40 protein-coding genes, 3 tRNA genes and 1 pseudogene are annotated in these 56,849 nt (G+C 68.1%); 24 read left to right on the top strand and 20 right to left on the bottom strand.

All coding sequences use genetic code 11. From position 1 onward, the window contains the following. The first annotated feature begins 114 nt into the window (after window positions 1-114). From FBZ90_RS25760 to FBZ90_RS25750, 3 genes are all read left to right on the top strand, one after another. Window positions 115-191, top strand: a tRNA-Met gene (locus FBZ90_RS25760). Window positions 192-443: 252 nt separating this feature from the next. Beyond that, window positions 444-1,157 carry a SapC family protein gene (locus tag FBZ90_RS25755; RefSeq protein ID WP_145736240.1) on the top strand — a complete coding sequence of 238 codons (714 nt, stop codon included), beginning with the start codon at window positions 444-446 and terminating at the stop codon, window positions 1,155-1,157. A gap of 14 nt (window positions 1,158-1,171) precedes the next feature. Next, window positions 1,172-2,020, top strand: a complete 849-nt coding sequence (locus FBZ90_RS25750; RefSeq protein ID WP_145736238.1) for a hypothetical protein — start codon at window positions 1,172-1,174, stop codon at window positions 2,018-2,020. A 10-nt stretch (window positions 2,021-2,030) separates the two neighbouring features. On the opposite strand, the gene FBZ90_RS25745 is transcribed toward FBZ90_RS25750, so the two are convergent. The 6 genes from FBZ90_RS25745 to FBZ90_RS25720 form a co-directional block, all read right to left on the bottom strand. Continuing rightward, the gene (locus FBZ90_RS25745) at window positions 2,031-2,642 is read right to left on the bottom strand and encodes an ECF-type sigma factor (RefSeq protein WP_145736236.1); all 612 of its coding nucleotides are present in this window, start codon (window positions 2,640-2,642) and stop codon (window positions 2,031-2,033) included. A gap of 137 nt (window positions 2,643-2,779) precedes the next feature. Beyond that, a complete protein-coding gene (locus FBZ90_RS25740) occupies window positions 2,780-3,793 on the bottom strand; it encodes a helix-turn-helix domain-containing protein (protein WP_186456048.1) in 1,014 nt (337 codons plus the stop codon). 118 nt (window positions 3,794-3,911) lie between these two features. Continuing rightward, window positions 3,912-6,749 (bottom strand): serine/threonine-protein kinase, encoded by a 2,838-nt coding sequence (locus FBZ90_RS25735; RefSeq protein WP_145736232.1) that lies wholly within the window; start codon window positions 6,747-6,749, stop codon window positions 3,912-3,914. 114 nt (window positions 6,750-6,863) lie between these two features. Continuing rightward, a complete protein-coding gene (locus tag FBZ90_RS25730) occupies window positions 6,864-8,924 on the bottom strand; it encodes an alpha/beta hydrolase domain-containing protein (protein ID WP_145736230.1) in 2,061 nt (686 codons plus the stop codon). Window positions 8,925-8,982: 58 nt separating this feature from the next. Further along, the gene (locus tag FBZ90_RS25725; RefSeq protein WP_145736229.1) at window positions 8,983-10,176 is read right to left on the bottom strand and encodes an AGE family epimerase/isomerase; all 1,194 of its coding nucleotides are present in this window, start codon (window positions 10,174-10,176) and stop codon (window positions 8,983-8,985) included. Window positions 10,177-10,324: 148 nt separating this feature from the next. Beyond that, a complete protein-coding gene (locus FBZ90_RS25720) occupies window positions 10,325-11,551 on the bottom strand; it encodes an ROK family transcriptional regulator (RefSeq protein ID WP_145736227.1) in 1,227 nt (408 codons plus the stop codon). A gap of 365 nt (window positions 11,552-11,916) precedes the next feature. On the opposite strand from FBZ90_RS25720, the gene FBZ90_RS25715 reads away from it, so the two are divergent. From FBZ90_RS25715 to FBZ90_RS25700, 4 genes are all read left to right on the top strand, one after another. Next, entirely contained in the window at window positions 11,917-16,773 is a 4,857-nt protein-coding gene (locus FBZ90_RS25715) for an alpha-2-macroglobulin family protein (protein WP_145736225.1), read from the top strand. After that, window positions 16,770-18,875, top strand: a complete 2,106-nt coding sequence (gene pbpC / locus FBZ90_RS25710) for a penicillin-binding protein 1C (RefSeq protein WP_246130879.1) — start codon at window positions 16,770-16,772, stop codon at window positions 18,873-18,875. Before FBZ90_RS25715 ends, pbpC begins: the two co-directional genes overlap by 4 nt. 84 nt (window positions 18,876-18,959) lie before the next feature. After that, window positions 18,960-20,636: an alpha-L-fucosidase gene (locus tag FBZ90_RS25705; RefSeq protein WP_145736223.1), complete on the top strand. Its 1,677-nt coding sequence runs from the start codon at window positions 18,960-18,962 to the stop codon at window positions 20,634-20,636. A gap of 181 nt (window positions 20,637-20,817) precedes the next feature. Further along, entirely contained in the window at window positions 20,818-21,729 is a 912-nt protein-coding gene (locus FBZ90_RS25700) for a glycosyltransferase family 2 protein (RefSeq protein ID WP_186456047.1), read from the top strand. A gap of 264 nt (window positions 21,730-21,993) precedes the next feature. Here FBZ90_RS25700 and mgrA read toward each other — a convergent pair whose 3' ends face one another. From mgrA to FBZ90_RS25685, 3 genes are all read right to left on the bottom strand, one after another. Continuing rightward, complete coding sequence (gene mgrA / locus FBZ90_RS25695; protein WP_145736220.1) at window positions 21,994-23,037, bottom strand: L-glyceraldehyde 3-phosphate reductase; 1,044 nt, start codon at window positions 23,035-23,037, stop codon at window positions 21,994-21,996. 170 nt (window positions 23,038-23,207) lie between these two features. Further along, window positions 23,208-24,890 carry a methyl-accepting chemotaxis protein gene (locus FBZ90_RS25690; protein ID WP_145736218.1) on the bottom strand — a complete coding sequence of 561 codons (1,683 nt, stop codon included), beginning with the start codon at window positions 24,888-24,890 and terminating at the stop codon, window positions 23,208-23,210. Window positions 24,891-25,105: 215 nt separating this feature from the next. Further along, on the bottom strand, window positions 25,106-25,570 hold the full coding sequence (locus FBZ90_RS25685; protein ID WP_145736217.1) for a MarR family winged helix-turn-helix transcriptional regulator: 465 nt from the start codon (window positions 25,568-25,570) through the stop codon (window positions 25,106-25,108). Between the two features lie 145 nt (window positions 25,571-25,715). Here FBZ90_RS25685 and FBZ90_RS25680 point away from each other — a divergent pair, with 145 nt between their 5' ends. Then, on the top strand, window positions 25,716-26,096 hold the full coding sequence (locus FBZ90_RS25680) for a tautomerase family protein (RefSeq protein ID WP_145736215.1): 381 nt from the start codon (window positions 25,716-25,718) through the stop codon (window positions 26,094-26,096). A 153-nt stretch (window positions 26,097-26,249) separates the two neighbouring features. Then, window positions 26,250-27,587, top strand: coding sequence for an LLM class flavin-dependent oxidoreductase (locus FBZ90_RS25675; protein WP_145736213.1), 1,338 nt, complete (start codon window positions 26,250-26,252; stop codon window positions 27,585-27,587). Window positions 27,588-27,655: 68 nt separating this feature from the next. On the opposite strand, the gene leuA is transcribed toward FBZ90_RS25675, so the two are convergent. From leuA to FBZ90_RS25645, 6 genes are all read right to left on the bottom strand, one after another. Further along, complete coding sequence (gene leuA / locus FBZ90_RS25670) at window positions 27,656-29,323, bottom strand: 2-isopropylmalate synthase (protein ID WP_145736211.1); 1,668 nt, start codon at window positions 29,321-29,323, stop codon at window positions 27,656-27,658. A 568-nt stretch (window positions 29,324-29,891) separates the two neighbouring features. Next, the gene (locus tag FBZ90_RS25665) at window positions 29,892-32,066 is read right to left on the bottom strand and encodes a TonB-dependent siderophore receptor (RefSeq protein WP_145736209.1); all 2,175 of its coding nucleotides are present in this window, start codon (window positions 32,064-32,066) and stop codon (window positions 29,892-29,894) included. 131 nt (window positions 32,067-32,197) lie between these two features. Then, window positions 32,198-34,234 (bottom strand): S9 family peptidase, encoded by a 2,037-nt coding sequence (locus FBZ90_RS25660; RefSeq protein WP_246130878.1) that lies wholly within the window; start codon window positions 34,232-34,234, stop codon window positions 32,198-32,200. Between the two features lie 175 nt (window positions 34,235-34,409). Continuing rightward, window positions 34,410-35,993, bottom strand: a complete 1,584-nt coding sequence (locus tag FBZ90_RS25655) for a S10 family peptidase (protein WP_145736207.1) — start codon at window positions 35,991-35,993, stop codon at window positions 34,410-34,412. 170 nt (window positions 35,994-36,163) lie between these two features. Then, window positions 36,164-37,759: a S10 family peptidase gene (locus FBZ90_RS25650; RefSeq protein WP_145736206.1), complete on the bottom strand. Its 1,596-nt coding sequence runs from the start codon at window positions 37,757-37,759 to the stop codon at window positions 36,164-36,166. Between the two features lie 110 nt (window positions 37,760-37,869). After that, entirely contained in the window at window positions 37,870-38,841 is a 972-nt protein-coding gene (locus tag FBZ90_RS25645) for an NAD-dependent epimerase/dehydratase family protein (protein WP_145736204.1), read from the bottom strand. A 97-nt stretch (window positions 38,842-38,938) separates the two neighbouring features. Here FBZ90_RS25645 and FBZ90_RS25640 point away from each other — a divergent pair, with 97 nt between their 5' ends. From FBZ90_RS25640 to FBZ90_RS25630, 3 genes are all read left to right on the top strand, one after another. Then, window positions 38,939-39,838: a LysR family transcriptional regulator gene (locus FBZ90_RS25640; protein WP_145736202.1), complete on the top strand. Its 900-nt coding sequence runs from the start codon at window positions 38,939-38,941 to the stop codon at window positions 39,836-39,838. 165 nt (window positions 39,839-40,003) lie between these two features. Further along, a complete protein-coding gene (locus FBZ90_RS25635; RefSeq protein ID WP_145736200.1) occupies window positions 40,004-40,855 on the top strand; it encodes a 2,4-didehydro-3-deoxy-L-rhamnonate hydrolase in 852 nt (283 codons plus the stop codon). A gap of 148 nt (window positions 40,856-41,003) precedes the next feature. Then, window positions 41,004-41,831: an NAD-dependent epimerase/dehydratase family protein gene (locus FBZ90_RS25630; RefSeq protein ID WP_145736198.1), complete on the top strand. Its 828-nt coding sequence runs from the start codon at window positions 41,004-41,006 to the stop codon at window positions 41,829-41,831. Here the strand turns inward: FBZ90_RS25630 and FBZ90_RS25625 are convergent. Continuing rightward, window positions 41,828-43,273 carry a S41 family peptidase gene (locus FBZ90_RS25625; protein WP_186456046.1) on the bottom strand — a complete coding sequence of 482 codons (1,446 nt, stop codon included), beginning with the start codon at window positions 43,271-43,273 and terminating at the stop codon, window positions 41,828-41,830. The genes FBZ90_RS25630 and FBZ90_RS25625 overlap by 4 nt on opposite strands. A 180-nt stretch (window positions 43,274-43,453) precedes the next feature. After that, complete coding sequence (locus FBZ90_RS25620) at window positions 43,454-45,181, bottom strand: ankyrin repeat domain-containing protein (RefSeq protein ID WP_145736193.1); 1,728 nt, start codon at window positions 45,179-45,181, stop codon at window positions 43,454-43,456. 307 nt (window positions 45,182-45,488) lie between these two features. Between FBZ90_RS25620 and FBZ90_RS25615 the strand changes: the two genes are divergently transcribed. Next, window positions 45,489-45,758 carry a BrnT family toxin gene (locus FBZ90_RS25615; RefSeq protein WP_145736191.1) on the top strand — a complete coding sequence of 90 codons (270 nt, stop codon included), beginning with the start codon at window positions 45,489-45,491 and terminating at the stop codon, window positions 45,756-45,758. Continuing rightward, window positions 45,730-46,026 carry a helix-turn-helix domain-containing protein gene (locus tag FBZ90_RS25610; protein WP_145736188.1) on the top strand — a complete coding sequence of 99 codons (297 nt, stop codon included), beginning with the start codon at window positions 45,730-45,732 and terminating at the stop codon, window positions 46,024-46,026. Before FBZ90_RS25615 ends, FBZ90_RS25610 begins: the two co-directional genes overlap by 29 nt. Before the next feature lie 12 nt (window positions 46,027-46,038). Here the strand turns inward: FBZ90_RS25610 and FBZ90_RS25605 are convergent. Continuing rightward, a tRNA-Gln gene (locus tag FBZ90_RS25605) sits at window positions 46,039-46,112 on the bottom strand. 70 nt (window positions 46,113-46,182) lie between these two features. Further along, window positions 46,183-46,256: transfer RNA gene (locus tag FBZ90_RS25600), tRNA-Gln, on the bottom strand. A 345-nt stretch (window positions 46,257-46,601) separates the two neighbouring features. Between FBZ90_RS25600 and FBZ90_RS25595 the strand changes: the two genes are divergently transcribed. The 5 genes from FBZ90_RS25595 (at window position 46,602) to FBZ90_RS25575 (ending at window position 52,429) form a co-directional block, all read left to right on the top strand. Beyond that, complete coding sequence (locus FBZ90_RS25595; RefSeq protein WP_145736187.1) at window positions 46,602-47,636, top strand: Ppx/GppA phosphatase family protein; 1,035 nt, start codon at window positions 46,602-46,604, stop codon at window positions 47,634-47,636. Between the two features lie 140 nt (window positions 47,637-47,776). Further along, complete coding sequence (locus tag FBZ90_RS25590; RefSeq protein ID WP_211102326.1) at window positions 47,777-48,520, top strand: RlmE family RNA methyltransferase; 744 nt, start codon at window positions 47,777-47,779, stop codon at window positions 48,518-48,520. 231 nt (window positions 48,521-48,751) lie between these two features. Further along, on the top strand, window positions 48,752-50,227 hold the full coding sequence (gene guaB, locus FBZ90_RS25585; RefSeq protein ID WP_145736185.1) for an IMP dehydrogenase: 1,476 nt from the start codon (window positions 48,752-48,754) through the stop codon (window positions 50,225-50,227). Between the two features lie 100 nt (window positions 50,228-50,327). Continuing rightward, the gene (locus FBZ90_RS25580; protein WP_145736183.1) at window positions 50,328-51,731 is read left to right on the top strand and encodes an RsmB/NOP family class I SAM-dependent RNA methyltransferase; all 1,404 of its coding nucleotides are present in this window, start codon (window positions 50,328-50,330) and stop codon (window positions 51,729-51,731) included. A gap of 113 nt (window positions 51,732-51,844) precedes the next feature. Beyond that, the gene (locus FBZ90_RS25575; protein ID WP_145736181.1) at window positions 51,845-52,429 is read left to right on the top strand and encodes a GNAT family N-acetyltransferase; all 585 of its coding nucleotides are present in this window, start codon (window positions 51,845-51,847) and stop codon (window positions 52,427-52,429) included. 11 nt (window positions 52,430-52,440) lie between these two features. Here the strand turns inward: FBZ90_RS25575 and FBZ90_RS25570 are convergent, their stop codons facing one another. After that, window positions 52,441-53,439, bottom strand: coding sequence for an alpha/beta hydrolase (locus FBZ90_RS25570; RefSeq protein ID WP_145736179.1), 999 nt, complete (start codon window positions 53,437-53,439; stop codon window positions 52,441-52,443). Between the two features lie 193 nt (window positions 53,440-53,632). Here FBZ90_RS25570 and guaA point away from each other — a divergent pair, with 193 nt between their 5' ends. From guaA to FBZ90_RS25550, 5 genes and pseudogenes are all read left to right on the top strand, one after another. Beyond that, a complete protein-coding gene (gene guaA, locus FBZ90_RS27980; protein WP_186456045.1) occupies window positions 53,633-55,195 on the top strand; it encodes a glutamine-hydrolyzing GMP synthase in 1,563 nt (520 codons plus the stop codon). A 71-nt stretch (window positions 55,196-55,266) separates the two neighbouring features. Next, the gene (locus tag FBZ90_RS28935; protein WP_477529320.1) at window positions 55,267-55,494 is read left to right on the top strand and encodes a hypothetical protein; all 228 of its coding nucleotides are present in this window, start codon (window positions 55,267-55,269) and stop codon (window positions 55,492-55,494) included. A 51-nt stretch (window positions 55,495-55,545) separates the two neighbouring features. After that, a complete protein-coding gene (locus FBZ90_RS28930; RefSeq protein ID WP_246130876.1) occupies window positions 55,546-55,857 on the top strand; it encodes a tyrosine-type recombinase/integrase in 312 nt (103 codons plus the stop codon). 1 nt (window position 55,858) lies between these two features. After that, window positions 55,859-56,083, top strand: a complete 225-nt coding sequence (locus FBZ90_RS28925) for a hypothetical protein (RefSeq protein ID WP_246130875.1) — start codon at window positions 55,859-55,861, stop codon at window positions 56,081-56,083. Between the two features lie 86 nt (window positions 56,084-56,169). After that, a pseudogene (locus FBZ90_RS25550) lies at window positions 56,170-56,754 on the top strand (helix-turn-helix domain-containing protein); the annotation flags it as partial. Between the last annotated feature and the right edge of the window lie 95 nt (window positions 56,755-56,849).

Genomic DNA, 56,849 nt, shown 5'->3' with positions numbered 1-56,849 from the left:
ACGTGGGAGAGTAGGTCGCCGCCAGGTCCATCAGACGCACAGCACGCCAACCGCAGCAGCCGTCGCTTCCCCAGACCCTCATCGCAATGATCCCCGCCCCCATGCACCAACATCCGCGGGGTGGAGCAGCCCGGTAGCTCGTCAGGCTCATAACCTGAAGGCCGCAGGTTCAAATCCTGCCCCCGCAACCAAATACCAAGAACCCCGTCAGCACCTCGCTGGCGGGGTTCTGGCGTTCTGGCTTGGGCGTTCCGGTGCCGCGTGCAATTGCCGGTTGACACCCGCCGCCGCTTGTCCTTCCTAAGGGGCCCGCGCTGACGATATAAGGCTGCGCTTCAATTGGAAGCACAGTCGGATATCGCTTGAGTCTGTCCCGCGAGCGGATTCACGCTCAAAGGCGATTCCACCTTCGGGCGATCCGCTCTCCAGGTTGGTATTTGGCCATGACCCTCCCGCTTCCCCCGTTCTACACCCATCCCCGCCCGATGCAGGCCGCCGTGGACGGGGTCCTGTCCTTGCGCCAGCCCATGGATTACCGCTTCGCCGCCGGTGTGCATTCGGTCCCCCTGGTGCTGGGGGAGTTCTTCGCCGCCGCCAAGTCCTTCCCTATCCTGTTCGCGGGGGAGGCGGGGGCGCCGGTCGCGTTGCTGGGCCTGCGCGAGGGGGAGAACCTGTTCGTCGATGCCCAGGGCCGCTGGGACGAAGACGCCTATCTTCCCGGTTATGTGCGGCGCTATCCCTTCATCCTGATGGAGGACAAGGCCGGGACGGAGTTCACGCTCTGCCTCGATGAGGGCGCGGACAATGTCGTGGCGGGCACCGAGAACCCATTCTTCGTCAACGGCCAGCCGACGGCCCTCACCGTCCAGGCCCTGAACTTCGCGCGCCAGTACCAGGCGGCGCATGTCGAGACCGCCGCCTTTATCTCCGCCCTGCGGGACGAGAACATGCTGGTGGAAAACCGAGCGGACATCGTCTTGAAGTCCGGGGAGCCGCGCCACCTGTCCGGCTTTCGTGTCATCGACGCGGGGAAGCTGAACCAACTACCGGCCGAGCGTCTGGTGGCGTGGCGCGACAAGGGCTGGTTGGCGGCCGCCTACGCCCACTTGGCCTCTCTCAGCGATTGGGCCTTGCTGATCAACCGGGCCGGCCGTTGACCGGAGGCACGGGAATGAGCGGGCTTCTGCCGCAGGAGATCGAGCCACCGACGCCGGACGTCGAGAAGCTGACCGGCCGCATGGTGCTGCCCATCCTGCCGCAATTGATGGCCTATCTGGCGGCCCTTCGGGCGCGGGTGGACGAAGAACTGCAGCCCACCTTTCCGGTCAACCCGGCCAAGCCCTATCCCCTGGGCCGTTGCGAGGAGATCACCCGCGCCGCCCTGACCGTGCTGTCGGGGCGCCTGCGTCGGCCGGCCCATCCAGTGGAGCAGGCCCTGGCCTCCTTCCAGCGCCAGGGGGGGCGGATCCGCAGCATCTGGGGGGCCTTGCGCGGCACCTACTTCCAGAACGCCTTGCAGATCGGCAGCCTGTATGCCGATGTCGCCAACGATACGGTGGTCATCACCAAGCCCAAGGTCGAGATCCTGCCGATCGCGGAATGCGGCTTGGTGCCCATTCGGGACGTCGACCATTTCATCGAGATCGCGGGGAAATACTGGGGGGCGGAGATTTTCCCCAATCTGGTGGTGCCGGAGCTGGCCCCGCTTTTCCCCATGATCAGCCGCATTCCCGGCCAGTCGGCCCGGCTGCAGATGGGCTGCGATTACATGATTGACCTGTTCCGCCGCGAGGGCTTCCGGGGGCCGGAGGCCTTCCTGGCATCCGCCGCCCCGCCGCCGCCCGACCTGGTGGACGAACTGCGCGGCCTCTGTCCCGACACTCTCCAGTCTGTCACGCCGGAGCTTGGGCGCGACCGGGCCGTCGCCGCCTGCCGTCGGGCCCGGGAGGGGGGCGCCGCCCGGGATGAGGCTTGGCGCGACCGCATGGTCCTGGACATGCTGAGCATACGGCGCCTGTAGAGCGGGTCTCTCAGGAGGGGAGTCGGTGGGGATGGACCGCCAACGGCTCCGCGTCACTCGCATCGGCGTTCAGGGACAGGGCGTGCAGCAGCCAGGCCCGGGCCTTGGTCCAGTCGCGGCGCACCGTGCGGTCGGTCACGCCTAGGGCTTGGGCGGTTTCCGCCTCGCTGTAGCCGGCGAAGAAGCGGCATTCCACTACCCGGGCCAGGCGCAGATTGAGGGTGGCCAGTTGGCCCAAGGCGTCATTCACCTCGAGGATGCGGCTGTCGCTCTGGAAAGAGCTGTGGGGCAGCATCTCATCCTCCAGGGGCAGGACCGCGGCCCCGCCGCCGCGCTTGCCGGCCAGTCGGTCGCGGGCGCGATTCACCAGGACATGGCGCATGGCCAGCGCCGAGGCCCGCAGGAAATGGCTGTGGTCGTTGAAACCGGCGGTGCTCCGCAGCTTCAGATAGGCCTCATGAATAAGGGCGGTGGTTTGCAGGGTGTCGCTGGGCAAACGCCGGCGTTCCCGCCGCGCCAGCCGGTGCAGGTCTTCATAGAAAAGGGGCAGCAAAGCGTCGGCCGTGCGGACGACCTCGGGATCGTCGCTGGGGACGACCAAATCCTGGATGGTGTCAGACATGAAGGGGCAGGGGGGCGGAACTACAAATCGATCAATACGATAGCATAGTTCCGCCGGACCACCGCAAGCGCCTATCGGAGGCAGGGTGGCCACCCACCCCTCTCCCATTCGGACGCCCGCGTGGATGGGGATCCGCCTCATCGCAGGTCGCGGCGCCATGCCCCCGGCGGCTTGCCGACGTGCTGGGTGAACACGCGGGTCAGGTGGGACTGGTCGCTGAAGCCGCAGATGATGGCGATCTCCGCCAATGCCAGGGCGGAGTCCGCCAGTAGCCGCTTGGCATGCTCCAGCCGGCAGGCCGTCAGCCAGCGGTGCGGCGTCTCCCCCACCGATTGGCGAAAGGCCTGAAGGAAATAGCCCGATGACAGCCCCAGCTCCGTGGCGATCTCGCGCAGCGAACGACCGTTCTGCACCGAGGCCAGCAGCATTTGCTTCGCCAGGCGCTCCTGGCGGGGGCTGAGGCCGCCGCGCGAGCGCGGCTGGCTCTCCAGCCCGCCATAACGTTGCGCGATATGCGTACAGAGCGCCAGGATGACGTGCTCGACGAAGAAGGCGCCGCTTTCACCGGTCTTGAGGGCCGGCAGCAAACAGGCGCCCAGGCGCAGCGCGTCCTCGTCCACCTTGCCATCGGGGCAGCGCAAGGCCGGGATAAGCCGTGCGTCATAGCGGCGCGACAGCTCGTTGAGCGCCGCCCGGGGGATACAGAGGGCCAGCATGTCGAAGGCGGACGTGATCAGCCAGCGCGGGCGTTGTTCCAAATGGACGATGGACACGCCGCCGGTGGCGTACGGCCTCACGATGTCCTCCCGATCCCCCTGCCAGGAGCGGTGGCTGCCCAGGGGCGCCAGTTGCAGCAGGATGAGGAAGGTGTCCTCCGGCTCAAACGGCAAAGTGGGATGGTTGCCTGGCACGACCGAGGTCAATCGCGTCACCGTGAGGCTGGCATCCGCATGGCGGCAATCGACCGACAAGCGGGGAGCTGGGGGCACATGGAAGCGCCGCGCCAGATGCGCCGTTTGGCTGCTGGATCCACGGCCCCGCAGCCGGGCGCTGTCACCGAAGGAAGGGCCCCCGGAATCCTTGAAGGCGATGGCGGGAGGCAGGCTTAAGGCGGCCGCTGGATAGTCGGGATGCTGGGCTGGATACGACATGTCCGGGTCTCCTTTCGGGTGGCGCCGAGGTCTCCTCAATGGGCACCCCATACGGCAGGGTGGTGGTCCGCTTGAGAAAACCCGGGCGCCCGTCCAAACCGGACACGGGACAGTGAAATTAATTCGGCGAGCTAATTTTTTCAGCCGCGGCCAGGGCATCGCGCGCCTGCCGCAGGACGGCGCTTTCCGGCGCGTCGGTCCGTTGGGCATCCGCCAGGGCCTGGGATGCGTCGTCCCTGGCCCCCGCCCTGTCGCCGGCGGCCAGGCGCACCGCGCTGCGGGTCAGCAGCAAGGTGGTATGGACGCGGACATCGTGCGCCGCCCGCAGGTCGTCATAGGCGGCCTGGGCGCGTTCGATATCGACCTTCGCCTCCGCCACATTTCCTTGGCCGAGCATCAGTCGCGCCCGTCCGGTCCAGGCCAGGGTCGGCGTGATGGACGTTAGACGCAGTCGCGCCTCATCATGGATGGCGTCGTCGAACACCAGCGCCGCGTCCTCCATGTTCCCCTGGGACAGCAGGTACCATCCCCACTGGCCGCGCAGATCCTGGGTGTCCTGGCCGTTGGGCTCCTTGGCCATGTTTTCCGCCAGCAGATGGGACAGCATGACGTGCGCGTCAGGCTGTCCCAGCCGGGCGCTGGCCAGCGCCAGCCCCAATCTCAGTCGCCGCATGTCACGCGGGTCGTCGGGCTGGCTTTCAAAGATGGGCCGTAGCCGTTCCAGGATGGGCAGGGCTTCGCCCGCCCGCCCCTCAGCCGTCAGGCTGTTGGCGTATAGCAGCTGGACCTGGGCGGCGGTGGTGCGGATGTCCGGCGCATCTGGCGCCGGGTTATCGCGGATTTGCGCCAGCAGGGTATCGTACAGCGCCAATGCCTCGGCGCGCCGGCCCAGCTTGTGCAGCAACTTCGCGCGCTGGGCCAAGGCGAACCAGTAAGAGGGACCGATGCCGTCTTCCGCCAGCGCCAGCGGGGCTGCCCGCTCGTAGTTCTTCTCCGCCTCGCCGGTGCGCCCCAGGCGCTCGAAAATCACGGCCTGGTTGACCAGGACGGGGGCAATTCCGACGCCGCCCGCGTCGTCGGTTGCCAGCCGGTGATCAAGGGCTTTCTGATACAGCGCGGCCGCCTCGGCGTAGTCGCCCGTCTGCATGCGGAGGATCGCGGCGTTCTGTAGGGCCCTGATATAGTCCGGGTCCTCGGGCGCGTACCGTTCATAGAGCGCGATCGCCTGGTCCAGCGCCTGTCGCCGGGCCGACTGGCTGTCGGGGCCGCTTTTCAGCAAGGCCGCCTGCGCCATCCACCACTGGGCGCGATACGCCGTCTCGTCGCGGCCGGAGGTGCGCAGCACGGCGTCCAGGGTCGCCATGACCTGCCGCGCCTTGCCCATGTCGTAAGCGGTGATGGCGCCCCAGGCCTCGTCAAACATAGAGTCGATGACGATGGGATGATCATCGCCGTAAAGCTTGCGTCCCAGCTCAGTTCGGTGGGCGGCGATCCGGGTGGCGCTTTCGGCGTCGTCCAGCGACTGATAAAGCTGACGGGTGATGCCATACAACTCCAGGGCCAGGCTGGGGTCTTGCGCAAACTCCCGCTCCACCCGGCTTGCCCCCAGATCCACCAGCTTTTCCGCCGGCACGTCGCGTCGGCGACGATCGGTGGGAAAACCGGCGTCAGTGGCGCCGAACAGGCTGACGACGAAGGCCTTGATGGTCTCCGCCCGGGCCATAGCCTTTTGCGCCCGCAGGTACTGCCAGGTGACACCACCCAGCCCCCCCAGGATGGCCAGGAGCAGCAGCCCGCCCGCCGCGATGGGCAGGCGGTGGCGCCGGACGAAGCGTTCCGCGACATAAAGGCGGGAGCCGGCGCGGGCGGACACCGGCTTGCCCAGGCGCATGCGCTCCACGTCTCGCGCCAAATCGTCCACGGTCTGGTACCGCTGCCCCGGTTCCTTGCGCAGGGCCTTGGCGACGATGGCGTCCAGATCCCCCGTCAGATCCTTCACCGGCACCGGCGGGCCGCCATCGGATCGCGCGGCGAACTGGGAAAGCGGCGGCGGCACCTCCTGCAAGGCGGCGCGGACGGCCAGGGCCAGCGGCATGCCCTCCAGCGTCCAGGGCCGCGCGCCCGCCAGAAGTTCATAGAGCAGCATGCCCAGGGCATAGGCGTCGGTGGCGGTGCTGATGGGGCCGCCCAGCAATTGCTCCGGCGCGGCATAGCCGGGGGTGAGCGGGGCCACCATCGTTTCCGCGATGGCCTCATCGCCGGTGGCGATGCGCTTGGCGATGCCGAAGTCCAGCAGCTTCACCTGCCCCTGGGGCGTCACCAGCACGTTGCCGGGCTTGAGATCCCGGTGGACGATCAGGTTGCGGTGGGCATAGGCGACCGCGTCGCACACGGCCAGGAACAGCGTCAGGCGGCCATCGAGGTCGATCCGCCGGTCACGGCACCAAAGGGTGATAGGCTGCCCCTCCACCAGTTCCATGACCATGTAGGGTTGGCCGTCGAACAGGCCGCCGTCCAGGATGCGGGTGATGGCGGGATGGTCCAGCCCGGCCAGGATCTGCCGTTCCGCCTGGAAACGGTCCATGTGCTCGACGGCTTCCCGCCGGATCAACTTCAGCGCCACCTGCTGCTCGAAATGGCCGTCCGCCCGCTCCGCCCGGTAGACCTCGCCCATGCCACCCCGGCCGATGGCCTCGATGATGCGGTAGGCGCCGACACGCTGCCCCGGCGCCAGGTTGGCGAGCGGGGCGGCCGGCGCGCCCTCCGCATAGGCGGCCGGCCGGTCCAGCCAGGTTTCGTCCCGCGCGGCCTGGTCCAGCAGACGGCGCAATTCGGACAGCATGGTGGTGTCGTCGCCCGCCAGACGCAACAAAGCGGCTGTCCGGTTGCTGGTAGGCACATCCAGCAACTGGTCCAGCGCGGCCTCAATACGGGGCCAGGCGGCTTTGGCGTTCATCGCACCCTGTCCTTCCGGGACTGTTGATATCGATACCATACACCGGCGGGCGCGCTACGATTTCGGGATTATTCTGATGCGGTCAACGCACAGCAGAAGCCAACGCCGCAGCCCTTAATGCCCAAAAAGATAGCCGCAGCCGCTATCGTCGGGGCTGTGGGCCAGGATGCGGTCATAGAGCGCGGCCTGGTCCGCCAGCAGGCCATCCGCCTCCTCCGCCAGCACCCAGCCGGCGGCGACCGCGCGGGCGATGGCGGTCTTAGCCTTGGCCACGAAGTCGGCGCGGGTGGGATAGCGCGCCGCCAGCGATGGCCGGGGGTCGTGCGCGGCAACCCGTTCCGCCTCCGTCCGGGCGAAGGGCACGAAGGAGCCGTCAAAGCGGCCCTGGTAGGTGGCGAAGCCGGTTTCCGGCGCCCGCAGGTTCCAGCCGGTGTGGGTGCCCAGCGGCACCTCCAGTTCCACCGGCCGGATGCCGCCCCGGTCGTTGCCGTCGGCATCGGGGGCGGGAACGCGGGTGGGATAGGGAAGGCCCCGCGCCGGCGGCACGGTGTCGGCGATGCCCTGGGCGTAGCGCGGGCCGAAGTCCAGGCGCGGCGGCATCAGCGGGCTGGCGGGTGGGGTGAGGCCCGGTACCTTGGGAAAGGCGGCCTTGTAGGCCTCGGCCGGGACCAGGGTGCCGTCCGCGAGTTTGGGTACGGCGCTGTCCGGCGGCAGGGCCTTACCCTGCACCCAGTTGTCCAGCGCCACCACGAGGGCCCGCTCCACTGGATAATGGTTGGTGGTGTTGACGCAGGCGGTGAAGGGGTGGCGGTCGTGGCTGCGGCCGACGTAATGCTGTGACCCCGCCAGCATGTAGATGCGGGCGTTCGGGTCGATGGCGGCGTCCGCCTGGCCGTCCGGGGTGATGTGCAGCAGCGAGGCGGAGCGGTTCCAATACTCCGCCGAGGTGTTGGCGAAGATCATCTTGGGCAGGGGCCCGGCCGCCCGCGCACCGTCCAGCAGCGACCCTGTCGCGCCCAACACCGGATCGGTCGAGGGGACGGTGGTGAAGGGAAAGGCGTCGGAAAAATAGATCTGTTCCACCAGCGGGCTGAAATGCCGCGTGGCCAGGCCGAAACGCTGGTTGAACCCGCCCTTGCCGGCCCCGGGCACCTGGGCGTAGGCGCCGTCGAAGGCCGGTCGGCCCTCCTCATCCCGGTTCCAGCCGTTGTACAGCATGGTGTCGATGACCCGCCCGGACTGCGAGATGCCGAAGATCAGCGCGCGGTCCAGCGGCGGTTGCCCGGCGAAGGGCTGGGTCTTGAAGAAGGACAGCAGGTCGCGGATGCCGGCCAGACCCACACCCACCACGTAGGGATCGCGGGAGGGGACGACCAGCTCATAGATTTTGCCGGTCTGGAACCCGGCTTCCAGGCGCACCTCCACCGGCGGTCCACCCTCCGGGTTCTCCACGAAGGCCCAGGCGCTGCGGGGAATGGGTTGGCGCACCGCGTCGGGGGCGTTCCGTTCCGTCAGGGTGGCATCGGGGGCGCCCTCGGTGGCAAAGGGGTAGGGCGTGCCCTTCATGCCGACGTAGGGCGCGGTCTGGGCCGCCCTGTCGACGATGAACTCATAGGCGACCTTGCCGGTGAGGGGCTTGCCACCTGTGTCCCGGGCCACCGGGGGCTTCAGGATGAAGGGTTTGTCCGACGGCCCGCCCGGCTGGACATCCCAGGTCCAGGCGGACCACAGCAGGGTGAAGCCGCGCTTGAAGAAGAAGCCGTTGCCGGTATCGGCCAGGGTGGTGGGATCGTTGTGCGGCGGGTTGGCGCCGTTGACCTGGCCCAGGGCCGCGATGCCGCCGCGGTTGTTGACGTCGTAAAACAGCGCGCCGTTGCGCCCGCCCGCATTAACGGGTCGCAGCATCATGAAATCCGTGGCGAAGACCACGCGGCCGTGATCGTCCTTGGGGGCCAGCGCCAGGTCGGTGATGCGGGCGTTGGCGGGCAGCGCCGGGTCCAACGCGATCCAGGCCGTCCCCCGGATCTTCTCGTATGGGCCCACGGCTCCGAAGGCCGTTCCATCGGCCAGCGCCGTGCGCTCGGTGATTTCCACGCGCTCCACCGCCGCCTGGGCCGGTGCCGTCCAGACGGGTTGGACCGCCAACAGGCCCATCAGGATAATCAGACGCCGCATTGCCAACCGCCCTGTTCGTGACGTGTGCGGCAAGGCTAATGCGGCGTCCGGGTGTTGATCAATCGCGATGGGCGGCCTCATCCACGGCCCGGTCCAGTTCCTGGATGGCGCAGACGATGTGGTAGAAGCTGCTGGCCGGCGCCGCCTCCTCGACGAAGGTGCCGTCCGGGTTCAGGCGGTCGCGCCACAGGCCCTTCACCGGGGTGTCGAAGTATTTCATCAGGCCGCGCCCGCCGTTGGCGGCCATGGTCCAGTAGCTGTCGCTGCGGTCGGCGTCGTCGCGGGTGGCCAGGGCCGCCAGCACGGCGGCCTTGATGCGCTCCGTCTGCGGCCACAGGCGGGCGACGGGGTCGTGCGGGGTCAGGTCGTCCAGCAGGGCGTTCATGGCCACGCCGCGCGCCGGGTCCACGCCGGGCCCCTCACCGATGGCGATCATGCGCCAGGCGGCGTCCGCCGCCGCCTTGCTGCCGCTCAGGGCGGACCAGCGCAGCATCAGCCAGGACCATTCGAACTGGTGCCCCGGCTCGACGATGCGGCCGGGCGTGCCGGCCTGGGGCCGCCAGTCACCGTCGAAGAACTCCTTCAGCCCGCCCATGTCGTCGTCGATGAAGCGGGTGAGCGCCAGGCCCACGATCTCCTCGGCCAGGTCGCGCCAGCCGGCATCGCCGCCCTGCTCCATCCAGGCCAGGCAGGCCTCCAGCATGTGCATGTGCGGGTTGGACAGCAGGGGCAGGGTGCGGGGATGGCTTTCCTCGAACCCGCCTTGGCCATGGTGCAGCGTCTCCAGCAGGCGCTGGCGCACGGCCACGGCCATTTCTTCGGGCGTGCGGTTCTCCGGCGTGGCGCTCTGCGCGGCGGCGAGCGCGAACAGGGCGAAGGCCTGGTCGTACAGCACCACGGTGTCGTCCAGGGCGGTGCCGTCCGGTGCCACCTTGGTGCGGAACAGGCCGTCGGGCCGGCGGTAATGGTTCAGGAAAAAGGTCAGGCCATGCTCCGCCGCCTCACGCACCGGGCCGTTCCAGCCGGACCGGGCGGCGACGGAATAGGAATAGACCTGGCGGGCCTGCACCCGCGCCCGGCGGGCGTCGTTGGTGGGCTTGCCGTCCAGCCCCAGTTTCTCATGGAAGCCGCCGTGCATCCGGTCCGCCCCCACCTCCCACCACAAGGGATAGGCATGCTCCACCAGCCAGGCCTTCAGTTGGCCGCGAACGGCGGCGGCGTCGAGGAAAGCGGCGGAGGGGGTGGTGGACATGCGGCGTTCCTTTCGTCCGGGGAATCCAATACGGCATCGCGGACGAAGGCCCCGCGCTCCCGCATGCGGAACCGCCGTACCCCCGTCCTCGACCCGGACCATATCGTGGGGTTGGGAAAATGAAAGTTGAAATATTAATTGCCGGTGGTCAGGCGGCGGCGGTCTTCATCAAGGCGGCGCGCGACGGCAACAGCCGGTCGTTGAAGGGCAGGATGGCGGCCCCCACCGCCGGCGCGTCCATAGCCGTGGCCGCCCGATAGACCGGGGCGATCACCGGAATGGTGCCCGTGTGTGCCCGCAGCCGCTCCGTGATCAGTTGGGCCAGGCGGTCCAACTGCGGCAAGGGCAGGCGGCCGCCCAGGAAGATGGCTTCCGGATTGACCAGGCAACTGACGGCGATGATGGGCGGTGTCAGCAGCTCAGCCGCCAGGTCCAGCCACTGGTCCACCAGGCCCTGGCCCTCCGCATCCAGTCCGGCCAACTGGTCCGGCTGGCTCAAGGGATAGCCCTTGGATTGCAGGAAGCTGAACAACGCGGACAGCGACACCGCCTCCTGCAGGGAGGCGGCAGGCGTGCGGGGGGAAGAGACAGGCAGGAAGCCGATCTCGCCGCTGCGGCCCTGCGCGCCCCTGAAATAATGCCCATCGATGACCATGCCGCCACCCAGGCCCCGGCTGATCAGGATGTAGAAGAAGCTGGGGTCGTGCAGCCCATGGCCGAACTGAAGTTCGCCCAACGCCGCTGCCGCCGCGTCGTTCTCCAGGAACACCGGCAGGGGCAGGATGGCGGAAAACAGCCGCGCCACGTCGACGGTGTTCCAGATATCGTAACTGGCGGGCCGGTTGGGCAGGTTCACCCGGCCCAGGTCGTCGGGCACGGCGACGCCGATGCCGACGATGCGTTCCCGCGGGAAGGCGCCGTCCGACAGCAGCGCGTCCACCTGCTCCTTGAAGAAGGCGACCACGGCATCCGGCAGGGGAAAGTCGATGTCCAGCGTGGCGCGATGGCGGATTTGTCCCAGCAGGTCCAGCACCAGCACCGTGACGTGGTCGCGGTCGACATTGACGCCGATGGAGTAGCAGCCATCGGGATTGATGGCCAGGCGCATGGCCGGCTGGCCCCGGGCCCCGTGCAGGCGCCCGACTTCCATAATCAATTGGTCGTTCAGCAGGCGCTTGGTGATGTTGGCGATGGCCGGGGCCGTCAGCCCGGTGATGGTCGCCAGCTCGCTGCGGGTGATGGGTCCGCTGACTCGGATGGCCTGCAGCATGACGCGCTGGTTGTGATCGCCCGCGCGTTCCAGATTCGTGCCCGACAGGCTGGCGCCCAGCGACGGGTGCAGGTCGGCGGAACGATGGGGCGCGGGGGCGGGCATCCGAATATATCCTTTTTAAATTTAACGAAGATTATGGTGGGGATCGTGGGGCAATGCCAGCCCTGACACAATCCCACATTTAATGACGGCCCCATCAGGTTCTACCGGTGCTACGTCCACCCGGCGGCCAGGGCGACTCCACGGGGACGCTTCGGAAAGAAAGGACAGCAGCGCAGCCCTAATTTCCTGTCTCGGCGTCCCTCAATGGCAGAGGTCGTGCTTCGTTCACTAATCTTTACGACATAGTCCCCTGGGGGATGAAAGCGCTGATTGCCGATCGGCCTTGACGCCATCGGGACGCCGTCGCCAGGATCGGGCGTCGTGGCTCTTCGCCGCCTCGCTTCCCTCATATCCCGGGGTCTCGCATGGGACGCTGCGCCGCGTTGGTCGCCCATCTGGTCACCGCAATCCTGCTGCTGGCCCCGCCCTGGTGCGGCCCGGCGATGGCGGCGGGAATGCTGGCGCCATCCGGCGCATTGGCGCAGAGCGATACCGATGCCAGCGGCGCTTGCGTCTGGTTCAACGCCCCCTTGGCGGAAAACCGGGGCGACCTGTCCGCCTTCGTCGCTCTGGAGCCGGCGGCGGATATCGCGGTGACGGCCAGTGACCGACAGCTGTGTCTCAGCGGCCTGGAGCCGGGCAAGGCCTACAGCGTCACCGTGCGCGCTGGCCTGCCGGCCGCCGACGGTGCCGTCCTGCCCAAGAACCTGACCTTCCGCCTGGTGATGCACGACCTGCCGGGCAGTGTCCGCGTCGCCGGCACCGGTTATGTCCTGCCCCGGGTGGGCAATGCCGGGGTGGGGGTGGAGACGGTGAACATTCCCCGGGTGACGCTCAGCCTCTACCGCGCTCCGGAAACCGCCCTGACCAACCTGTCTCTGAACCAGGATCCGACGGGCTGGAGTGTCGAGAGCCTGGTGAACGACAAGGTGCGCCCGGTATGGACCGGGACCATGGACACCAAGGGCCAGCAGAACAAGCGCAGTGTCACCAATTTCCCCCTGGACCAGGTTCTGAAGGACCGGCAACCCGGCGCCTACCTGCTGGTGGTCGAGGACGAGAAGCTGGCCAAGAACCGGGATGACATGCCCTACCAGGAGCGCGAGGCCCGCACGGCCGCACGCTGGTTGGTTGAGACCGACATGGCGCTGACCGCGCTGACGGGTGGGGATGGCCTGACGGTGGTCGCCCGGTCGCTGGCCAAGGCCACGCCCATCTCCGGTGCCCGCGTGGTGCTGGTGGCGCACGATTCCGGCACCCTGGGGGAGGCCAAGACCGATGGCGATGGCATCGCCCATTTCCCCATCGGGCTGCTGCGCGGCAAGGGCGGCGCGCGGCCGGCCCTGGTGGAGGCGTTCGCCGGCGGTCCCTCACTCATTCCCTTCGCCAGCTCGCCGGCCGATTTCGCCGCCCTGTCGCTGGATCGCGCCGCGTTTGACTTCAGCGCGCGCGGTGCCGACGGCCGGCCCGACCCCGGCCCCCTGGACGCCTATGTCTACACCGAGAGGGGCATCTATCGCCCGGGGGAGGTGGTGCATGCCGCCTTCATGCTGCGGGACGCGCAGATCCGCACCAGCGCCGTGGACACCCTGGCAATCGTCGTCCGGCGCAGCGATGGGGTGGAGGCGGCCCACCTGACGGCCAAGCTGGCCAGCGGGGCCGGTACCGTTGACGTGCCCATCAGCGCCGCCGCACCCCGGGGGGAATGGAAGATCGACCTCTATGTCGCCGGCGGCGACGCGGTGGTGGGCAGCGGCAGCTTCCAGGTGGAGGATTTCGTCCCCGAACGCCTGAAGGTGACCATCGGCAAGGCACCGGCCGCCACTCTGGCGGCGGGTCAGGCCGCGACCCTGCCGGTGGAGGCGCGCTTTCTCTATGGCGCCGCGGCCGGGGACCTGCCGGTCGGTGGCGAGGTGCGGCTGGAGCGCGACGACAAGCCCTTCGCCAAGTGGACCGATTTCGCGTTCGGCCGCGATGACGACAAGTTCGAGCCGCAGACGGCGTCGGCCGTCGATACCCATACCGATGGCGAGGGCAAGGCCCAGGTGCAGTTCCCCGTGCCTGAGGCCGGTACCGCGACCGCCCCCTTGCGCGCCGTGGTGACCGTGGCGGTGGTCGAGCCGGGCGGCCGGGTGACACGCGACCAGACGGCGCTGCCGGTCAATTACCGGGCGGGCTTCGTCGGCGTGCGCCCCCTTTTCGCCAACCATCGGGTGCGGGAGGGGGGCAACGCCGATTTCGACATCTTGGCGGTGGACGGCCAGGGCGCGCCCCAGGCGGTCAAGGGGCTGCGCTACACCGTCAGCCTGGTGGATCGCCATTACACCTGGTATCGCAGCGGGTACCAGTGGTCCTACAAGTCCAGCGCGCAATACCAGACGGTGGCCAGCGGCACCCTGGACCTGGACGCTGGCAAGCCCGCGCGCCTCAGCCAACGGCTGGAGTGGGGTGAATACCGCCTGCTGGTGGAAAATCCCGCCAACGGCGCCGTCACCACCGTACCCTTCTACAGCGGCTGGTACATGGCGGGCGCCAGCACGGACGCGCCCGACGTCGTGCCCTCGGCCTTGGACAAGGCCGCCTACCGCGCTGGCGACACCGCGCACCTGCGTATCGAACCGCCCTTCGCCGGGCAGATGCAGGTGGCGGTCGCCGGCCAGGAGGTCCACGTCCTGACCACCCGCGCGGTGGGGGCGGAGCCGGTGACGGTGGATATACCGGTGAAGGCGGAATGGGGCGCCGGCGCCTATGCCCTGGTGTCCTTCGTCAGGCCGGCGGACAAGGTGGTGGGGCATCAGCCCGTGCGCGCGGTTGGACTGGCCTGGATTCCGGTGGATTCCGCCCCCAAGGCGCTGACGGTCAGCATCAACGCGCCCAAGACCCTGCGTCCCCGGCAGAAGGTGGACGTGCAGGTGGACGCGGCGGGCGCGGGGGCGGGGGCCTACGTCACCGTGGCGGCGGTCGATGAGGGCATCCTGCAACTGACCCGGTTCCGCAGTCCCGATCCCCTGGCCCATTACTTCGCCAAGCGCAAGCTGGCGGCGGAGATGCGCGACGATTACGGCCGCCTGCTGGAAAGCCAGGCGGGGCAGACCGGCGTGCTGCGCCAGGGGGGCGATGGGTCGCCGGGCGGGGCCGGCCTGCCGGTGGTCCCCACCCGCACCGTCGCCCTGTTCTCCGGCCTGGTGCCGCTGGACGGCAAGGGCCATGGGAAGGTGACGCTGGACATTCCGGACTTCAACGGCAGCCTGCGCCTGATGGCGGTGGCCCTGGACAAGGACCGCATGGGCATGGCCGAGGGGGCCATGGTGGTGCGCGACCCGGTGGTGGCGGAGGTGATATTGCCCCGCTTCCTGGCGCCCAACGATACCGCGGCCGGGACCTTGCTGCTGCACAACCTGGAAGGGGCCGTCGGCGACTATCGCGTGACGCTGGTGGCCGATGGCGCGTTGAAGCTGGCGGGCGATGCCCGGCGCACCGTGACCCTGGCCGCCGGCCAGCGCGTGGTGCAGCCCGTGGCACTGCGCGGCGGCGAGGCCGGCATCGGAGGGCTGACGCTGCAGGTGGAGGGGCCGGGCGGCCTGAAACTGGAGCGGTCGTGGCCCATCACCGTGCGCCCGGCGGAGGCGCCCATCGTCATGGCCGAGCAGCGCCAGCAGGCGCCGGGCGAGGCCTTCACCCTGCCGTCCAACCTGCTGGACGTCTTCCTGCCCGGCACCGGCAGCATCACGCTGTCCTATGCCAACCTGCCCGGCATCGACGTCGCCGGCCTGATGAAGGATTTGGACCTTTATCCCTATGGCTGCACCGAGCAGACCACCAGCCGCGCCCTGCCGTTGGTCGCCTTTCGCGACTTGGCCCGCCAGTTGGGGCTGGAGGGCAATGTGAAGGACCCGGACAACCGGGTGAACACCGCCATAGACCGGCTGTTGCAGCGACAGGACACCACGGGCCAGTTCGGCCTGTGGGCGGCGGGCGACGGCTTGGGATCGACCTGGCTGCAGATGTACGTGTTCGACTTCCTCACCCGCGCGCGGGGGGCCGGCTATTTCGTGCCCGACACGGCGATGCAGTCGCTGGCCGACTGGGTGACGCAGCAGACCGACCGGGGTGTGGGTGCCACGGGGCAGGAGGGGGAGGCGCTGGTCTATGGCCAGTATCTGCTGGCCAGGGGCGGCCACGCCAACCCCGCCAACCTGCGCTATATCCACGACGTGACGGGGGAACAGCTTTCCACCGGCCCGCTGGCCTATGCCCAACTGGGGGCGGCCCTGCTGGCGTCCGGCGACAAGGCGCGGGCGGACGTGGCGTTCGAGCGGGCGCGGCGGCATCTGGGCCAGTCCTCCCGCGATTATTACAGCAGCCCGCTGCGCGACGCCGCCGCCACCCTGGCGGTGGCGGCCGAGGCCAACAACACGCCCTTGCAGGAGACGGTGCTGCGCCTGGCGCTCTCGGGCCTCAAGGAGCCGTGGTACTACAACACCAACCAGAAAAGCTGGCTGCTGCTGGCGGCGCAGGCCATCCTGGCCAAGGGCCAGCCCATCACGCTGACCACCACCGGCTACGCCAAGGCAGCCACCGGGCGCGCCCTGACCTACAGCCCGACCCCGGCGCAGATGGCCGCGGGCTTCGGGGTGGTCAACAGCGGCGCGGCCCCGGTTTGGCGCACGGTGCAACTGCGCGGCGTGCCCAAGGAAAGCCCCGGCCCGGTGTCCGAGGGCATCACCTTGACCAAGGAGGTCTACACCCTGGACGGCCAGCCCGCCGGCACCGACCACGTCGCACGCAACACGCGGCTGGTGGTGGTGCTGACCGGCACCTTGCAGCAGCCTGTGAAGCGGACCTTGGTGACCGTCGATCCGCTGCCGGCGGGATGGGAGATCGAGTCCGTCCTGCGTCCGGCCCGCAAGGGCAAGAAGGGCCTGGACTGGTTGAAGAACCTCAGCCGCGCCGCGGTGGCGGAGGCCCGGGACGATCGCTTCGTCGGCGTGCTGGACGCGGGCCAATCCTCCTGGTTCTACCGGGACGAGGATGATGAGGACGAAAGTGAAGGCGGGGAGGAGGACAGCGGCCCCACCCAGGGCTTCCGCTTCGCCTACATCGTGCGGGCGGTCACCCCGGGCCAGTTCGCGTTGCCCCCCGCCTCCACCCAGGACATGTACGACCCGGGCGCCATTGCCCGCACCGCCGCCGGCCGCACCGTGGTGGACGCGGTGCCGTGACACCCGACCCGTCCACCGTTTCCCCGCCGGCGCGGCCCGGGCGGGCACGGGCGGCGCGGTGGGCCCGGCGTCTGGGGGCCGGGGCGCTGGTCCTTGCCGTCCTGGCGCTGGTGGCCGACCGGCTGTTCCCGCCCGATCTGGCGCGCTGGCAAAAACGGTCCACCCTGGTGACGGACGAGAAGGGGGAGGTGCTGCGCGCCTTCATCACCGACGACGACGCCTGGCGGCTGCCCCTGACGGCAGCGGAGGCCAGCCCGCTGTATCTGAAGCTGCTGGTCGCCTATGAGGACCACCGTTTTTACCACCATCCCGGTGTCGACCCGCTGGCCCTCGCCCGGGCCCTGGCGCAGGCCATCCGCCACGGGCGCATCGTTTCCGGCGGGTCCACCCTGACCATGCAGGTGGCCCGCCTGCTGGAGCCGCGCCCCCGGACGGTGTGGGCCAAGCTGGTGGAGATGGCGCGGGCCGTGCAGTTGGAGGCGCGGTTCTCCAAGCGCGACATCCTGGGCATGTACCTGACCCTGGCGCCCTTCGGCGGCAACCTGGAGGGCGCACGCGCGGCGTCCCTGGCCTATTTCGACCGGGCGCCCGCGGCGCTGACGCCGGGGCAGGCGGCCCTGCTGGTGACGCTGCCGCAGTCGCCCACCAAGCGCCGGCCGGATTTGGAGCCGGCGGCGGCGCGGGCGGGGCGGGACGGCCTGCTGCGCCGCATGGCCGCCGCCGGCGTGCTGACCCGCCAGGCGGCGCGGGAAGCGATGTCGGAGCCGTTGCCCCTTGGGCGCCGGCCACTGCCCTTCCTGGCGCCCCATCTGGCCGACCGCTTGCGCCGCGCGGCGCCGCCGGGTGCCGTCATCGCCAGTACCTTGGACGCCGGCCTGCAGCGCCGGGTGGAAGCGCTGGTGCGCGATGCCCAGGGCACGCTGGAGCCCGAGGCCGAGATCGCCGTGCTGGTCATGGAGGTCGGCAGCCGCAAGGCCCGCGCCTATGTCGGGGGCAGCTTCAGCGGCCCCTTCGGCCAGGTCGACATGGTGGCCGCCCCCCGATCCCCCGGCTCGGCCCTGAAGCCTTTCCTCTATGGCCTGGGCTTCGAGGCGCTACCCCTGCATCCCGAAACCCGCATCAACGACGCGCCGACCATCTTCGGCGACTACGCGCCGCGCAACTTCGACGGCGGGTTCCATGGGCTGGTGACGGTGCGCGAGGCGCTGCAACAGTCGCTCAACGTTCCGGCGGTGAAGGTGCTGGACCGGCTGGGGCCCGCCCGTTTCCTGGGCCGCCTGCGGGATGCGGGGGCGCAGGTCGCCTTGCCCCGGCCGGACGCCACCCCCGGCCTGCCCCTGGCCTTGGGCGGCCTGGGTCTGAGCCTGGCGGACCTGACCAGTCTTTATGCCGACCTGGCCGATGGCGGACAGGCCCAGCCCCTGCTGCTGACCCCCCAATCCGGGGCCAAGCGTCCCGGCCACCGGCTGATGAGCCCGGTGGCGGCGTGGTATGTGGCGGACATCCTGGCGGGCACGCCCCGGCCCGATGGACGCGCCGCCGTCGGGGGCCGGTGGCTGGCCTACAAGACGGGCACCTCCTATGGCTTCCGTGACGCCTGGGCCGTCGGTTTCACCCCCGCCTATGTGGTCGGGGTGTGGGTGGGCCGGCCTGATGGGACCCCCCGGCCCGGCGCCGCCGGCCGCGATACCGCCGCGCCGCTCCTGTTCCGCTTGATGGACCTGGTGCCGGATCACGGGGGCCCTCCCGATCCGCCGCCCGGTGTGCTGGAGGCCGGCCCCGGCCATGCCTTGCCCCCGGCGCTGGCCCTATTCGACCGGGGTGGGCCTGGTGTGACGCAAGCCCAGGCCCCCTTGCGCATCGCCTTTCCCCCCGATGGCGCGGAGGTGGAACGAACGGAAGGGCGTAATGGCACCCCCATTCCCGTCCCGCTGGAGGCCCTGGGCGGCCAGCCCCCCTTGCGTTGGCTGGTCAACGGCCTGCCTCTGCCGCCGGCCGCCGGGGATGCGGCGGACTGGGTACCGGATGGCATCGGCTTCGCCGACATCGCCGTCATCGACGCGGCCGGCCAGCGGGCCAAGGCCAGCGTGCGGGTACGATGATGGGTGCATTCGATGCAGCCGCGCGATGGCTGATGTGAGAGGCTGTTTCCGCTTCGTCGACTACCACCACCGATGGCACCGGCCATGACGCTTTCATTCCTACACCGGGTGGATCGCTGTTCCGGGGCCGTGCGCGCCCTGTTGCTGGGGGCCGCCGTCTGCATTCCCACGTTAGCCTGGCCCATCATGGTGGGGGCGCAAGGCGGGGCGCCGCCCGCCACAGCCCCCACCGCGACGTCCCTGACGCCGGAGCAGAGGGACGCCACATGGCGCCAAGCCACCAAGGGGGCACGGGAACGGGACGCCCTGCTGAAAAAGGTGGCGGCGGGCGATGCCGGCGGGCCCTTCCGGCCGGATTGGGACTCCTTACGCACCTGGCAGGTGCCGCAATGGTACACGGATGCCAAGTTCGGCATCTTCATCCACTGGGGCGTCTATTCCGTGCCGGCCTTCGGCAGCGAATGGTATTCGCGCCGCATGTACATGCAGGGCAGCAAGGAATACCAGCACCACCTGGCCGTTTATGGCCCGCCGGACAAGTTCGGCTACAAGGACTTCATCCCCCTGTTCAAGGCGGAGAAGTACGATCCCCGCGCCTGGGCCGCCCTGTTCCGCGCGGCGGGTGCCCGCTATGTCGTGCCGGTGGCGGAACATCATGACGGCTTCGCGATGTACGCCACCCGCCTGTCCGACTGGTCGGCCCTGCGCATGGGCCCCAAGCGCGACCTGATCGGTGACTTGGCGCGGGCGGTGCGGGCGCAGGGCCTGCACCTGGGCCTGTCCTCCCACCGTGCGGAACATGACTGGTTCTTTGGCGAGGGCCGCAAGATCGCGTCGGACGTGAATGACCCGCGCTACGCCGACCTCTACGGCCCGGCGCAGGCGCGCCTGACGGCGGAGGATACGGGCGACGCCCAGATGACGGGCGACTTCACCTACGTGTCCACCGCTTGGCTGGACGATTGGTTGGCGCGCACGGCGGAACTGGTGGAGGATTACCACCCCGACCTCATTTACTTTGACTGGTGGATCAGCCATCCGGCCTTCCGCACCACCCTGCCCAAGTTCCTCGCCTATTATTACAACACCCAAGGCCGGCGCGGGGCGTCGGCGGTGGTGAATTACAAGGAGGGGGCGCTGGCGGCCGCCAGCGGTGTGGCGGATGTGGAGCGGGGGCTGATGCCCGATATCCAGCCCCGCGTCTGGCAGACCTGCACATCCTTGGGCGACTACAGCTGGGGCTATATCGAGGGGGAGCGCTACAAGTCGCCGGATAAGGTCATCCACCTGCTGGCCGACATCGTGTCCAAGAACGGCAATTTGCTCTTGAACATCGGCCCGCGCGCCGACGGCACCATCCCGGAGGAGGCGCAGGACAGGCTGCGGGCCATCGGCGCCTGGCTGAAGACCAATGGCGAGGCCATCTACGGCACCCGGCCGTGGCGCCAATTCGGCGAGGGGCCCGCGCAGATGGCCAGCGGCTCGTTCAAGGAGGGAGAGACGGACAGGCCCCTAGGGCCGGAGGATTTCCGCTTCACCGTCAAGGGTGACACCCTCTACGCCATCGAGATGGGCTGGCCGGAGGACGGGCGGGCCGTCATCCACGCCCTGCCGGCGGGCGAACCGGTCAAGGCCGTCATCCTGCTGGATGGTGGGGCCGGCCAAACCATTTCCTTCCACCAGGATGGGGAAGGCCTGCACCTGATAGTGCCTAAACAGGCGCCCGGCGACTACGCCTTTGTCTACCGCATCGAACGCTGAGCGGGTTAGCCCCTCCGTGTTATGGCGGAGGGCATACTGGTTCCGCGCGTCACCTCGCTTTTATAGTTTATTCCCGGGGCGCGGGTGGCAAAGGGTAATGGAAGAGATCGAATTTTTAGCGGGCTGGGAACAGTGCGTAGGGCATGTCGAAATCAACAACCCGGCCGTGCGGTTGCCCCGCGTGAGCATTTGCGCCATCGTCAAGAACGAAGGCGATTTTCTGCTGGAATGGGTCGCCTACTACCGGCTGATGGGGGTTGACCGCTTCGTCATCTATGACAATGGCAGCACCGATGGCACGCGTCTGCTGTTGGACCGCATCGCCGCATGCGCCGGCATCACCGTCGTGGACTGGCCGTCGGCCGCCGGGCACGCCACGCTGCTTTTCCCCGAAGCTCGCGATGTCGTGATGTCGCTTCCCAATCCGCAGGATTTCGATTGGTGGGGAAACACGACGCTGGGGCCGCAACTGCGCGCCTACAACCATTTCCTGACCTACTTCGGGGCGGAAACCGACTGGGCGCTGTTCATCGACGCCGATGAATTCGTCGTCAGCCGGGAAGGGCTTTCCCTGCCGGCGCTGGCGGCGAACTATGGTGCCGCCCCCGGCGTGGGGGCGGTCGCGGTCAATTGGCGCTACTTCGGTTCCAGCGGGCAGTTGGAACCCGATGGCCGGCTGGTGACCGAGCGCTTCACCCGTTGCGCTCCGGCACGGCACAATGGGCATGTCCATATGAAGACCTTGGCGCGGACGGCCGCCGTGGACCGCATGCTCATCCATTCCGGACGTCTGCGGGAGGGGTGGCGCTATGTCGATGACCTGGGGGCCGCCGTTGAATTGCGCGACCACGCCTTTACGCCCGACATTTCCCACGCCCGGCTGTACATCCATCACTATTCCGTCAAGTCGCGGTGGGAGTTCGAGCGCAAGCGGGCGCGGGGGCGGGCCCCGTACCCGGATCACCACCCGCACAAGCATGAAGGATTGGACGACGCGTATTTCCGCCGTCAGGACCTGAATGATGAGGAGGATGTGACCCTGCTTCGCCACGTTCCGGCCGTGAAGGCGGAGATGGCGCGCCTCCTGGGCTGAAACGACGCCCCTTTCAGACAAAAGGGCGATGAGGTGTGCAAGCGCCAGGATGCCATCCGGCGTACCTTTTCCAGGCGGCGGCGGGGTGCCCCCCGCACTTTTATCACCCCGTCGCCTTCCTCCCCATGGGCGGACCCCGCGGCCCCTGCCGCACCGCCAGACTTGATGCCCGCGCCCATCATCCAGGGCGCGGGCATCGCTTTATCCGGCGCCTGCGGTCGCGGGCTGCAGCGGCACGAGGCGCCCTCTCGTGCCACCTGGGTATCACTCCGGCGTGCTGGCGTCGGATGAGCGCTGCCAGATGTTCAGGCCGGTATCGACGGCGTGGGCGTCGATCTCCGCCAGCTCCGCGTCCGTGAACGTCAGGTTCTTCAGCGCGTCCAGGCTGTCGTCCAATTGGGCCACGGTGCGGGCGCCGATGAGGGCGGAGGTGACGCGGGCGTCGCGCAGCACCCAGGCGATGGCCATCTGCGCCAGGGTCTGGCCGCGCCGCTCGGCGATGGCGTTCAGGGCGCGCACATGCGCCAGCGCCGTCGGCGTCAGCAGCTCTTCCTTGAAGGAACCGCCCTTGGCGGCGCGGGCGTCGGCTGGCACGCCATTCAGGTACTTCCTGGACAGGAGGCCCTGTGCCAGCGGGGAGAAGGCGATGCAGCCGATGCCGGCATCCTTCAAGGTTTCCAGCAGGCCGCCCTCGATCCAGCGGTTCAGCATGGAATAGCTGGGCTGATGGATCAGGCAGGGCGTGCCCATCTCCTTCAGCAGCGCCGCCGCCTTGGCCGTCATGTCGGCTGAGTAGGAGGAGATGCCGACGTACAGCGCCTTGCCCTGGCGCACCACCTGGGCCAGGGCGCCCATGGTCTCTTCCAGCGGCGTGGTCGGGTCGACACGATGGGAATAGAAGATGTCGACATACTCCAGGCCCATGCGGCGCAGGCTCTGGTCCAGGCTGGCGATCAGGTACTTGCGCGACCCGCCGATGCCGTAGGGCCCGGGCCACATGTCGTATCCGGCCTTGGTGGAGATGATCATCTCATCCCGGTAGGGGCGGAAATCGGTGGCCATCACCCGGCCGAAATTCTCTTCCGCCGAGCCATAGGGCGGGCCGTAGTTGTTGGCCAGGTCGAAGTGGGTGACGCCGCGGTCGAAGGCCCGGCGCAGGATGGCGCGGCCGGTTTCGAAGACGTCGGCGCCGCCGAAATTGTGCCACAGGCCCAGTGAGATGGCGGGCAGGTCCAAGCCGCTGCGCCCGCAGCGGCGATAGGGCATGGCCTCGTAACGGTCGTCGGCGGCACGGTAGAGGGATTGCATGTCTCAGGCTCCAGCTAGGGGCGGTGACCGGGGCACCATAAGGGGATCGCCGGTGGGCTCCAAGGCGGGAGTGATTAACGCCGCGAGGCCGCCCTCCCGAAACGCAAAGAGGGCCGGCAACGGGATCAACCGTTGCCGGCCCTCTTGTCTCAGCCGCAGGACGCTTGCCTTCAAGCCGCCTTGATCGCGGCCAGGAAACGGCTGACGTGGGCTTGCAGCACGTCCGACTGTTCCGACAGGTCGTGGGCGGCACCCAACACCTGGGTGGCGGCGGCACCGGCCTGCCCGGCGGCCTGGGTCACGGCGCCCAGGGCGTCGGCCACGCCTTGGGTGCCGGTGGCGGCCTGGCCGACATTGCGGCTGATTTCCGTGGTCGAGGCGCCTTGCTGCTCCATGGCGGCGGCGATGGAGGTGGAAATGCCGTTCACCTCCTCGATCACCGTGCCGATGGCCTGGATGGCGCTGGCGGTGCGCGATGACACCTGCTGCACGGCCATGATCTGCGCGGCGATGTCCTCGGTCGCCTTGGCCGTCTGGTTGGCCAGGCCCTTCACCTCCGCCGCCACGACGGAGAAGCCCTTGCCGGCCTCACCGGCGCGCGCCGCCTCAATGGTGGCGTTCAGCGCCAGCAGGTTGGTCTGTTCCGCGATGGTCTGGATCAGGGTAACGACCTCACCGATACGCTGGGTGGCGTCCGTCAGGCCGGCGACGGTGGCCATGGTTTCCCGCGTGTCCATGCTGGCGCGGCTGGCGATGGCTTGGGCGTGCACCACCTGGCGGTTGATCTCCGCGATGCTGGCCGCCATCTCCTCCGCCGCCGCGGCCACCGTCTGGACGTTGGCGGTGGTCTGCCCGGCGGCGGCGGCGGCGCTGGCCGACTGGCGGTTGGTTTCCCCCGCCACGCCGGACATGCTCTGCGCGGCGGCGTCCAACTCGGCGGCGGCGCCGCTGAACTGCCGCAGGATGTCGGAGGACTGCCGGTCGAAGTCGCTGACCAGGCTGTCGATCGCGGCGACGCGGCGGGCCTTGGCCGCCTCCGCCTCGCGTTGGGCGGCCGCCAAGCGGTCGGCTTCCACCAGGCCGTCGCGGAAGACCTGGACCGCCCGGGCCATGGCGCCGATCTCATCCTGGCGGTCGGCGCCGGGAATGGCGGTATCCAACTGCCGCTGGCTCAGTCGCGTCATCGCCGCCGTCAGCAGGCGGGTGGGGCGGCCGGTGGTCAGCACGGTGACGGCGCCGGCGCCGAAGGCTACGGCCAGGGCCAAGCCCAGCGCCACCAGCGTACCCAGGCGCGAACTGCCAGTGGTTCGGCTCAGCAGGGCGTAAGCATCCTGGCCGGCGCGATAGTTAAGGTCAGCCGCGTCGGTCAGCACCTTGATAAGGGCACGCGTCTGTTCCCGGTTTGCTCCGGCGTAGAGCTTCAACGCCGTCTCCCGGTCGCCCTTGCGCAGGGCGTCGGCGACCTGGGTGGAAGAGGCGAGGAACTGCGGCCACAGTTGGTCGAACTGGTCCATCTGCGACCGCTCGATGGTGATCAGCGGGTCGTAGGCCCGGCGGCCCTTGGCCACGCGATCCAGTTCCTGGGCAACGATCTTTTCCTGCTCGGCCCGCGCCGCGTCATCGGTGGCCAGCAACATGCCCTGCTGGAAGCGCCGGGCCTCCAATACGCCCTGCAGCAGTTCATTGCTGGCGACGATGGAGGGCAGGGCATCGGTTCCCAGGTCCGCGGCGGCTCGTTCGATACGGGATAGACGCTCCAGGGCGAACAGCCCCAGGCCCAGGGTCACGAGCAGGACCAGCGCGAAGGCCCAGAATATCCGGGTACGTAAGGAAAGATCGACAAGACGCGGCATGGCGGCTCCTGCAGTGGATTGCGCTGTTGTCCCTATACCTTCCCCAAAAGAGATGCCTCGTTATGGGGAGAGGTTCTGGGATGCACCTGTCCAATTGCTACCGTGGTTAGCCGCCTATCCTGTCGCCCGTAGGCGGGCTGCGGCGTTCTGCCGCTATCTTGCTATCATTAGATGGGATTTTATCTAATTGGTGCCGATCAGGGGCGGCGCCTTTACTACACCGGCTCCGCCAGGTCCGCTGTTTCCACCTGGCGCAGCACGGTGCGCAGGGTCAGGGCGTCGTCGCTGCCGAAGGCGTGCTCGAACCGTGCTTGCGCCGCCGCCCACAGCGGCTGGGCCTGGGCGATCAGATCCCGCCCCTCCGCCGTCAGCACCAGGACCCGGCGGCGTTTGTCGGCCGGGGTGATGGTCAGGCGCACCAGGTTGCGCTTCTCCAGCGGGCGCAGCAGGTGCCCCAGGGTGGACCTGTCCATGGCCAGCAGGGCCGCCAGATCCTGGATGCCTCTGGGCCCATGGCGGTTCAGGCGGGACAGGATGGAATACTGGTTGATGCCCAGGCCGGTGGGCGCCAGGGCCGCGTCATAGAACTTGGTCAGTCGGCGTGAGGCCTGGCGCAAAGCGGCGCAGTTGCACTGCGTGGGCTCGGACGGGGCGTCGGCGAGGGGGGCGGTATCAGGCATGAACGGTCCTGGTGGAAACGGGCGCCAGCGTATCAGGCGCGCCTGCGGGTGCGCTGTCAACGGCCATATGGGCAATTACCCGTAAATACGACATGCTCATGCTCGGGCATCCCGTTCGGGGTCGCCCGCAACCGGAGGAACACCCATGCCACTCGCCCGCATTGACCTCGTCAGAGGCAAGTCCGCCGAATACCGCCATACCATCGGCGAAGTGATCTACGAGGCTATGCTCAGCACCCTGAACGTGCCCAAGGACGATCGCTTCCAGATCATCACCGAACATGGTGACAGCGACTTCGTGGCCGATCCGACCTATCTGGGTATTCATCGCACCCGCGACACGGTGATCATCCAAGTCACCCTGAACCTGGGCCGGACGCTGGAGGTGAAGAAGGCCTTCTACAAGGCGGTGGCCGATGGCCTGCACGCGCGCCTTGGACTGCGGCGCGAGGATGTGTTCATCAACCTGGTCGAGGTGCCCAAGGAGAACTGGTCCTTCGGCAACGGCGAAGCGCAGTACGCGTGATCCAAGACCGGGGAGGGGAACTGCGCCCGCAGGTCAAAAAGTTCTGAAAAGCAACTATTTCCGGCGCCACTCAACACCCTCTTTGAGAAGACTCGTTTGTGTGGCGCCGGTCCCGCCCGGATGCTGACCGCCTCGACATCAGCGGAGGCGATCATGAGTGCGGGCAAGCAGTTGAAACTGGGCTTCATCCTTCACGGCGTTGGCCGGACCTGGGGGGATTGGCGCCATCCCGACGCGCAGCCCGGCGCCAGCACGGATGTCGCCTTCTACAAACGCCAGGCACAGGTGGCGGAACGGGGCAAGTTCGACTTCCTGTTCGTGGCCGACAGCGTCTACATCACCGAGAAATCCAGTCCCCACTATTTGAATCGGTTCGAGCCGCTGACCATCCTGTCGGCGCTGGCGGGCGCGACCAGCCATATAGGCCTGGTGGGGACCCTGACGGTCAGCTACAGCGAGCCCTACACCGTGGCGCGCCAGTTCGCCTCGCTGGACCATATCAGCGGCGGCCGGGCGGGGTGGAACGTGGTCACCAGCTGGCTGGAGGGCAGCGCCGCCAACTACAGCAAGGCCCAGCACCTTGCCCATGACCAGCGCTATCGCCTGGCGGCGGAGTATCTGGACGTGGTCCAGGGCCTGTGGGACAGCTGGGAGGATGACGCCCTGGTTCATGACAAGGAAAGCGGCGTCTTCTTCGATCCGAAGAAGCTCAACACCCTGGACCATAAGGGGGAGTTCTTCCAGGTGCGGGGACCGCTGAACATCGCCCGTTCGCCCCAGGGGCAGCCGGTGATCTTCCAGGCCGGCGCGTCGGAGGATGGCAAGAACTTCGCCGCCAAGCATGCCGACGCCATCTTCGTCGGCCAGGACGACCTGGCGGAGGCACAGGCGTACTACGCCGACGTGAAGGCGCGGGCCGCCGGCTTCGGCCGCGATCCGGATAAGGTGTTCATCCTGCCGGGCGTGGCGCCGGTGGTGGGCGCCACCGAGGCGGAGGCCGAGGCCAAGTACCAGGAACTGGCCAACCTGGTGTCCATCGAGAACGCCCTGTCCATGCTGGGCCGGCCGTTCAACGACCATGACTTCAGCCAATACGACCTGGACGCGCCTTTCCCCGAGGTCGGGGCCGATGCGTACAACAGCACCCAGAGCGCCGTGCTGAAGATCGTGGCGGCCGCCAAGGCGGACAACCTGACCCTGCGCCAGGTGGCCCAGCGTTTCGCCACCCCGCGCGGCAACTTCGTCGGCACCCCGGAACAGATCGCCGACAAGTTCCAGCACTGGCTGGAAGCCAAGGCCGCCGACGGCTTCGTCTTCTTCGAGGCATTGCCTAAGCAGTTGGACGTGTTCGTGGAGACGGTGGTGCCCATCCTCCAAGACCGCGGCCTGCTGCGGCGGGAGTACGAGGGCGAGACCTTCCGCGACAATCTGGGGCTGGAGGTGCCGGTCAACCGCTTCACCGCCGCCAAGGCGGCGCGGGGGGCCGCCTGACCGCGATCCCTTGAGGCGCGGGGAGCGGACGGGTGGCGTTGGGGCGCCACCCGTCCTTTCTTTTGGGCTCAGCCGGCGCCGTTGGCGGCGCTGAGCACGGCGCGGACGGAGGCGGTGGCGACGTCGGTGTCGATGCCCACGCCGAAGACCTTGCGGCCGTCGCCGGTGCGGCACTCGACATAGGCGGCAGCGCGGGCGTCGCCGCCGTGGCCGATGGCGTGTTCCTGGTAATCGACGATGTCCAGCTCCACCCCGCAATCGGCCTTCAGCGCGGCCAGCACGCTGGACAGCAGGCCATTGCCCCGGCCGCTGACGCTGCGTTCCTCCCGGCCCACGCTGATGCGGCCGACGAACATGCGCTCCTTGCTGCCGGCGGCGCCGGTTTCCTGATAGTCGATCAGTTCGAAACGCTGCAGGCCGGTCAGGCAGTAGGTGTCCTGGAAGATGGACCAGATGTCGGCGGCGGTCAGCTCGCGGCTGGTCTCGTCGGCGTAGCCTTGGACCACGCGGCTGAAGTCGATCTGCAGGGGCCGGGGCAGCTTCAGGCCCTTGTCCTGTTCCATGACCCAGGCGATGCCGCCCTTGCCCGACTGGCTGTTGACGCGGATGACGGCCTCATAGCCGCAGCCCAGGTCGGTGGGGTCGATGGGCAGGTAGGGCACGTCCCAGAATTGGTCGTTGCGCCCGGCCTGCGCGGCGAAGCCCTTCTTGATGGCGTCCTGATGCGATCCGGAGAAGGCGGTGAACACCAGCTCACCCGCATAGGGGTGGCGGGGATGCACCGGGATCTGGTTGCAGTACTGGACCGTCTGGACGACCGACTGGATGTCGGAGAAGTCCAGGCCCGGGTCCACGCCCTGGGTGTACAGGTTCAGGCCCAAGGTCACCAGGTCGACATTGCCTGTGCGCTCGCCATTGCCGAACAGGCAGCCCTCGACACGGTCGGCGCCGGCCTGCACGGCCAGTTCCGCCGCCGCCACGCCGGTGCCCCGGTCGTTGTGGGGATGGACGCTGATGATGACGCTGTCGCGGCGGCTGATCTGGCGGCAGAATCGCTCGATCTGGTCGGCGTAGATGTGCGGGCCGGCGGCCTCCACCGTGGCCGGCAAGTTCAGGATGACGGGCTTGTCCGGCGTGGGTTGCAGCACGTCCAGCACGGCCTCGCACACCTCCAGGGCGAAGTCGGGCTCGGCCGTGCTGAAGGTCTCGGGCGAGTATTCGAAGATCCAGTCGGTCTCGGGATACTTCTCCGCCTGCTCGCGCATGATGGTCACGCCCTTGACGGCGATGTCCTTGATGCCGGCCCGGTCCATGCCGAAGACGATGCGGCGCCAGGCGGGGGAGATGGCGTTGTACATATGGACGATGGCGCGGGGGGCGCCGCGCAGGCTCTCGAACGTACGCTCGATCAGGTCGCGCCGCGCCTGGGTCAGCACCTGGATGGTGACGTCGCCGGGGACCTTGCCGCCGTCCACCAGGCTGCGGACGAAGTCGAATTCCGTCTGCGAGGCGGAGGGGAAGCCGACCTCGATCTCCTTGAAGCCGATCCGCACCAGCATGTCGAAGAAGCGTTGCTTCTTCTCCGCGTCCATGGGGTCGATCAGGGCCTGGTTGCCGTCGCGCAGATCGGTGGACAGCCAGCGCGGCGCGCGGGTGATGGCGCGCGACGGCCAGGTGCGGTCGGGCAGGTCGGCGTGGGCGAAGGGGCGGTATTTGGTGGAGGGATCGCGCAACATGGTCAGGGCGTCTCTGCTTTAAGGGTATTCAGTCGGGGGAGGTGAATACGGCCAAACCTACAGCCGCCGGATGGCCGTCAGGCCCGGCGACCGCCGGTAAGGCGCAGGCGCGCGGCGAGGGTCAGCGGCTGGGCGCTGGCGGCGGCGATGCTGGCTTTGGCAGAAAAGGCCCAGGGGGCGATATCACATGACATGGGTAAAACTCACGAACCTTACGCAACCTTATGACGAAATGCCCGGTCCTCTCAGGAGGCCGGGTTCATAAGGAGCAGCAGGGTGGTCGTGGTCACGGTCATGATGCCCAGGATAAAACCGGCATCCGGGCGGCGTGTCAAGCGAACACGCTTACGAAATTTCAAGGACAGCCATGCCCTGGCATCAAAGGGTCGATGCCGGGGCGATAGCGACAATGTTTGGTCTAAGCCTCTCCGAGGTGGAGCACGAGCATGATCTGCGCTCATGCTCGTGTAGGACGCGACCGCGTCCGCCGGAGATTTCCGGGGAACGGAGTGGACTGGAAATCGAGGACAGCCAAAGGCCCGGACGGGCCTGCCGGCGCCTGATGAATTTACAAATCAAGCGTGGCGGAGAAGCGCACCGTCGCCGGCATGCCGGCATAGAGCGTGGTGCCGCCGGTGGCCCAATAGCGTTCGTTGGTCACGTTGTCGGCGTTGACGCGCAGGGTCAGCCCGCTTCCCCGCACCACGGTCTTGTAGCTGGCGCCCAGGCTGAGCGTGGTGTAGGCGGGCAGATAGGCGCGGTTCTGCGCCTCCGCCGCCCGGTCGCCGGTGTAGTAGACGCCGGCGTTCAGGGCCACGCCGCCCAGGAAGTCGGGATGGTATTCCGCGAAGACGGAGCCGGACCAGCGTGGCGTGTTCTCCACCCGCCGGCCGTCCTGGTAGACGTTGCCCGTGTTCTCCTGCAGGGCGTTCAGATACTGGCCGCTGACCAGCAGCGACACGTCGGGCAAAACCTCCCCCTGGACGGAGGCTTCCACGCCCTGATGCACGGCCGTGCCGTTGACGACATAGGTGTTGTGGATGTCGGTGTAGGCCAGGCCCCGCTCGATATGGAACCAGGCCAGCGACATCATCGCCCCGCCCACCTCCATGCGGCCGCCCGCCTCCACCTGCTTGCTGACCACCGGGTCCAGGATGCTGCCGGCATTGGTGGTGCCGTCGGGTGCGGTGCCGGCGCTCTCCAGCCCCTCGATATAGGTGGCGTACAGGCTGGACTTCGGTGTCAGCTTGTAGACCAGACCGGCGGTCGGCGTGACCGTCTGCACGGCGTAGTTCCGGGCGGTGGAGGCGGTGTCATAGTCGACATAGCGGGCGCCGGCGATCAGCAGCCAGCTCTCGCCCAGGTGCGCCATGTCCATGACATAGCCGCCGGTGTCGATGTTCACGCTGCCGGCGTTCAGCTTGGTGGTGGTGAACTTCAGGCTGTCATAGGGGATGGTCAGCGGGTCGTACAGATTCTGCTTCACCCCGACGTAGGACTGCTGGTGCTGGTCCTCCTGGGTTTGGCGGTTGCGGCTGAACCCCAGCAGCAGTTCGTGGTTGATGGGGCCGGTGTCAAATTTGCCTGACACCTCCAGCCGCAGGTTCTGGTTGCGATATTCCTGGTCGGGCGTGTAGGTGCCGGTGATGGTGCCGGCGCCGGTGGCCAGGTTGACGGAGCCTAAGTTGGCGATGGTGCGCTGCCGCCGGGTGGAGGCGACGCCGAACTCCGCACGGGCGGACCAGTCGTCGGTGATGGTGTAGTCGGCGCGGCCCACCACGTTGGTGGCCCAGGTGTTGTAGGGGGCGTTCAGCGGCGCCAGGCGCTGCGTGGGATCGGGCACGGCGGGCAGGATGATGGTGCCGCCATTGCCGTTCTTGGCGCCCACGGCGCTGGGCAGGGTGACGCCGCCGGGCTCATCCATCTCGCGGCGATAGTATTCGGTGTCCAGCTTGAAGGTCAGGCGCTCGGTGGCACGCCAGTCGAAGGCGCCGCTCATCAGCCAGCGGCGGCCGTCCACATCGTTCACCGGCGTGCCGATGCGCGAGGCGTAACCGTTGATGCGGGCGCCATACTCATTGTGGTCGCCGAACTCCCGCCCGATGTCGAAGCCGCTGCCGAAGCTGCCGTTGCCGTCGCCGTTCATGGTGAAGCTGGTGACGGGGTCGGGGCCTGCCCGCTTGGTCACCACGTTGACGATGCCCGACGGCGTGCTGATGCCGTAGTACAGCGCGGACACGCCTTTCAGCAGCTCGACCCGCTGCTTGTTCTCGATGGGGATGGGGCCCAGGTTGATGATGGGCAGGGAGCCGTTCAGGCGATAGTTGGTGCGCGCGTTCATCAGCACGCCGCGCGATACGAAGTTGTTGCTGGTCAGGGGGCTGGTGGACTGCTGGGTGATGCCCGGCGTGTTGCGCAGCGCGTCGTCCAGCCCTTGCGCCCCCTGCGCGTCCAGCAGGGCGCGCGGCAGGATGGACACCGTCAGCGGCGTGTCCAGCAGCGACTGGTTCCGGAAGGCGCCGACCTGCACCACCTCCGCCTTGAAGGAGGGGGCCTGGGTGCCGCTCACGATGATGTCGTCCAGCGCCTTTTCCTGGCCGGCGTCGGTGCCCCCAAAGTCGGCTCCCGTCGCATCCGTCACCGCATCCGCAGGGGCGCTGACGGCATCGGCGGCCTGGGCTTGCTGGGAATAGTGCAAGGCCGTCAGCAGGGCCAGGAGCGACACGGCGGCGCGCGTTTTCATCGGTGGGTCCGTTAGGTAAGGGCGGTGACGGGCTCCTTCATAGTGAGAGTGATAACGGATCGCAATTGCATTCTTGTGATGGGGACGGGATGGACACCACATCGGTGCCCATCCCGTCCCGCTTGGTCCGGTTACTTCGCCGCCAGCGCCGCCTGCAGCCCCGGCGTGAACTGCGCGCCGTCGGGCACGGTGATGCTGGAGCCCTTCAGCGCCGTGCCGAAGGGTTCGGCGCGGCCGCCCAGGCAGGCACCCAGGAACTGTTCGGCGGCGGCGTTGAAGGCGATGCTGTTCTCCGGCCGGGCGAAACCGTGGCCCTCGTCGGGGAACAGGATGTAGGTGACGGGGATGTTCTTCTCCTTCATCGCCTTCACGATCTGGTCCGATTCCGCCTGGTTGACGCGGGGATCGTTGGCGCCCTGGCCGATCAGCAGCGGCTTTTTGATATCCGCCGCCTTGAACAGGGGGGAGGCGTCGTGCAGCAGCTGGCGGCCGTCCTCCGTCGTCGGGTCGCCCATGCGCTTGTAGAACTGCTGCTTGCCGGCCTCCCAATAGGGCGGGATGGTCTTCAGCAGGGTGGCGAGGTTGCTGGGGCCGACGATGTCCACGCCGCAGGCGAAGGCGTCGGGGGTGAAGGTCAGGCCGGCCAGGGTGGCATAACCGCCATAGGACCCGCCCATGATGGCCACCTTGTCCTTGGTGGTGATGCCCTGCTTGACCGCCCAGTCGACGGCGTCGATCAGGTCGTCATGCATCTTGCGGCCCCATTGCAGGTTGCCGGCGGTGATGAAGTTCTTGCCGAAGCCGGTGGACCCCCGGTAGTTGACCGACAGCACGGCATAGCCCCGGTTGGCCAGCCACTGGTGATAGCCGTTGTAACCGTAGCCGTCGCGCGCCCAGGGGCCGCCGTGCACGAACAGCACCATGGGCAGGGGCTGGTCGGGGTGGCCGTCGCCCTTGCTGTCGGCCCCGGCCGGCAGGGTGAGGTAGGAGACCAGGGTCAAGCCGTCGCGCGCCTTGATCTCCACGGGGTGCATGGCCGAGAGGTCGGCGCCCTCCAGCTCCGGCCGGTTGACGAACAGCTTGGTCAGGGTGTGGGCCTTGCGGTCGAAGCGGTATGTCGCCGCCGGCGCCGTGACCGGGTCCACCACCACGATCCAGGCGCTGTCGTCGTCGGTGCGGCTGGTGATGTGGATGTCGCCCTTCAACTGGGTCTTGAGGAAGTCCAGCTCGGCGCCGATCTTGGGATCCAGCGCCGTCCATTCCGTGCGCAGGTAATCGACGGCATAGGCCTGGACCACCCCCGTCTTGGGGTCGGCCAGGATCTCGCCCACATCGGCCTTGGCGCTCTGGCCCACCACCTGGGTGGCGCCGGTGGCGGCGTCCTGGGCGATCAGGGCGGCGGTGTCGCGGCCGCGGCTGTCGATCCAGTACAGGGTCTTGCCGTCCTCGGTATAGCCCAGGGGGTTGGTGGTCAGGCTGTCCTCCAGCCCGACCGCGCCCAGCGGCTGGGCTTCGACCTTATTGTCGACCACACGGAAGAAGTCGGTGCCGCCGTCGGGGCGGGATTTCCCCGCCAGCCGGATCTTGAGGTCCTCATCCGCCGTGACGCCGGCATAGCCATCGTTCTTGAACACCAGGGTCAGGGCGCCCTTGGCCAGGTCCAGGCTGTAGACGTCGAACCACCGTGGATCGCGGTTGTTCAGGCCAACCAGGATGCGGTCCTTGATGCGGTGGCTGGTGCCGACGATGTCGACGCGCGTCTTTTCCTGCGGCGTCAGGGTGCGCTGTTCGCCCGTGGCGACGGTGACGCCGTAGAGGACGAAATTCTCATCCCCGCCCTTGTCGTTGACGAACAGGATCATCTTGCCGTCGGGCGACCAGAAATACTGGCGGATGGGGCGGACCTTCTCCGCCGTCAGGGCCTTCGCCTTGGTGGGGTCGCTGGCCGGCGCCACCCAGATGTTCAGCACGCCGTCGCGCGGCGCGATCCATGACAGCCATTTGCCGTCGGGGCTCAGCTTGGCCTGGGTGCGGCTGGGGTTGCCGAAGAACTTGGCGCGTTCGATCAGGGGGGCGGCTGGGCTGGTGGCCGGGGCCGGCGGGGCGGCCAGGGTGAGGGAGGTGGTGCCCAGCAGCAGGGCCAACGCCAGTACGGAAGAGCGCATCATTATCCTCGCAAGTCGTAGTCGGCCGCCCTGTCGGGAAGCGATGTCCGGTGATGGGAGTCCGGTGGTCGGATCAGGGCGTCAGGATGAGGGCGACCCCGCCCCACGGCAAGCCATTGGATGGGCTTACACATTTGGGGTGGGCCCAATGGGGGGGCGGGGCCGGCCGGGTCGTGCCTTAAGCGCCGCCGGGGGCCGCCTTGTCGTAGAAGGCGTCCAGGTCGACGACCAGTTGCTTCAGCGCGTCGGGGTTCAGGTAGATCATGTGCCCTGACGGGTAGTACTTGAACGTCAGGTTCTTCCGCTGCGCCGGTTCCAGGGCCATGTGGTTGATGTCGTATTCCGTGGCGAAGAACGGCGTCGCCATGTCGTAATAGCCGTTCAGCGACAGCACCTGCAGGTGCGGGTTCTGGCGCATGGCCAGGCTGAGGTCCAGGGCCACGTCCGGCACCTCCATCCTGCCCACGCTGGGCACCTTGTGGTGCCAGTCCCACTGCTCATTGGCGTCGTCTGAGCCGGCGCGGTACTCCAGGTCCGTCTTATAGCCCAGTTCCCCGCCCAGATAGGCGCGCAGGCTGGAGATGAAGGCGCTGTTGATGGCGCTGTCGGAGGGGTCGTATTCCGGCCCTTCGCCGGCGGCGTCCGTGTCCACGCCCAGGAAGCGGCTGTCGAAGCGGCCCACCGTCTGCCGCTTGTCGCGCAGCAGTTCCTTCTGGAAGCGGAACAGGTCGACGCGCAGCTTGGCCCGCTTCAGGTAATCGACCGACAGGCCGGTCAGGGCGGACATCTGCTTGGCCACCGCGTCCTCCTCCTCGGGCGTGATGGTCTGGCCCTTGGCCAGGGCGGCGGCGTAGGGCCCGCGGGCGAAGACGCGCACCTGCTGCACGAAGGCCGCCAGGTCGGCCGGCTTGTTGGGGATGCGGTTGTGATACCAGGCGGTGGCGGCATAGCTGGGCAGGAAGGCGATGTAGCCCTCGTCATAGCCCGGCTGCCCGATGCCGTAGTTCAGGATGGAGGACAGCAGGATGACGCCGTTCAGATCCATCCCGTCCTGCTGCAGCCGGTTGGACAGGGCGGCGGACCGGGTGGTGCCGTAGGACTCGCCGAACAGGAATTTGGGCGAGTTCCAGCGGTTGTTGAGCGTGACGTACCGGCTGATGGCGCGGGCGAAGCCGTCCACGTCCTGGTCCACGCCCCAGAAGTCCTTGCCCTTGGTCTCGCCCAGGGGGCGGGAATAGCCGGTGCCGATGGCGTCGATGAACACCAGGTCGGTCTTGTCCAGCAGGCTGTCGTCGTTGGCGCTGAAGTTGTAGGGCGCCGGGGCGTTGTTGTCCGGGCTGGCCGTGCGCACCCGGATGGGCCCGAACGATCCCATGTGCAGCCACAGGCTGGCCGATCCCGGGCCGCCATTATAGAGGAAGGTCACCGGCCGCTTGGCCGGCGACGCGCCCTCGGCCGTATAGGCGACATAGAAGACGCTGGCCGTGGGCTTGCCGTCGTTGTCGCGGATGGTCAGGGTGCCGGCGGTCGCCTGATAGCGGATGCTCTTGCCCTTGATGGTGACGGTGTGGGACGTGGTCTTGGCCGTTTCCGTCACCGGCGCGCGGGCGGTGGCCGCTTCGATCTGCTCCGCCACCTTTTCGTTCTTGGGCGTGTCGTCCCCGCCCTTGTCCTTCTTGTCTTCGGCGCCACTGGCCCACCCGGCCACGGCGACGGAGGTCAACAGCACCGCCGTCAGCGCGGCCACGACCGTTTTACGCATTCCCTACTCCCTGTTGAAAACCTGGCATAACCAGGCTCGATAACAGGGAATGTAATATTATAACACCACCAATGTCTGCCCCGGTTTTTCAGGGACACGCCTTTTTGTCGCAGCGGCGGGGGCCGGCCGCATCAAACCCGATGCAGCCGGCCCCAACTCGGTTTGTCTGCTTAAGGTGCGGTAGGCGCCGCCTTGTCGTAGAAGGCGTCGAGGTCGGCGATCATCTGCTTCAGCGCCTCGGGGTTCAGATAGACCATGTGGCCGGAGGGGTAATATTTGAAGGTCACGTTCCGGCGCTGGGCTGGCTCCAGCTGCATGTGGCCGATGTCGTACTCCGTGCCGAAGAAGGGCGTGGCCATGTCGTACCAGCCGTTCAGCGACAGCAGTTGCAGGTGCGGGTTCTGGCGCATGGCCTCTGCCAGATCCAGCGCCACGTCCGGCGTTTCCATGCGGCGGCCGCCGATCTTGTGGTGCCAGTCCCACTGGCCGATGGCGCCCTCCGCGCTGCGGCGGTAGTCCAGGTCGGTCTTGTAGCCCAGGTCGCCGTTGATGTAGGCGCGCTGGCTGGAGATGAAGGCGCTGGTGACCGCGCTGGAGGAGGCGTCGTACTCCGGCCCTTCGCCGGCGGCGTCACTGTCCACGCCCAGGAAGCGGCTGTCGAAGCGGCCCACCGTCTGCTCCTTGTCGCGCAGCAGCTCTTTGCGGAAGCGCTGCAGGCTGACGCGCAGCTTGGCATGTTTCAGATAGTCGACCGACAGGCCGGTATAGGCCGCCAACTGCTTGGCCACGGCGTCCTCTTCCTCCGGCGTGATGTCCTGGCCCTTGGCCAACGCCACGGTGTAGGGCCCGCGCGCATACTCCCGCACCTTTTGCAGGAAGGCCGGCAGGTCGGCGGGCTTGTTGGGGATGCGGTTGTGATACCAGGCGGTGGCGGCGTAGCTGGGCAGGTAGGAGACGTAGATGTTGTCGAAGCCCGGCTGGCGGATGCCGTAATTCAGGATGGACGACAGCAGGACGACGCCGTTCAAATCCATGCCGTCCTGCTGCAGGCGGTTGGCCAGGGCGGCGGACCGGGTGGTGCCATAGGATTCGCCGAACAGGAATTTGGGCGAGTTCCAGCGGTTGTTGAGGGTGACATAGCGGTTGATGGCGCGGGCGAAGGCGTCCACGTCCTGGTCCACGCCCCAGAAATCCTTGCCCTTGGCGTCGCCCAGCACACGGGAATAGCCGGTTTCCACCGCGTCGATGAACACCAGGTCGGTCTTGTCGAGGATGCTTTCCTCGTTGGCGGCATAGACATAGGGCGCCGGCGGGGTGTTGTCCGGCGCGTTGGTGCGCACCCGCACGGGCCCCAGGCCCATGTGCAGCCACAGGCTGGCCGAGCCGGGACCGCCGTTGTAAAGGAAGGTCACCGGCCGCTTGGTCGCCGGTGCGCCGTCGGCGGTATAGGCGACGTAAAAGACGCTGGCCGTGGGCTTGCCGTCATTGTCGCGGATGGTCAGGGTGCCGGCGGTCGCCTGATAACGGATGCTCTTGCCGTGGATGGTGACGGTGTGGGGGCTGCTCTTGGCCGTCTCGGCGATGGGCGCGCGGGCGGTGGCGGCCTCGATCTGCTCCGCGATCTTGCCCGCCTTGGGATTGTCCTCCCCGCCCTTGTCCTTCTTGTCCTCGGCCCAGCCGTTGGTCGCCACGCTGGCCATCAGCGCCGCCGTCAGCGCGGTGGCCGCCAGCGTCACCGTCCTGTTCTTCCCTGCCATCCGTTTCATTTTCTGCTCCATCACGGGCCCTGTTCCATCACGGGATTTGTTATCCAATAAAAATTTGATGTTGGAAGCAGGCCCATTTGTCCAGCCCCGATCCTGCGGCAGATCGGTTGTCAGGCTGGCAGGCATCCCAGGTCGGCCAGCGTGGCGGCCACCGCCCTGTCCAGCGGCGTATGTGGCTCGGCCCCCAGGAAGGCCGTCAGCTTGCCGTTCTCCAGCCGCACGGGGCGTTGCCACAGATAGCGCATCTCGCGCAGTTCGCGGAACACGGTGACAACGGGGGACGCCAGGGTCACCAGCCACCAGGGGAAGGTGGTGATCGCGGGCCGTTTGCCACCCCGCGCCACCACCACCCGCTGGATGGCGTGGGCCATCTCCACCCCCGGCTCCAGCCAATGGCCGCCGAAATGGAAGGTCTCGAACGCCGCCAGGTCGCTTTCCCGCGCCAGCAGTTGGCTCACCGCCGCCGCCGCGTCGGGCAGATAGGCCCAGGCGTGGCCGACGGCGTGCGGGCCGGGGTAGGGGATGGAGGTCACCGGCCGGCCCGGCTTCACCAGGCCCTGGCCGAACCAGTTGTTGCCGGCCTGCGGCCCGAAGAAGTCGCCACAGCGCAGGATCAGGACGCGGGCGCCCCTCTGGCTGGCCTGGCGTAACCGCTGCTCCATCGCCACCCGGATGCCGCCCTTCACCGTGGTGGGGTTCTGCGGCGACCCTTCCGTCAGGTTGGGCAGGGCATCGGGGCCGTAATTGTAGACCGATCCGGGCAGGACGATGCGGGCGCCCACCGCCGTGGCGGCGGCGATGGTGTTGTCCAGCATGGGGAGCACCAGCTTGTCCCAATCCTTGTAGCCCGGCGGGTTCACGGCATGGACGATGACATCCGCGCCCAGGGCGGCCTGGGCCACGTCGTCGGCGTTCAGGGCGTCCCCCCCGATCCAATGGGCCGCTGCCAGGTCCGCTCGCGGGCTCGGCCCCCTGGCCAGCGCCTTCACCGTCCAGCCCTGGGCCAGCAGGGTGGCCGCCACGGCGCCCCCGAAGCCGCCCTTGGCCCCAATCACCAGGGCCGTCTTGCCGTTCGTCGTCATCTCATCCCTCATCCGTCATGGTGCGATGGCCGGAGGGTAGGGGGAGTGCTAGCTAAACGTAATTGCGCAATATCATGGCGCGGCTATACATAAATTTATGAAACAGCAGGAACCCGGTTGGGAACTCTATCGCTCCTTCCTCGCGGTGCTGCGGGAGGGCAGCCTGTCGGCGGCTGGGCGCGCGCTGGGGCTGACCCAGCCGACCGTCGGCCGCCATGTGGAGGAGCTGGAGCGCGCGTTGGGCACGGCGCTCTTCACCCGTTCGCCCCAGGGCCTGACGCCCACGGAAACCGCGCTGGAACTGCGCGGCCATGCCGAGGCGATGGCCGCCGCCGCTGCGGCCCTGCAGCGCGCGGCGTCGGGCTCGGCGGATGCGGTGACGGGCAGCGTGCGCGTGACCGCCAGCGAGGTGGTGGGGGTGGAGGTGCTGCCCACCCTGCTGGCGGCCTTCCGCCGCGACCATCCCAAGGTGGCGATTGAGCTGTCGCTGTCCAACGAGACGGAAGACCTGCTGCGGCGTGACGCCGACATCGCTGTCCGCATGGTGCGGCCCACGCAAGGGGTCTTGGTAGCCCGGCACCTGGGCGTCATCGCGCTGGGCCTGCATGCCCACCGCTGCTATCTGGACGCCCAGGGCACGCCGACCAGCTGGGATGATCTGGCCAACCACAGCCTTATCGGTTTTGATACCGAAACAGCCGTCATCCGCGCCCTGCGCGCCCGGGGACGGTATTTCGGGCGTGAGCATTTTGCCTTCCGCGCCGACAGCGACGTGGCGCAGTTGGCCGCCATCCGCGCCGGTTTCGGCATCGGCATTTGCCACGTGGGGTTGGGCCGGCGGGATCCTGACCTGGTGCATCTGCTGCCCGGTGCCCTGGGCTTCGACCTCGACACCTGGCTGGTCATGCATCCGGATCTGAAATCCAGCCGCCGGGTGCGCCTGCTGTACGACCATCTGGCCCTGGGCTTGGCGGACTATATCCGCACCGGGCAATAAGGCACGCCGGCGGGGGCATGGCGGGGCGCATGCGGAAAAGCTGCGACGTCAAGTCCCGGCGCCGACGCCGGGGCATGAAAGGTTCGGCATTGCCAGCGGTATCACGTTGGAAGAAAACTGCGACCGCTAACAGAGCGCCTTTTCAATTCAGGGGTAGGACTTCCCATGAAGCTGCTGCGTTACGGCCCGGTGGGCCAGGAGAAACCCGGCCTGCTGGACGCCGCCGGCCAGATCCGCGACCTGTCGGGCCATGTGGCTGACATCGGCCCCGACCAGCTGTCGGCCCAGGGCCTCGCCACCCTGGCGGCGCTGGACCCCGCCAGCCTGCCCGTCGTGTCCGGCAGCCCGCGCCTGGGCGTGCCCTACACCGGCATTTCCAAGTTCCTGGCCGTGGGCCTGAACTATGCCGACCATGCCGCCGAATCCAACCTGCCCCTGCCCAAGGAGCCGGTGCTGTTCACCAAGGCCATCAGCTGCCTGAACGGCCCTAATGACGACGTCATGCTGCCCAAGGACAGCGTGAAGAGCGATTGGGAGGTGGAACTGGGCATCGTCATCGGCACGACCGCCCGCTATGTCGATGAGGCCGACGCGCTCCGCCATGTCGCCGGCTATGTCCTGATCAACGACGTGTCGGAGCGTGAGTACCAGATCGAGCGCGGCGGCACCTGGGATAAGGGCAAGGGCTGCGACACCTTCGGTCCCGTCGGTCCCTGGCTGGTTACGGCCGATGAGATCGCCGACCCGCAGAACATCGACCTGTGGCTGGACGTGAACGGCACCCGCCGCCAGACGGGCAACACCAGCACCATGATCTTCGGCGTGGCGACGCTGGTCAGCTACATCAGCCGCTTCATCACCCTGCAGCCGGGCGACCTGATCACCACCGGCACCCCGCCGGGCGTGGGCATGGGCATGAAGCCGGAACCGGTGTTCCTGAAGGCCGGCGACGTCATGCGCCTGGGCTCCGACCTGCTGGGCACGCAGCAGCAGACGGTCATCGCCTGGCGGCGCTGATCCCACGGATCGCCTTTTGGGCGCACAGCGGCATGAAAATCCTCATGCCGCTGTAGGCCCCAAGGGCGGCGCCCGGCGATTGAGGGAAACGTTCCTGGTATAAGCGGGGGGCGGGGAAACCTGTCCCCCGTTCTGCTGTGAGGGGCCGATGCGCATCCTGGTCACCGGTTCGTCCGGCCCGTTGGGCGCGACCATCGTGCGCCAGGGGTTGGCGCTGGGCTGGACTGTGACAGGGCTGGACATCCGGGCGGGGGCCACCACCGATATCCAGGCCGATGTGGCCGATGCTGGCGCGCTGGCGCGGGCCCTCGAGGGGCAGGACGCGGTCATCCATGCCGCGGCCTTGCATGCGCCCCAAGTGGGCCGGGTGCCGGATGCCGACTTTCACCGGGTGAATGTCCAGGCGACGGCGACGCTGTTGCGCCTGGCGGCCGAGGCCGGGGTGGGGCGCGTCGTCTACACGTCCACCACCTCCCTCTACGGTCACAGCCTGGTGCCGCCAGCGGGTGGCCTGGTCTGGGTGGATGAGGAGACGCCGGTCCGGCCGCGCGACATCTATGACGAGACCAAACGGGCGGCTGAGGATCTGTGTGCCCAAGCCGGGCCCGCCTTTCCCAGGGGCTTGGCGGTCCTGCGCATCGCCCGCTGCTTCCGGGAGCCGGCCCCCACGCGTGCCGCCCACCGCCTGCACCGGGGCTTGAGCATGGTCGACGCGGCGGCGGCCCATGTCCACGCGGCGGCGGGGGCCGTCCCCGGCACCTTCCTCATTTCCGCTCTCACCCCCTTCCGGCGGGAGGAGGCGGGGGCGCTGGCCACGGATGCGGCGGGCCTGATCCGTGTCCGTCTGCCGCGCCTGGCCGCCCTGTTCGACCGCCGGGGCTGGCCTCTGCCGGTCCGGCTGGACCGGGTGTACGACGCTGGCCGCGCCGCCACCGTGCTGGGCTTCCGCCCGCGCTTCGATTTCTCCCGCCTTTAGGGCGCGATCCCCACCGCCTTGGCCAGCCAGGCCCGCTCGCCAGCGTCGTCGGCCGGGTCGCCTGTCCAGGTCAGGGCTGGGGTGGGGTGGTAGCTGACGTTGGAGCCGCGCGGCCGTTCCACCCAGGCCTTGTGGCCGAACGAGATCCCGGCGTAGCCGGAGGGCAGGGGGGCCTGGGTCACATCCATGAAGATGGTGTCGGCATCGGTCTCGGTGCCCGCCTGGCGCACGTTGGGCAGGGCCAGGAACAAATCCAGCAGGTCCAGGCAGGCGGACACGCAGGCGCCGTCGGTCAGCACGATGACCTGCCCGCGCACCGGGTTGGGCGGCGGGCGCAGGGGATTGGCCCGGGCGGGGGCCTCTTCGGTGAAGGTGCTCTGGCCGGCGGCGATGGCATCGTCATAGCGTGCCAGCCGGCGCCGTATTTTGGCGGCGGTGTCGGCCTGAAGGCTGACATCCTTCCCCTGGGACAGATAGGCGGCGAGCTGGTCACGATTCAGGCGCGACGCGCGATAGACCACTGGCCCCAGGTCGGGTCTGCCCGCTTTTACCAGATCCGCCCCCCACAGCAGATCGGCCAGGGCATAAGCGAAGTCGGCGCCTCCGCCCGTGTTGCCGCGCACGTCGACCACGACCGTCCGCGCGCGCCGGATGGCCTCAAGATGGGTTTTCACCGCCCTCAGGGTGCGTTTCCATGCGTGGTCGCTGACCATACCCGGCGCGCCGATCCACCAGCCCTCCTGGCCCCAGCGGCTGAGGCCAAACTGCGCCCGGGCCGTCCGCGCGGGGCTGCTATCCTCCGTGGTGGGACGGTAGCTCAGGGTATAGGAGCGGGCAGGGCCACCACCGGGCGGGGTGAAGGTGCAGGTCTTCAGCGGCGGCTGAAACAGGCTGCCCTCACTGGCCCAGAGCAGCCAGAAGGCGTAGCTACGGCGTTGGGAGTCCAGGGTCAGGTCCTGTCCGTTGCGCTCCTGCCGGTCATGTGCCAGGGCGGCGGCGGATACGCCGTCGCAGGCGACCAGTTGGGCGCCGGCCGGGGGCAGGGCCGTATCGGGCGCATGGGCGGTGACGGTATAGCCGCCACCGGCCCACGCCAGGTTGAAGCCCGGCCAGATATAACTGCGCCTTAGAGACGGGGCGTTCTTGGTCGCATAGGCGCCGATGTGGCTGTCGCGGAAGCCACTGGCGTAGAAGCGCAGCAGGTCGAAATAGGTTGCCTCATCCCGCACGGCGGGCAGCAGCTTCTTGGCTCCCACCCGTCCAGTTTCCAGCCAGGCGCGGAAGGGGGCGCTGTCCTTCGCCACCACCATGGCCGGATGGTTGGCCACCAGGATGTCATGCATGGCGTTCAGGTCGGTTTCCGCCATCCGCCGCCAGTCGATGGCATCCGCCGCCGGCGCGGGTGTCGCCCCAGCGGCCACCATCATCAGGGCTGCCGCCACGCCCCTGCCCAAACGCCCCCTGCCCAAACGCCCCCTGCCCAAACGCCCCCGAACCACGGTCATCCTCCCCCTCGTTGCCCCCACCCCTTGTCACGGCCCCCCTTGTCACGGCCCCCCTTGTCACGGATGGCAGTGTGCCGGGGCGCGCTTGGCCTTCAAAGGCTTCAGTGTCGCAACGCCTCACTCCCCCGCCGCCATCTCGATCACATCGGCGGCGTCGTCCAGGCCCCGGCGCCGCGCCGCCTCGGCCGGCGTCTGGCCCAGGGGGTTGCGGAAGGCGGGGTCGGCCCCGAAGGACAGCAGCAGTTCCGCCACCTCCACCGCCGCTTCCTCATTCTCGGGCAGGCAGAACAGGGCGGGCTCGCCCGGCCGGTCCTGGCGGTTGGCGCGGTCGGGCTCCTCGGTCAGCAGGGTGCGCAGCCGCTCCACCTTGCCGGCGAAGCACAGGCCACGGAAATTGCGGCTGTGTCCGGCCAGGAACTCCGCCATCGCCTGTTGGCCAATATAAACCGCGTGGGTGAGGGGCGTGCCGCCATAGCGCCGGTCGAAGGGATCGACCTCGGCCCCCCGCTCAATCAGCAGGCGGGCGATGTCCAACGCCCCGGCGTGGGTGGCGGCATGCAGGGCGCTGTGATCATGGTCATCGGCGATGTCGGGCGACATGCCGAGGTCCAGCAGCGTCCGCACCGCGTCCACCCGCCTCGCGCGGATGGCGGCCCTCATGGGCGCCATCCGGTGCAGGAACGCCGGATGCGCCGCCGCCAGGTGCCGAAGCGTGGCCGTGTCCCCAGCGGCGGCGGCGGCCACGAATCTCTCCCCTCCACTCAGCTCCGGCTCCCGCGCGCCATGGCGCCGCAGCAGGTCCGCCATGGCCATATGCCCACCCAGGATGGCGTGCTTGAGCACCGGATGCCGGGAGTAGTGGTTGATGTCGTTGGCGTCGGCCCCATGGGCCAGCAGCCACTCCGTCCGGCGGGGATGGTCGTTGGCCACGGCGTTGCCCAGCAGATAGGCCACCGCGCTGCGCGCCTTGTCCCCGCCCAGGGCGTTGGGCGCGGGGCCCGTCCATTTGCCGGTTTCTCCCCGGCTTGCCGATTCCGCCCACAGGAAGTCCAGCCAGGCGGTCGAGTCCTCCCCCAGGGAGGTGTTGTACAGCGCCTGGGCGGCGAACGGGTTGGCGCCCCGATCGATCAGCAGGCGGGCGAACGCCTCCGCCTGCGGGTGGGGCGCCTGGCCGCCTTCGCCCTCACCGATCACGCCCACCAGGGGGGTGAATTCCGGGCTCTGGTCCGACCAGCCGGCATCGGGGTCGGCGCCCGCGTCCAGCAGCAGGGTGGCGATGGCTAGGGCGGTCGCACCCCTATCCGCGCCTCCTGCCGGCAGCCGCGCGTACGCCAGTCGGATCAGGGGCGTCCAGCCATCGAAATCGCTGCGGTCCTGCGCCAGGCGCGCGTCCTTTTTCAGGAAGTCGCGCACCGCGTCCAGGTCATGCGCCGCCACCGCCGTGTGGATGCTGGACTTGGTGATCTCCGGATACCGGGCCAGCAGGCGGGCGGCCACGGCACCCCGGCCGGCACCGTCCTGCTCATAATCCCCCCAGGTGCGCGTGGCGGGATCGGTGCCATAGCGGTTGACTGATTTTTCCAGCAACAGGCGGATGCGGTCCTCCTGCGTGCGGGCGCGGTCGGCCAGCTCGCGGGTCAGGGCGGCCCAGGTGGGATAGCCATGTTCCCGCGCCAGGGCATGCTGCACCTCGCGCAGCTTGGGCGCGGTGGCGTGCCCGGGGAACTGGCTGAGGAAGCGCGCGGCGGCGTCGGCATCGCCGGCCTGCAGCGCCTTCAGCCAGCGCTTGGCCTCACGGCGCAGGGCGTCGGCGGTGGTGCGGGGGGAGAGGGTACGCGAAGACATGGACCTTCCTTCCGTGAAACGCCCGATGTCCGCTACAGGGGGCCGGAAGAAGGGATATGTCGGGTACGGACGAAGCCGAATGGGTGGAGGCCAGGCCCCCTTGCCGCGGACAGGTGGCGCCCCACTGCGCACTGCGATTGAGGAAACGATGATTGGCGGGGTGCTGTCAACGGTGTGTTAGGCGGAGAGGGACCTCCACACCGCGACGCTGCGCGGCGGCGATAGTCGCTGTTTGGGGCGCCACGGGCGCCCCGTGGGTTCAAAACCCTTTGCCGCAATCCATGGCTATATGTAAATTACACACAGAATGGAAATTGAATTCGACACGGCCAAGGATGCGACCAACCAAGCGAAGCATGGCCTATCGCTTGCCTTCGGCGTGCGGGTTTTCGCCGATCCCGATTTCCTAATTCTGCCGACGATCCGAAAAGAAGATGAAGAGGAGCGTCACAAGGCGGTCGGAATGGTGGATGGCAAGCTCTATACCGCCGTTCATGTCTGGCGCGGGGAAACGTTTCGGTTCATCTCGGTGAGACGGAGTAACGACAGTGAAGAAAGAGCCTATCATTGCAATTGAGGCAGATGCTTCCGACCCGGAAGACCGTCCGGTTAGCGCCGATGGACTTGAAAAGGCCCTGCAAGGGCGGCGCATCCGGCGGCTGCGGCAGCGTTTGAGCCTGAGCCAATCGGAATTTGCCGAACGCTACGGCATTCCGGTGGCGAACCTGCGGCAATACGAAATCGGACGCACCATGCCGCCGCCCGCCGTGCGCGCCTATCTTGCCGTTATCGAGCAAGAACCGGAGGTGACGGCTGAGGCTTACAGGAAGTCACAGGCGGCATAATCTGAAGAGAGTTGGCTGGGGGACTTGGATTCGAACCAAGGTTGACGGAGTCAGAGTCCGTAGTCCTACCGCTAGACGATCCCCCAGCAGGACGGGCCGCGATGACGCCTGGATCGGCGCCGGTGCTCAGATGACCAGAGCTGTCGCGGAAGAAATTGGCTGGGGGACTTGGATTCGAACCAAGGTTGACGGAGTCAGAGTCCGTAGTCCTACCGCTAGACGATCCCCCAGCAGAACGAACGCGGTGGCGCTGACCACCATGTCCGTCGGACGGCGCGGCTTATAACACCCCTCTTGGGGGATGTGTAGCCCTTTCTTGGATTTTTTTTGACGGTGGCGGAAAGCGGGACCGGGCGGGTCGGGAGGGACGCAAGGGTCGCCGATGGTGCAATTGCGGGGCGCTGCCGCGTGCGCGAGGGTGGTGGTGCGGGGCCGCTTTCATGGTCTAGAGTACCCCTTGTGTGCCGCAGCGGCGCCGGGGCGCCCCCCAGGACATTGGTCCGGGGTGGCTGACCGGGTGCCGGATGGGCGGCGGAAAGCCCGGAACGGGCGTGACGGAAAAGGCTGGTTCGGCGATGAGTGAAACGGGCGTTCAGCCCCTGCCTGAAACCCGCGCCCCCCGGGGCGCGGGCCCGGGTGAGCCTTTGCGGCGGCCGGTTCTGGCCGCGCTGGACCTGGGCACCAACAATTGCCGCCTGCTGATCGCCCGTCCGGGGCGGGAGGGCTTCCGCATCATCGACGCCTTTTCCCGCATCGTGCGGCTGGGCGAGGGGGTGAGCCGGACCAACGCCCTGTCGGATGAGGCCATGGCCCGCACCGTGGCGGCCCTGAAGATCTGCGGCAACAAGATGCGCCGGCGCGGCGTCACCGACCTGCGCGCCGTGGCGACGGAGGCCTGCCGTCGCGCCGCCAACTGCGGCAGCTTCATCGACCGCGTGGCGGAGGAAACCGGCATCCGCATCGAGATCATCTCGGCGGAGGAGGAGGCGCGGCTGGCGCTGGCCGGTTGCGCCGCCCTGCTGAACCGCCGTATCCCCCGCGCCCTGGTGTTCGACATCGGCGGCGGCTCGACGGAGATCATGTGGCTGTCCTTCAGCCGGGGGCGGCCCATGCTGATCGACCAGGTGTCGGTGCCCCAGGGGGTGGTCAGCCTGACGGAAACCTTCGGCGGCGACCGCGTCCTGCCCGAGGCCTATCGCGGCATGGTGGACACCGTGGGCGCCGCCCTGGCGGATTTCGATGCCCGCAACGATATCCGGCGCGAGGTGGCGGCCGGCCGGGTGCAGATGCTGGGCACCTCGGGCACCGTCACCACGCTGGCCGGCATCCGCCTGGGCCTGACCCGGTATGACCGGTCCCAGGTCGACGGATCCTGGCTGGGGCTGGAGGAGGCCCGGGCCATCAGCAAGTCGCTGCTGGACCTGGATTACGCCGGCCGCTCCGCCCATCCCTGCATCGGTCACGACCGGGCGGATCTGGTCATCGCCGGCTGCGCCGTGCTGGAGGCCATCTGGGAACGCTGGCCGGTGGAAAACCTGCGCATCGCCGATCGGGGCGTGCGCGAGGGCATCCTCACCGAGCTGCTGGCCGCCACCCGTTGCCCCGGCTAGGCCGGGTCATGGCGGCCCCGCGTGCTTCGTCTTGAGGTTTCACTTGCCTTTGGCGGCATCAGGACCAATATGCGCCGCTTCGAATCGATGCCGAGAGATGACGGGGCCGTGGGCCCGGTCCGCCAAACCGGGTGTTTATCATGACCAAGTCCAAGGGTTCCGGGGCCAAGGGCACGGGTAGCCAACTCAGCGGTCGCGGCCTGACCGTGCGCGTGAAGACGGCGGCCAAGCGGTCCGTTTCCTCCGCCCGCTGGCTGGAACGCCAGCTGAACGACCCCTATGTCGCCGAGGCCAAGAAGCGCGGCTATCGCTCGCGCGCGGCCTTCAAACTGCTGCAGCTGGATGAGAAGTATCACCTGCTGAAGCCCGGCACCCGCGTGGTCGACCTGGGGGCGGCCCCGGGCGGCTGGACCCAGGTGGCGGTGGAGAAGGTGCGCGGCGCCAAGGTCGTGGGCCTGGACATCCTGGGCATGGAGGATGTGCCCGGCGCCATCACCATGCAGATGGACTTCCTGCTGCCCGAGGCGCCCGACCAGCTGAAGGCGGCCCTGGGCGGCCCGGCCGACGTGGTGCTGTCAGACATGGCGGCCCCCACCACCGGCCATCCCAAGACTGACCACCTGCGCATCATGGCGCTGGCCGACGCGGCGTACGCTTTCGCGGCGGAGGTGCTGGCCCCCGGCGGCGCCTTTGTCGCCAAGCTGTTCCAGGGCGGGGCGGAGCGCAGCCTGCTGGACCTGCTGAAGCGCGACTTCGCTGTGGTGCGCCACGCCAAGCCGCCGGCCAGCCGCGCCGACAGCTCGGAAACCTATGTGGTCGCCACCGGCTTCCGCGGCGCCACCACCCGGCGGGACGATGACGCCGCCGAGGGGGATGAGGACTAAATTCTTAACCTTTCCACCCCGTGAGGGGTGAGGCCCGCGCAAGTCTGCATGGCGGATTTGACCCATATCTGGTGGGTTCACAAGCGGGCAAGCGCGTGTATAGTGCATCGAACCTTAAGCCCTGGATGACACGGCCGGCCCCATGTGTGGGGGCGGACGGGTCGTCCCATACCCGTATCTGACGCCTGGGCCCGCCACATCCTACGGCCGGCCCGCCTAGGGAGATGGTTCATGACCCGTGCGCTCCAAATCCGCGAAGCCCTGACCTTCGACGACGTCTTGCTGGAGCCTGCGGCGTCCAGTGTGATGCCGGCCGAAGTGGACACCCGCACGCGGCTGACCAAGACCATCGAACTGGGCATCCCCCTGATGTCCGCCGCCATGGACACCGTGACGGAATCGGCCCTGGCCATCGCCATGGCCCAGGCCGGCGGCATGGGCGTCATCCACCGCAACATGGACATCGAGCGCCAGGCCGAGGAAGTGCGCCGGGTGAAGCGCTTCGAATCCGGCATGGTGGTCAACCCCATCACCATCGCCGCCGACGCCACCCTGGCCGACGCCCTGGGCCTGATGGCCCGCTACCGCATCTCCGGCATTCCGGTGGTGGAGAATGGCGCGGCGGGCAAGCTGGTCGGCATTCTGACCAACCGCGACGTGCGCTTCGCCACCAACCCCCACCAGCCGGTGTCGGAACTGATGACGCATCAGAACCTGATCACCGTGCGCGAGGGCGTGGGCAAGGATGAGGCCAAGCGCCTGCTGCACACCCACCGCATCGAAAAGCTGCTGGTGGTGGACGACAGCTACCGCTGCATCGGCCTGATCACGGTGAAGGATATCGAGAAGGCGCAGTCGCACCCCAACGCCTGCAAGGATGAGAAGGGCCGTCTGCGCGTGGCCGCCGCCACCGGCACCGGCCCGGATGGCCTGGCCCGTGCCGAGGCGCTGTTCGACGCCCAGGTGGACGTGCTGGTGGTCGACACCGCCCACGGCCATTCCTCCAAGGTGGCCGACCAGGTGCGCGCCGCCCGCGCCCTGTCGAACTACACCCAGGTCATCGCCGGCAACGTCGCCACCGGTGACGCCGCCCGCGCCCTGATTGACGCCGGTGCCGACGCCATCAAGGTGGGCATCGGCCCGGGGTCCATCTGCACCACCCGCATCGTCGCCGGGGTGGGCGTGCCCCAGCTGACCGCCGTGATGGACGTGGTGGACGCCTGCCGTGAGCGCGGCATTCCCGTCATCGCCGACGGCGGCATCAAGTATTCCGGCGACCTGGCCAAGGCCATTGCCGCCGGCGCCGACGTCGCCATGCTGGGCAGCATGTTCGCCGGCACGGACGAAAGCCCGGGCGAGGTCATCCTGTACCAGGGCCGCAGCTACAAGAGCTATCGCGGCATGGGCTCGGTGGGCGCCATGGCCCGCGGCTCCGCCGACCGCTACTTCCAGGCCGAGGTCACCAACACCCTGAAGCTGGTACCCGAGGGCGTGGAGGGTCGCGTGCCGTACAAGGGCCCCGTGGGCAGCGTCATCCACCAGCTGGTGGGCGGGCTGCGCGCCGCCATGGGCTACACCGGCAACGCCACCCTGCCGGACATGCAGCAGAACTGCCGCTTCGTGCGCATCACCAACGCGGGCCTGCGCGAGAGCCACGTCCACGACATCCAGATCACCAACGAGTCGCCGAACTACCGTCCGGGTTGATTTCCGGCGTCGTTGTGCCTTGATGATGAAGAGCCGGCTGGGTTCGCGGTGAACCCCAGCCGGCTCTGCTGTTTTTGATCCAAAAGAAGAAATCCCACCCATGACCCCGACCGCTCGCCTGCAGGCGGCCATCGACCTTCTGACGGAAGTCCTGGCCACGCCGCGCCCCGCCGATGCCGTGGCCAGCGCCTTTTTCCGCGCCCGCCGCTATATCGGCGCCAAGGACCGCACCGACGTGGCGGAGAAGGTCTACGGCATCCTGCGGCGCTGGGCCCGCCTGCACTGGTGGCTGAACCGCGCCGGCTATGGTGGTGCCAATGCGGATGGTACGGCCCAGCCGGCGGTGGATGCCCGCGCGCTGCTGATCGCCGATGAGCTGCTGACCCGGGGCCGCAGCGCGTCTTCGGTAGCGGAGCATTTCAACGGCGGCAAGTTTGCGCCCCTGCCGCTGGAGGCGCATGAGCGCGCCCTGATCCAGGCGCTGGAAACCCATACGCTGGAGCATCCGCAGCAGCCGGACGCCGTCGTGGCGGAAGTACCGGACTGGGCGGCGGACACGCTGCGCAACGCCTTGGGTGAGCGCTTCGTGCCGGAAATGCAGGCCATGCTGGGGGCGGCCCCCATGGATCTGCGGGTGAACCCGGTGAAGGGCACGCGGGAGCAGGCGCTGGCGGCCCTGGCCAAGGCCGGCGTGCAGGCGGAGCCGACCAAGATCTCCGCCCTGGGCATCCGGGTGCGCAACCGCTTCCCCATCGCCACGCTGAAGGCCTTCCAGGACGGCCTGCTGGAAATTCAGGATGAGGGTTCGCAACTGGTGGCCTTCGCCGCCAACCCGCAGCCGGGCCAGCAGGTGGTGGACTTCTGCGCCGGCGCTGGTGGCAAGACACTGGCCATCGCCGCCATGATGGCCAACAAGGGCCGCGTCATCGCCTGCGACGTGCTGGATGGCCGGCTGAAGCGGGCGCAGGAACGCTTCCGCCGCGCCGGTCTGCACAACATCGAGACACGGCCGCTGAAGTCGGCCCGCGACCCGTGGGTGAAGCGGCATAAGGGCCGTTTCGACCGCGTGGTGGTGGATGCGCCCTGCAGCGGCACCGGCACCTGGCGCCGCAACCCGGATGCCCGCTGGCGCCAGCTGGGTCCGGGCCTGTCGGAGCTGCTGCCCTTGCAGGCGGAAATCCTGGACAGCGCCGCTCGCCTTGTTCGGCCCGGCGGCCGGCTGGTCTACGCCACCTGCTCGCTGCTGCCGGAGGAGAACCAGGACCAGGTGACCAGCTTCCTGGCCAGCCATCCGGACTTCACCCTGCTGCCCGTCACCGAGGCCTGGCCCGAGGGTATGGGCGCCCCGCCCAGCACCAACGGCATGCTGTCGCTGTCCCCGGCCCGCCATGACACCGATGGCTTCTTCGCCGCCGTCATGGTGCGCAAAGAGGCCGCCGCCGGTGCCCCTGACGCGGATGAGCTGGAGGCGGAAGAGGCTGGCGAGGACGCCACCGAGACCTGACTCCGTCCAAGTTCCCGAACGATTCCCCACCATCCCATCGCGCGCGCCCTCTGGCGGGATGCCCGCATCTGCGGCAGGATGGTGGGGACGGTAACGGGAACGAGGGGCGGTTCATGGCTCACGGTCCGGCGGAAATCGGTTTGGTGCGGCCGGCCACGGTGGCGGACGCCGCGGCCATCGCTCGCGTCCATGTCGCCAGTTGGCGCACGACCTATCCCGGGCAATTGCCCGACGATTACCTGGTGGGCCTCTCGCCCGAGGCGCACGCCCAGCGCTGGCGGGGCTTGCTGGCCGGGCGCCAGCGGCGCACCTTCGTCGCCGTGGGCGAGAACATCGCCGCCGACGGCCTGCCCGCCACCGGCGTGGTGGGCTTCGCCACCTGTGGCGCCCAGCGCACGGAAATCCGAGGCTATGAAGGCGAGTTCTACGCCATCTACCTCTACGACCATGCCCAGAACCAGGGCCACGGCCGCCGCCTGATGGCGGCCATGGCGACCGAACTGATGAGTTCCGGCATGCGCTCCGCCTGCGTCTGGGTGTTGCGTGACAACCCCGCCCGCTGGTTTTACGAGCGCTTGGGGGGAAGTCGTTTGGCGGAACAGCCCATCACCTTCGCCGGCGCCCGCCTGACCGAGGTCGCCTACGGCTGGCTGGACCTGGCGCCCCTGGCCCGGCTGTCGTCGTACAGCGAGGGGTAAGGGGACGCGCGCTAATTCCCCGGCGCCGCCTTGTGGATGAAGCCGGTTATGGCCTCCATGACGCCGGGGGCCAGGGACAGGCTGGGGTCGGCGTAGGTGGCGAAGTTGGCCTTGGGCTCCGCCGGCGCCGCTTTCAGCACATGGTTGGCGCCCGGGATGAGGGCCAGGGTGGCCGAAGGCTGGGCCTGCGCCAGCAGGCGGGCGTCCTCTACCGTGACCTGCAGGTCGGTGTCGCCCTGCAGCACCAGCAGCGGCACCGTCAGGGCTGCCGCCGCTTGCGTCGGGCTGACGGCCCCTTGGGAGATGACATAAGGCTGGATGGCGGGGCGATAGAGCACCCGCAGGGCCGGCGGCACGTCGTCCACCGTGCGGCCTTCCTTCAGCGCCGCCTCGATCGCCGCCACCTTGTCCAGGATGGCGGGCGGGGCGCCCCGGTCGCGGATTTGCTGCAGACGGATATCGCCGAAGGGCCGCCCGGCGCCGGACAGCGACAGCACGCCGCAAACCGGTACCTTCTCCTTGGCCAGTTGCGCCGCCGCCAGGGTGGCGATGGTCGCCCCTTCCGAATGGCCCAGCAGCATGACGCAGCGCACCTGGGGTTGGCGCGCGAGATAGCGGGCCCAGGCCGCCATGTCATCGACATAGGTCGAGAAACGCAGATTGTCCTCGCCGGGGCAGGCGGCGGCACTCTTGGCGATGCAGCGCTTGTCCACCCGCAGGCTGGCGATGCCGTCGGCGGCCAGGCCCTGGGCGATCAGCTTCAGCACGTTGCTGCGCACCGTCAGCAGGGTGGAATTGCCGTCGCGGTCCGAGGGGCCGGACCCCGCCTGCATCAGCACCGCCACGCCGCCTTTCCAGTCCGCCGGCCGCATCAGGGAGCCATATAGGAATGAACCGCCGCCACCCTCCAGGCTGACCTCGGTATCGGACGTGTCGGGGGCTTGGGCCAATGCTGTCGGCGTCGTGAGGATCAGGGCGGCGGCCAGCAAACGACGGAGGAGGGGACGCATGGATGCTCCACGGGAAAGGCTATAATTCGTTATTTAGCAAAATAACAAAGCAGAGTCCAGCCGGTCCAAATCCGGCCGGTCCGTTCTCCCGCGTTCGGCGCGGGGGCCCCTTGCCTGTCCGGCGCTTGCCGTGCCGTGCCCCTTGGACTAGCGTGCGGCCACCCTCGCAACCCCCAATGATAGGGATAAGCCCATGGCCACAGAGACGACGTCCGATCGGGTCCTCATTCTCGATTTCGGGTCGCAGGTGACCCAGCTCATCGCCCGGCGGGTGCGCGAGGCGGGAGTGTTCTGCGAGATCCACCCCTATTCCATGAGCGAGGCGGCCATTGAGGCCTACGCGCCCAAGGCCATCATCCTGTCGGGCAGCCCGGCCTCGGTGACGGAAGAGGGCAGCCCCCGCGCGCCGGGCATCGTCTTCACCAAGGGCGTGCCCGTCCTGGGCATCTGCTACGGCCAGCAGACGATGTGCGAGCAACTGGGCGGCAAGGTCGAGCCCGGCGAGACCCGGGAGTTCGGCCGCGCCTTCGTCGACGTCAAGGAGCCCTGCGCCCTGTTCGAGGGCGTGTGGCAGGTGGGTGCCCGCGAGCAGGTGTGGATGAGCCATGGCGACCGCGTCGCCAAGCTGCCGGAAGGCTTCCGCATCGTGGCGACCAGCGAGGGCGCGCCCTATGCCATCATCGCCGATGACAGCCGCCGTTTCTACGCCGTGCAGTTCCATCCGGAGGTGGTGCACACCCCCCATGGCGACGCGCTGATCCGCAACTTCCTGTTCGCAGTCTCCGGCCTGTCGGGCAGCTGGACCATGGCCGCCTTCAAGGCCCAGGCCATCGAGAAGATCCGCGCCCAGGTCGGCACCGGCAAGGTCATCTGCGGCCTGTCCGGCGGTGTCGACAGCTCGGTCGCCGCCGTGTTGATCCACGAGGCCATCGGTGACCAGCTGACCTGTATCTTCGTCGACACCGGCCTGATGCGCGCCGGTGAGGCGGATGAGGTGGTGACGCTGTTCCGGGACCACTACAATATTCCGCTGGTCCACGTCGATGCGGCCGACCTGTTCCTGGGCAAGCTGGCCGGCGTCAGCGACCCGGAAGTGAAGCGCAAGACCATCGGCGCCACCTTCATCGAGATCTTCGATGCCGAGGCCAAGAAGATCGGCGGCGCCGGCTTCCTGGCCCAGGGCACGCTCTACCCCGACGTCATCGAAAGCGTCAGCTTCACCGGCGGCCCCAGCGTCACCATCAAGTCGCACCACAATGTGGGCGGCCTGCCGGAGCGCATGAACCTGAAGCTGGTGGAGCCGCTGCGCGAGCTGTTCAAGGATGAGGTCCGCCGCCTGGGCGTGGAGTTGGGCCTGCCCAAGGCCTTCATCGGCCGCCACCCCTTTCCGGGGCCCGGCCTGGCCATCCGCATCCCTGGCGAGATCACGCCGGAGAAGCTGGAGATCCTGCGCAAGGCCGACACGGTCTACCTGGAGGAAATCCGCAACGCCGGCCTGTACGACGTCATCTGGCAGGCCTTCGCCGTGCTGTTGCCGGTGCGCACCGTCGGCGTCATGGGCGACGGCCGCTCCTACGACTACGCCTGCGCGCTGCGCGCCGTGACCTCGGTCGATGGCATGACCGCCGACTACTACCCCTTCAGCCACGAGTTCCTGGGCCGCGTCGCCACCCGCATCATCAACGAGGTGCGCGGCATCAACCGCGTGACCTACGACATCACCAGCAAGCCGCCGGGCACCATCGAGTGGGAGTGACTCGAGCCATGAGGCGCTCGATTTTCGAAAGGGAGCTGCTTCCGGTATGACACAACCGGCTCCTCACGGAGATCACGCCGGACGATCTTCCCGCGCATTGCGGGAAGATCGTTGATCGCGGCGCCCCGGCGGTGGCGATCAACGTGCGGGACATCCTCAAGCAGATTTACGGGTTCGCCATCCTGCACGGCGAGAAGATCGTAAATCCGGCAGACGACGTTGGGACAGCGTCGATCGTGACCTTTGCTCCGAAGGATCGCTCGCTCTCTCCTGCCGAGATCCGGATCATGCTCAGATAACTTGAGAAGGTCGCGGCTCTGCCGACAATCCGGTTGGGGATGAGGCTCTATTTGCTGACGACGGTGCGCAAGAGCGAGTTGCGGGATGCAGTCTGGGACAAGGTGGATCTCGAGAACGCGGTCTGGACGATTCCGAAGGAGCACATGAAGCGGTCGAAGGCCCATAACGTTTATCTGTCGCATCAGACGCTCGACATCATGATCGCGCTGAAGACCTGTGCAGGTAACTCGCGGTATCTGCCGCCTTCGAGGTACGACGCCGATGCTCCTGTGTCTCGGGCGACGTTCAATCGCGTCACCTACGCGGTGGTGGAGCAAGCGAAGAAGAAAGGGCTGCCGCCTCGAGCCTTTCACGGTTCATGACTTGCGGCGCACCGGCTCAACGCTGTTGAACGAGCTCGACCTCAATAGCGACTGGATCGAGAAATGCCTGGCGCATGAAGATGATCGTTCGTCGCGCCGTGTCTACAACAAGGCGGAGTACCAGGTTCAGCGTCGCCACATGATGCAGGAATGGGCGGAGATCGTGGACGCGTGGGTAGAAGGGCGTAAACACACACCTGTCCTCTTGTGTAAAAGTCTGGACTAAATCTGACGTTTTGCTGGAATGGCGGGGTGATGTTGCCGCTGCCGGGGCATGCCCCGGCAGCGGCGGCGGTTTGTTTGGAGCCCGCGATGACGAGGGATCAAAAGGTAATCCGCGCCAAGGTCGGCGTATTGGAATTGGCCAAGCAGCTTGGGAATGTGAGCCAGGCATGCAAGATGATGGGCTATAGCCGGGACAGCTTCTACCGGTTCAAGGAACTCTATGAGAAGGGTGGGGAGATGGCGCTGCAGGAGATGCGGCGCCAGGGCCGCCCCCTGCTGAAGAACCGGGTGGACCCGGCCATTGAGGAAGCGGCGGTGGAACTGGCCATCGAGCAGCCGGCCTGAGGCCAGGCGCGCGCGTCCAACGAATTGAAAAAGCGCGGCTTGTCGATCTCGCCGTTCGGTGTGCGCAGCGTCTGGCTGCGCCACGGCCTGGAGAACATGAAAAAGCGCCTGAAAGCCCTGGAGGCCCGCATGGCCCAGACCGGCCAGGTGCTGACCGAGGCCCAGGTGGCCGCCCTGGAAAAGGCCAAGGCCGAGAAGGAAGCCCATGGCGAGTTCGAGAGCGAATGCCCCGGATACTGCATCGCCCAGGACACCTTCTACGTCGGCACCCTCAAGGGCGTGGGCCGGGTTTACCAGCAGACGGTGATCGACACCTATTCCAAGGTATGGGCTGCTGCCGGCTTGGATGACACCGGGATAAGGTGTTGATCCAACCGGAGGACCTGACTTGGAGCGCAAACAGTACAGCCGCGAATTCAAGG

This window comes from Nitrospirillum pindoramense, assembly GCF_007827955.1.
Lineage (GTDB): Bacteria > Pseudomonadota > Alphaproteobacteria > Azospirillales > Azospirillaceae > Nitrospirillum > Nitrospirillum amazonense_B.
This window is presented reverse-complemented; position numbering and strand designations above follow the sequence as displayed.

Coding starts and splice junctions, on each gene's coding strand:
- FBZ90_RS25755 (WP_145736240.1), top strand. CDS start 444: ATGACCCTCCCGCTTCCCCCGTTCTACACCCATCCCCGCCCGATGCAG.
- FBZ90_RS25750 (WP_145736238.1), top strand. CDS start 1,172: ATGAGCGGGCTTCTGCCGCAGGAGATCGAGCCACCGACGCCGGACGTC.
- FBZ90_RS25745 (WP_145736236.1), bottom strand. CDS start 2,642: ATGTCTGACACCATCCAGGATTTGGTCGTCCCCAGCGACGATCCCGAG.
- FBZ90_RS25740 (WP_186456048.1), bottom strand. CDS start 3,793: ATGTCGTATCCAGCCCAGCATCCCGACTATCCAGCGGCCGCCTTAAGC.
- FBZ90_RS25735 (WP_145736232.1), bottom strand. CDS start 6,749: ATGAACGCCAAAGCCGCCTGGCCCCGTATTGAGGCCGCGCTGGACCAG.
- FBZ90_RS25730 (WP_145736230.1), bottom strand. CDS start 8,924: ATGCGGCGTCTGATTATCCTGATGGGCCTGTTGGCGGTCCAACCCGTC.
- FBZ90_RS25725 (WP_145736229.1), bottom strand. CDS start 10,176: ATGTCCACCACCCCCTCCGCCGCTTTCCTCGACGCCGCCGCCGTTCGC.
- FBZ90_RS25720 (WP_145736227.1), bottom strand. CDS start 11,551: ATGCCCGCCCCCGCGCCCCATCGTTCCGCCGACCTGCACCCGTCGCTG.
- FBZ90_RS25715 (WP_145736225.1), top strand. CDS start 11,917: ATGGGACGCTGCGCCGCGTTGGTCGCCCATCTGGTCACCGCAATCCTG.
- FBZ90_RS25705 (WP_145736223.1), top strand. CDS start 18,960: ATGACGCTTTCATTCCTACACCGGGTGGATCGCTGTTCCGGGGCCGTG.
- mgrA (WP_145736220.1), bottom strand. CDS start 23,037: ATGCAATCCCTCTACCGTGCCGCCGACGACCGTTACGAGGCCATGCCC.
- FBZ90_RS25690 (WP_145736218.1), bottom strand. CDS start 24,890: ATGCCGCGTCTTGTCGATCTTTCCTTACGTACCCGGATATTCTGGGCC.
- FBZ90_RS25685 (WP_145736217.1), bottom strand. CDS start 25,570: ATGCCTGATACCGCCCCCCTCGCCGACGCCCCGTCCGAGCCCACGCAG.
- FBZ90_RS25680 (WP_145736215.1), top strand. CDS start 25,716: ATGCCACTCGCCCGCATTGACCTCGTCAGAGGCAAGTCCGCCGAATAC.
- FBZ90_RS25675 (WP_145736213.1), top strand. CDS start 26,250: ATGAGTGCGGGCAAGCAGTTGAAACTGGGCTTCATCCTTCACGGCGTT.
- leuA (WP_145736211.1), bottom strand. CDS start 29,323: ATGTTGCGCGATCCCTCCACCAAATACCGCCCCTTCGCCCACGCCGAC.
- FBZ90_RS25665 (WP_145736209.1), bottom strand. CDS start 32,066: ATGAAAACGCGCGCCGCCGTGTCGCTCCTGGCCCTGCTGACGGCCTTG.
- FBZ90_RS25660 (WP_246130878.1), bottom strand. CDS start 34,234: ATGATGCGCTCTTCCGTACTGGCGTTGGCCCTGCTGCTGGGCACCACC.
- FBZ90_RS25655 (WP_145736207.1), bottom strand. CDS start 35,993: ATGCGTAAAACGGTCGTGGCCGCGCTGACGGCGGTGCTGTTGACCTCC.
- FBZ90_RS25650 (WP_145736206.1), bottom strand. CDS start 37,759: ATGAAACGGATGGCAGGGAAGAACAGGACGGTGACGCTGGCGGCCACC.
- FBZ90_RS25645 (WP_145736204.1), bottom strand. CDS start 38,841: ATGACGACGAACGGCAAGACGGCCCTGGTGATTGGGGCCAAGGGCGGC.
- FBZ90_RS25640 (WP_145736202.1), top strand. CDS start 38,939: ATGAAACAGCAGGAACCCGGTTGGGAACTCTATCGCTCCTTCCTCGCG.
- FBZ90_RS25635 (WP_145736200.1), top strand. CDS start 40,004: ATGAAGCTGCTGCGTTACGGCCCGGTGGGCCAGGAGAAACCCGGCCTG.
- FBZ90_RS25630 (WP_145736198.1), top strand. CDS start 41,004: ATGCGCATCCTGGTCACCGGTTCGTCCGGCCCGTTGGGCGCGACCATC.
- FBZ90_RS25620 (WP_145736193.1), bottom strand. CDS start 45,181: ATGTCTTCGCGTACCCTCTCCCCCCGCACCACCGCCGACGCCCTGCGC.
- FBZ90_RS25615 (WP_145736191.1), top strand. CDS start 45,489: ATGGAAATTGAATTCGACACGGCCAAGGATGCGACCAACCAAGCGAAG.
- FBZ90_RS25595 (WP_145736187.1), top strand. CDS start 46,602: ATGAGTGAAACGGGCGTTCAGCCCCTGCCTGAAACCCGCGCCCCCCGG.
- FBZ90_RS25590 (WP_211102326.1), top strand. CDS start 47,777: ATGACCAAGTCCAAGGGTTCCGGGGCCAAGGGCACGGGTAGCCAACTC.
- guaB (WP_145736185.1), top strand. CDS start 48,752: ATGACCCGTGCGCTCCAAATCCGCGAAGCCCTGACCTTCGACGACGTC.
- FBZ90_RS25580 (WP_145736183.1), top strand. CDS start 50,328: ATGACCCCGACCGCTCGCCTGCAGGCGGCCATCGACCTTCTGACGGAA.
- FBZ90_RS25575 (WP_145736181.1), top strand. CDS start 51,845: ATGGCTCACGGTCCGGCGGAAATCGGTTTGGTGCGGCCGGCCACGGTG.
- FBZ90_RS25570 (WP_145736179.1), bottom strand. CDS start 53,439: ATGCGTCCCCTCCTCCGTCGTTTGCTGGCCGCCGCCCTGATCCTCACG.
- guaA (WP_186456045.1), top strand. CDS start 53,633: ATGGCCACAGAGACGACGTCCGATCGGGTCCTCATTCTCGATTTCGGG.